General features: G+C 72.6%; 57 protein-coding genes, 6 tRNA genes and 2 pseudogenes (1 of these 65 only partly in view). 36 read left to right on the forward strand and 29 right to left on the reverse strand.

Annotated elements, in window-relative coordinates:
* Window positions 1-136: helix-turn-helix domain-containing protein (locus ABZ807_RS12005; protein WP_357156094.1), on the reverse strand; the 136-nt coding region annotated here is incomplete at its 3' end.
* Between the two features lie 82 nt (window positions 137-218).
* On the opposite strand from ABZ807_RS12005, the pseudogene ABZ807_RS12010 reads away from it, so the two are divergent.
* Window positions 219-638: pseudogene (locus ABZ807_RS12010) on the forward strand (transposase family protein); the annotation flags it as partial.
* 779 nt (window positions 639-1417) lie between these two features.
* On the opposite strand, the gene ABZ807_RS12015 reads toward ABZ807_RS12010, so the two are convergent.
* Window positions 1418-1786 (reverse strand): cyclic-phosphate processing receiver domain-containing protein, encoded by a 369-nt coding sequence (locus tag ABZ807_RS12015; protein ID WP_357155616.1) that lies wholly within the window; start codon window positions 1784-1786, stop codon window positions 1418-1420.
* 569 nt (window positions 1787-2355) lie between these two features.
* On the opposite strand from ABZ807_RS12015, the pseudogene ABZ807_RS12020 reads away from it, so the two are divergent.
* The 3 genes and pseudogenes from ABZ807_RS12020 (at window position 2356) to ABZ807_RS12030 (ending at window position 5337) form a co-directional block, all read left to right on the forward strand.
* Window positions 2356-3923 (forward strand): annotated as a pseudogene (locus tag ABZ807_RS12020) (replication initiator).
* Window positions 3920-4117: an excisionase family DNA-binding protein gene (locus ABZ807_RS12025; RefSeq protein WP_357155618.1), complete on the forward strand. Its 198-nt coding sequence runs from the start codon at window positions 3920-3922 to the stop codon at window positions 4115-4117. The pseudogene ABZ807_RS12020 and the gene ABZ807_RS12025 overlap by 4 nt, the downstream one beginning before the upstream one ends.
* Entirely contained in the window at window positions 4117-5337 is a 1221-nt protein-coding gene (locus ABZ807_RS12030) for a site-specific integrase (protein ID WP_357155620.1), read from the forward strand. Before ABZ807_RS12025 ends, ABZ807_RS12030 begins: the two co-directional genes overlap by 1 nt.
* Before the next feature lie 30 nt (window positions 5338-5367).
* On the opposite strand, the gene ABZ807_RS12035 is transcribed toward ABZ807_RS12030, so the two are convergent.
* The 3 genes from ABZ807_RS12035 to ABZ807_RS12045 all read right to left on the reverse strand — a co-directional run bounded on the left by ABZ807_RS12035 (window position 5368) and on the right by ABZ807_RS12045 (window position 6880).
* Entirely contained in the window at window positions 5368-5979 is a 612-nt protein-coding gene (locus tag ABZ807_RS12035; RefSeq protein WP_357155622.1) for a hypothetical protein, read from the reverse strand.
* A 135-nt stretch (window positions 5980-6114) separates the two neighbouring features.
* A tRNA-Val gene (locus ABZ807_RS12040) sits at window positions 6115-6186 on the reverse strand.
* Window positions 6187-6259: 73 nt separating this feature from the next.
* On the reverse strand, window positions 6260-6880 hold the full coding sequence (locus ABZ807_RS12045; RefSeq protein ID WP_357155624.1) for a TIGR02611 family protein: 621 nt from the start codon (window positions 6878-6880) through the stop codon (window positions 6260-6262).
* 292 nt (window positions 6881-7172) lie between these two features.
* Between ABZ807_RS12045 and ABZ807_RS12050 the strand changes: the two genes are divergently transcribed.
* Window positions 7173-7604 (forward strand): SsgA family sporulation/cell division regulator, encoded by a 432-nt coding sequence (locus ABZ807_RS12050; RefSeq protein WP_007457244.1) that lies wholly within the window; start codon window positions 7173-7175, stop codon window positions 7602-7604.
* Between the two features lie 70 nt (window positions 7605-7674).
* Here ABZ807_RS12050 and ABZ807_RS12055 read toward each other — a convergent pair whose 3' ends face one another.
* Window positions 7675-8427 (reverse strand): SDR family oxidoreductase, encoded by a 753-nt coding sequence (locus tag ABZ807_RS12055; protein ID WP_357155626.1) that lies wholly within the window; start codon window positions 8425-8427, stop codon window positions 7675-7677.
* Here ABZ807_RS12055 and ABZ807_RS12060 point away from each other — a divergent pair.
* From ABZ807_RS12060 to ABZ807_RS12075, 4 genes are all read left to right on the forward strand, one after another.
* Window positions 8397-8531 carry a hypothetical protein gene (locus tag ABZ807_RS12060; protein WP_357155628.1) on the forward strand — a complete coding sequence of 45 codons (135 nt, stop codon included), beginning with the start codon at window positions 8397-8399 and terminating at the stop codon, window positions 8529-8531. The genes ABZ807_RS12055 and ABZ807_RS12060 overlap by 31 nt on opposite strands.
* 135 nt (window positions 8532-8666) lie before the next feature.
* The gene (locus ABZ807_RS12065) at window positions 8667-8828 is read left to right on the forward strand and encodes a hypothetical protein (RefSeq protein ID WP_357155630.1); all 162 of its coding nucleotides are present in this window, start codon (window positions 8667-8669) and stop codon (window positions 8826-8828) included.
* Between the two features lie 22 nt (window positions 8829-8850).
* Window positions 8851-9306, forward strand: coding sequence for an Rrf2 family transcriptional regulator (locus ABZ807_RS12070; RefSeq protein WP_357155632.1), 456 nt, complete (start codon window positions 8851-8853; stop codon window positions 9304-9306).
* Complete coding sequence (locus ABZ807_RS12075; RefSeq protein WP_357155634.1) at window positions 9306-9824, forward strand: GNAT family N-acetyltransferase; 519 nt, start codon at window positions 9306-9308, stop codon at window positions 9822-9824. Before ABZ807_RS12070 ends, ABZ807_RS12075 begins: the two co-directional genes overlap by 1 nt.
* A gap of 83 nt (window positions 9825-9907) precedes the next feature.
* Here ABZ807_RS12075 and ABZ807_RS12080 read toward each other — a convergent pair whose 3' ends face one another.
* Both ABZ807_RS12080 and ABZ807_RS12085 read right to left on the reverse strand, forming a co-directional pair.
* On the reverse strand, window positions 9908-10813 hold the full coding sequence (locus ABZ807_RS12080; RefSeq protein ID WP_357155636.1) for a hypothetical protein: 906 nt from the start codon (window positions 10811-10813) through the stop codon (window positions 9908-9910).
* A gap of 25 nt (window positions 10814-10838) precedes the next feature.
* Complete coding sequence (locus ABZ807_RS12085) at window positions 10839-11360, reverse strand: VOC family protein (protein WP_357155638.1); 522 nt, start codon at window positions 11358-11360, stop codon at window positions 10839-10841.
* A gap of 50 nt (window positions 11361-11410) precedes the next feature.
* On the opposite strand from ABZ807_RS12085, the gene ABZ807_RS12090 reads away from it, so the two are divergent.
* The 3 genes from ABZ807_RS12090 (at window position 11411) to ABZ807_RS12100 (ending at window position 16017) form a co-directional block, all read left to right on the forward strand.
* Window positions 11411-11869 (forward strand): MarR family transcriptional regulator, encoded by a 459-nt coding sequence (locus ABZ807_RS12090; protein WP_357155640.1) that lies wholly within the window; start codon window positions 11411-11413, stop codon window positions 11867-11869.
* 55 nt (window positions 11870-11924) lie between these two features.
* The gene (locus tag ABZ807_RS12095; RefSeq protein ID WP_357155641.1) at window positions 11925-13517 is read left to right on the forward strand and encodes a tetratricopeptide repeat protein; all 1593 of its coding nucleotides are present in this window, start codon (window positions 11925-11927) and stop codon (window positions 13515-13517) included.
* Between the two features lie 280 nt (window positions 13518-13797).
* Window positions 13798-16017, forward strand: coding sequence for an ATP-binding domain-containing protein (locus ABZ807_RS12100; RefSeq protein ID WP_357156098.1), 2220 nt, complete (start codon window positions 13798-13800; stop codon window positions 16015-16017).
* Window positions 16018-16231: 214 nt separating this feature from the next.
* On the opposite strand, the gene ABZ807_RS12105 is transcribed toward ABZ807_RS12100, so the two are convergent.
* Entirely contained in the window at window positions 16232-16639 is a 408-nt protein-coding gene (locus tag ABZ807_RS12105) for a hypothetical protein (RefSeq protein ID WP_357104888.1), read from the reverse strand.
* A gap of 174 nt (window positions 16640-16813) precedes the next feature.
* Between ABZ807_RS12105 and ABZ807_RS12110 the strand changes: the two genes are divergently transcribed.
* The gene (locus tag ABZ807_RS12110) at window positions 16814-18856 is read left to right on the forward strand and encodes a glycerophosphodiester phosphodiesterase family protein (RefSeq protein WP_357155643.1); all 2043 of its coding nucleotides are present in this window, start codon (window positions 16814-16816) and stop codon (window positions 18854-18856) included.
* A gap of 233 nt (window positions 18857-19089) precedes the next feature.
* Window positions 19090-19455: a hypothetical protein gene (locus ABZ807_RS12115; protein ID WP_357155645.1), complete on the forward strand. Its 366-nt coding sequence runs from the start codon at window positions 19090-19092 to the stop codon at window positions 19453-19455.
* A 69-nt stretch (window positions 19456-19524) separates the two neighbouring features.
* Here ABZ807_RS12115 and ABZ807_RS12120 read toward each other — a convergent pair whose 3' ends face one another.
* Together ABZ807_RS12120 and ABZ807_RS12125 are read right to left on the reverse strand one after the other, a co-directional pair.
* Complete coding sequence (locus tag ABZ807_RS12120; protein WP_357155647.1) at window positions 19525-20493, reverse strand: sporulation protein; 969 nt, start codon at window positions 20491-20493, stop codon at window positions 19525-19527.
* 162 nt (window positions 20494-20655) lie between these two features.
* Window positions 20656-21090: a DUF6069 family protein gene (locus ABZ807_RS12125; RefSeq protein WP_357155649.1), complete on the reverse strand. Its 435-nt coding sequence runs from the start codon at window positions 21088-21090 to the stop codon at window positions 20656-20658.
* A gap of 130 nt (window positions 21091-21220) precedes the next feature.
* On the opposite strand from ABZ807_RS12125, the gene ABZ807_RS12130 reads away from it, so the two are divergent.
* From ABZ807_RS12130 to ABZ807_RS12145, 4 genes are all read left to right on the forward strand, one after another.
* Window positions 21221-22390 carry a histidine kinase gene (locus ABZ807_RS12130; protein ID WP_357155650.1) on the forward strand — a complete coding sequence of 390 codons (1170 nt, stop codon included), beginning with the start codon at window positions 21221-21223 and terminating at the stop codon, window positions 22388-22390.
* Window positions 22378-23043, forward strand: coding sequence for a response regulator transcription factor (locus ABZ807_RS12135; protein WP_357155652.1), 666 nt, complete (start codon window positions 22378-22380; stop codon window positions 23041-23043). The genes ABZ807_RS12130 and ABZ807_RS12135 overlap by 13 nt, the downstream gene beginning before the upstream one ends.
* A gap of 423 nt (window positions 23044-23466) precedes the next feature.
* On the forward strand, window positions 23467-23859 hold the full coding sequence (locus ABZ807_RS12140) for a YciI family protein (protein WP_357156102.1): 393 nt from the start codon (window positions 23467-23469) through the stop codon (window positions 23857-23859).
* Between the two features lie 3 nt (window positions 23860-23862).
* Window positions 23863-25125 carry a sigma-70 family RNA polymerase sigma factor gene (locus tag ABZ807_RS12145; RefSeq protein WP_357156106.1) on the forward strand — a complete coding sequence of 421 codons (1263 nt, stop codon included), beginning with the start codon at window positions 23863-23865 and terminating at the stop codon, window positions 25123-25125.
* A 930-nt stretch (window positions 25126-26055) separates the two neighbouring features.
* Here the strand turns inward: ABZ807_RS12145 and ABZ807_RS12150 are convergent.
* The 5 genes from ABZ807_RS12150 to ABZ807_RS12170 all read right to left on the reverse strand — a co-directional run bounded on the left by ABZ807_RS12150 (window position 26056) and on the right by ABZ807_RS12170 (window position 29818).
* Window positions 26056-27291 carry a hypothetical protein gene (locus ABZ807_RS12150; protein WP_357155654.1) on the reverse strand — a complete coding sequence of 412 codons (1236 nt, stop codon included), beginning with the start codon at window positions 27289-27291 and terminating at the stop codon, window positions 26056-26058.
* On the reverse strand, window positions 27288-27809 hold the full coding sequence (locus ABZ807_RS12155) for a SigE family RNA polymerase sigma factor (protein WP_357155656.1): 522 nt from the start codon (window positions 27807-27809) through the stop codon (window positions 27288-27290). The genes ABZ807_RS12150 and ABZ807_RS12155 overlap by 4 nt, the downstream gene beginning before the upstream one ends.
* A 68-nt stretch (window positions 27810-27877) precedes the next feature.
* Window positions 27878-28669 (reverse strand): hypothetical protein, encoded by a 792-nt coding sequence (locus ABZ807_RS12160; protein ID WP_357155658.1) that lies wholly within the window; start codon window positions 28667-28669, stop codon window positions 27878-27880.
* Between the two features lie 334 nt (window positions 28670-29003).
* Window positions 29004-29582 (reverse strand): Clp protease N-terminal domain-containing protein, encoded by a 579-nt coding sequence (locus tag ABZ807_RS12165; protein WP_357156109.1) that lies wholly within the window; start codon window positions 29580-29582, stop codon window positions 29004-29006.
* On the reverse strand, window positions 29582-29818 hold the full coding sequence (locus tag ABZ807_RS12170) for a helix-turn-helix domain-containing protein (protein ID WP_357155660.1): 237 nt from the start codon (window positions 29816-29818) through the stop codon (window positions 29582-29584). The genes ABZ807_RS12165 and ABZ807_RS12170 overlap by 1 nt, the downstream gene beginning before the upstream one ends.
* A gap of 239 nt (window positions 29819-30057) precedes the next feature.
* On the opposite strand from ABZ807_RS12170, the gene ABZ807_RS12175 reads away from it, so the two are divergent.
* Window positions 30058-30519 (forward strand): hypothetical protein, encoded by a 462-nt coding sequence (locus tag ABZ807_RS12175; RefSeq protein ID WP_357155662.1) that lies wholly within the window; start codon window positions 30058-30060, stop codon window positions 30517-30519.
* 81 nt (window positions 30520-30600) lie between these two features.
* Here ABZ807_RS12175 and ABZ807_RS12180 read toward each other — a convergent pair whose 3' ends face one another.
* The 4 genes from ABZ807_RS12180 to ABZ807_RS12195 all read right to left on the reverse strand — a co-directional run bounded on the left by ABZ807_RS12180 (window position 30601) and on the right by ABZ807_RS12195 (window position 32182).
* Window positions 30601-30750 (reverse strand): hypothetical protein, encoded by a 150-nt coding sequence (locus tag ABZ807_RS12180; RefSeq protein ID WP_357155664.1) that lies wholly within the window; start codon window positions 30748-30750, stop codon window positions 30601-30603.
* 358 nt (window positions 30751-31108) lie between these two features.
* Entirely contained in the window at window positions 31109-31540 is a 432-nt protein-coding gene (locus ABZ807_RS12185) for a hypothetical protein (protein WP_357155665.1), read from the reverse strand.
* 22 nt (window positions 31541-31562) lie between these two features.
* Window positions 31563-31823 (reverse strand): hypothetical protein, encoded by a 261-nt coding sequence (locus tag ABZ807_RS12190; protein WP_357155666.1) that lies wholly within the window; start codon window positions 31821-31823, stop codon window positions 31563-31565.
* Window positions 31820-32182, reverse strand: coding sequence for a DUF2089 domain-containing protein (locus ABZ807_RS12195; RefSeq protein ID WP_357155667.1), 363 nt, complete (start codon window positions 32180-32182; stop codon window positions 31820-31822). The genes ABZ807_RS12190 and ABZ807_RS12195 overlap by 4 nt, the downstream gene beginning before the upstream one ends.
* Window positions 32183-32555: 373 nt before the next feature.
* On the opposite strand from ABZ807_RS12195, the gene ABZ807_RS12200 reads away from it, so the two are divergent.
* A complete protein-coding gene (locus ABZ807_RS12200) occupies window positions 32556-32990 on the forward strand; it encodes a VOC family protein (protein WP_357155669.1) in 435 nt (144 codons plus the stop codon).
* A gap of 181 nt (window positions 32991-33171) precedes the next feature.
* On the opposite strand, the gene ABZ807_RS12205 is transcribed toward ABZ807_RS12200, so the two are convergent.
* Window positions 33172-33639, reverse strand: a complete 468-nt coding sequence (locus tag ABZ807_RS12205) for a hypothetical protein (protein WP_357155671.1) — start codon at window positions 33637-33639, stop codon at window positions 33172-33174.
* Between the two features lie 950 nt (window positions 33640-34589).
* A complete protein-coding gene (locus tag ABZ807_RS12210; protein ID WP_357155672.1) occupies window positions 34590-35573 on the reverse strand; it encodes a WYL domain-containing protein in 984 nt (327 codons plus the stop codon).
* Window positions 35574-35626: 53 nt separating this feature from the next.
* Here ABZ807_RS12210 and ABZ807_RS12215 point away from each other — a divergent pair, with 53 nt between their 5' ends.
* The 9 genes from ABZ807_RS12215 to ABZ807_RS12255 all read left to right on the forward strand — a co-directional run bounded on the left by ABZ807_RS12215 (window position 35627) and on the right by ABZ807_RS12255 (window position 46860).
* A complete protein-coding gene (locus ABZ807_RS12215; RefSeq protein WP_357155674.1) occupies window positions 35627-36310 on the forward strand; it encodes an alpha/beta hydrolase in 684 nt (227 codons plus the stop codon).
* 277 nt (window positions 36311-36587) lie between these two features.
* Window positions 36588-37526, forward strand: coding sequence for a hypothetical protein (locus ABZ807_RS12220; protein ID WP_357155676.1), 939 nt, complete (start codon window positions 36588-36590; stop codon window positions 37524-37526).
* A gap of 24 nt (window positions 37527-37550) precedes the next feature.
* Complete coding sequence (locus ABZ807_RS12225) at window positions 37551-38276, forward strand: hypothetical protein (RefSeq protein ID WP_357155677.1); 726 nt, start codon at window positions 37551-37553, stop codon at window positions 38274-38276.
* A 245-nt stretch (window positions 38277-38521) separates the two neighbouring features.
* Complete coding sequence (locus ABZ807_RS12230; protein WP_357155679.1) at window positions 38522-39328, forward strand: PP2C family serine/threonine-protein phosphatase; 807 nt, start codon at window positions 38522-38524, stop codon at window positions 39326-39328.
* A gap of 202 nt (window positions 39329-39530) precedes the next feature.
* The gene (locus ABZ807_RS12235; RefSeq protein ID WP_357155681.1) at window positions 39531-40361 is read left to right on the forward strand and encodes a universal stress protein; all 831 of its coding nucleotides are present in this window, start codon (window positions 39531-39533) and stop codon (window positions 40359-40361) included.
* A gap of 128 nt (window positions 40362-40489) precedes the next feature.
* Complete coding sequence (locus ABZ807_RS12240) at window positions 40490-42892, forward strand: phosphoketolase family protein (protein WP_357155684.1); 2403 nt, start codon at window positions 40490-40492, stop codon at window positions 42890-42892.
* A gap of 31 nt (window positions 42893-42923) precedes the next feature.
* Window positions 42924-43790 carry a universal stress protein gene (locus tag ABZ807_RS12245; RefSeq protein ID WP_357155687.1) on the forward strand — a complete coding sequence of 289 codons (867 nt, stop codon included), beginning with the start codon at window positions 42924-42926 and terminating at the stop codon, window positions 43788-43790.
* Window positions 43791-44078: 288 nt separating this feature from the next.
* The gene (locus ABZ807_RS12250; RefSeq protein WP_357155690.1) at window positions 44079-45089 is read left to right on the forward strand and encodes a nitroreductase; all 1011 of its coding nucleotides are present in this window, start codon (window positions 44079-44081) and stop codon (window positions 45087-45089) included.
* Between the two features lie 97 nt (window positions 45090-45186).
* Window positions 45187-46860 (forward strand): GAF domain-containing sensor histidine kinase, encoded by a 1674-nt coding sequence (locus ABZ807_RS12255; RefSeq protein WP_357156113.1) that lies wholly within the window; start codon window positions 45187-45189, stop codon window positions 46858-46860.
* Between the two features lie 51 nt (window positions 46861-46911).
* Here the strand turns inward: ABZ807_RS12255 and ABZ807_RS12260 are convergent, their stop codons facing one another.
* A complete protein-coding gene (locus ABZ807_RS12260; RefSeq protein ID WP_357104812.1) occupies window positions 46912-47550 on the reverse strand; it encodes a response regulator transcription factor in 639 nt (212 codons plus the stop codon).
* A gap of 185 nt (window positions 47551-47735) precedes the next feature.
* On the opposite strand from ABZ807_RS12260, the gene ABZ807_RS12265 reads away from it, so the two are divergent.
* Window positions 47736-48710, forward strand: a complete 975-nt coding sequence (locus ABZ807_RS12265) for a nitroreductase (protein WP_357155693.1) — start codon at window positions 47736-47738, stop codon at window positions 48708-48710.
* 13 nt (window positions 48711-48723) lie between these two features.
* Here the strand turns inward: ABZ807_RS12265 and ABZ807_RS12270 are convergent, their stop codons facing one another.
* Window positions 48724-49728, reverse strand: a complete 1005-nt coding sequence (locus tag ABZ807_RS12270) for an NAD-dependent epimerase/dehydratase family protein (protein WP_357155696.1) — start codon at window positions 49726-49728, stop codon at window positions 48724-48726.
* Between the two features lie 557 nt (window positions 49729-50285).
* Here ABZ807_RS12270 and ABZ807_RS12275 point away from each other — a divergent pair.
* Entirely contained in the window at window positions 50286-50879 is a 594-nt protein-coding gene (locus ABZ807_RS12275; protein WP_357155698.1) for a hypothetical protein, read from the forward strand.
* A gap of 161 nt (window positions 50880-51040) precedes the next feature.
* On the opposite strand, the gene ABZ807_RS12280 is transcribed toward ABZ807_RS12275, so the two are convergent.
* Both ABZ807_RS12280 and ABZ807_RS12285 read right to left on the reverse strand, forming a co-directional pair.
* Window positions 51041-51115 (reverse strand) — tRNA-Val (locus tag ABZ807_RS12280).
* 9 nt (window positions 51116-51124) lie between these two features.
* Window positions 51125-51197: transfer RNA gene (locus ABZ807_RS12285), tRNA-Gly, on the reverse strand.
* Between the two features lie 161 nt (window positions 51198-51358).
* Between ABZ807_RS12285 and ABZ807_RS12290 the strand changes: the two genes are divergently transcribed.
* Window positions 51359-51598, forward strand: a complete 240-nt coding sequence (locus tag ABZ807_RS12290; RefSeq protein ID WP_357155701.1) for a DUF6458 family protein — start codon at window positions 51359-51361, stop codon at window positions 51596-51598.
* Between the two features lie 175 nt (window positions 51599-51773).
* Here the strand turns inward: ABZ807_RS12290 and ABZ807_RS12295 are convergent.
* The 3 genes from ABZ807_RS12295 to ABZ807_RS12305 all read right to left on the reverse strand — a co-directional run bounded on the left by ABZ807_RS12295 (window position 51774) and on the right by ABZ807_RS12305 (window position 52038).
* Window positions 51774-51848, reverse strand: a tRNA-Val gene (locus tag ABZ807_RS12295).
* A gap of 12 nt (window positions 51849-51860) precedes the next feature.
* Window positions 51861-51931 (reverse strand) — tRNA-Cys (locus tag ABZ807_RS12300).
* 34 nt (window positions 51932-51965) lie between these two features.
* Window positions 51966-52038 (reverse strand) — tRNA-Gly (locus tag ABZ807_RS12305).
* 297 nt (window positions 52039-52335) lie between these two features.
* Between ABZ807_RS12305 and ABZ807_RS12310 the strand changes: the two genes are divergently transcribed.
* The 4 genes from ABZ807_RS12310 to ABZ807_RS12325 all read left to right on the forward strand — a co-directional run.
* Window positions 52336-52938, forward strand: a complete 603-nt coding sequence (locus tag ABZ807_RS12310; RefSeq protein WP_357155703.1) for a TetR/AcrR family transcriptional regulator — start codon at window positions 52336-52338, stop codon at window positions 52936-52938.
* Window positions 52939-53053: 115 nt separating this feature from the next.
* Window positions 53054-53635: a TIGR03086 family metal-binding protein gene (locus tag ABZ807_RS12315; protein WP_357155706.1), complete on the forward strand. Its 582-nt coding sequence runs from the start codon at window positions 53054-53056 to the stop codon at window positions 53633-53635.
* Between the two features lie 279 nt (window positions 53636-53914).
* A complete protein-coding gene (locus ABZ807_RS12320) occupies window positions 53915-54583 on the forward strand; it encodes a 50S ribosomal protein L11 methyltransferase (RefSeq protein ID WP_357155709.1) in 669 nt (222 codons plus the stop codon).
* A gap of 9 nt (window positions 54584-54592) precedes the next feature.
* On the forward strand, window positions 54593-55065 hold the 5' end (the start) of the coding sequence (locus tag ABZ807_RS12325; protein WP_357155712.1) for a cytochrome P450. 712 nt of this gene lie beyond the right edge of the window; 473 of the gene's 1185 nt are visible here — the first part of the coding sequence; its start codon is at window positions 54593-54595; its stop codon lies off the right edge, out of view.

A 55065-nucleotide genomic window follows, 5' to 3' on the forward strand; every position in this document is an offset into this window, starting at 1 on the left:
TCTCCCGAGCAATCGTCGAATGATGCCTTCCAAGCAACCTCCCGATCGACCGAGACGACGCTGAAGAACCGCCCCGGCTCAACTCCCGAGAGATCGTCTCCCGTTCCTCGACCGTCAACGGAGAAGACCCGCTCATTCATCACCCAATCACTCGACATCCAAGATCATCCTACCTTGGTGTCGCGATGACCGTTTGACTCCGCCGGGACTTCGGCGGGAATGTTCAAGCGGTCATGCGTCCGGACGGCCTGCCGGTGTGGACCTCCGAGGCGATGCCGGGGCATCTGCACGATCTGACCTGCGCCCAACAGCAGGGCATCACGGCCGCCCTGAACTGGTCCGCGTCCGAACTCGATCTGCCGACCCTGGCCGACTCCGGCTACGAAGGCGCAGGTCAAGGCATCAAGACCCCGTACAAGCAGCCCACCGACGGGCAGCGGCTCGCTCCCGACAACCGCGCCTACAACCGGCTGCTACGCGGACTGCGCTGGCAGGGCGAACGCGGCTTCGCGATCCTGATCGGACGCTGGAAAACCCTGCGGCATACCACCGCCAGCCCACGCCGGATCAGCGACATCGTCGCCGCCGCGCTCCACCTCACCCACTTCGAGTACAAATACGTACCGCAAAGTCGCTGAGATTACTTCACTGAAAGCCTTACGCTCGCAGCAGTGAGGCGGGCCGCACGAATGGCAGGGACGTAGTAGGTCTCGCTCCGAGTTTGCCACCCCCGTAGCGAGCGTACTGGTAAGGCTAGACAACTGGGAGTGGCCGTCCCCGAGCCGATCTGCTGTACGAAGCTTTGGCCAGCGCAGTAGCCCGAGGAAAATGCCATCCCGTCTGCCGTCGACCCGCCCTCCGGGGAGCGGGCCGCCGCCCGGCCCGCCACGTCAAGCGGACCTTGACGGCTCGTTCGGACGCTGGCGGGTCGGGCGGTGGCCTGCTCGGCTCGCCCGGGTCGATGGCAGGCGGGATGGCCCACCGCAACCACCCACGGACCGCGACCCGCCGACGGAGCCCCGGCCATCCTGGAGCCGGAGCGCCCCCGCCGGAGGCGCACTAACCACAACCCCGCGACCGCCGCCAGCTCGCCGACGCGGCCGGCGTCCGCTCGCCTACGCCGCGCGGGCTCGTGGCCGCGCGGCCCGGCCGGCTGCCGGCTCCCACCTGGGCCCATCAACGGTCTGTCGTTCGGCGGCGGCCCTCCGGGCTTCCCGCTGTCCGCGCCAGCCGCCGGGCATCCGGCGTGACGGCCGCAGAGCGACAGCGGCAGCGGCCGGCGCGCGCCCAGGCGGCGGCGCGTGCGGCCCGCCACGGGCCGCCTTGATAGACGTAAGGAAAGTCCTCCCACACGGCCGGCAGCCGGCTGCCCCGGATCGGCGACCGCTGGCGCCACCAGCGCTTCGATGGCCCGCCGTTACTCGGCCTCGGGCAGGTAGCCGACATGCGGTGACCCAGCCGCCGAGCGGACGTCGTACCCCCAGCGACGCAACGCCTGCATGATCTTTGCAGCGCCGGCAGGGTTCGCCGAGTGGACGTACACCACGCCGATATCAAGCGGGCGCTCCTCGAACGCAGCCCGCTCCAACACCTCGACGACCGGCCAGATTGTGTCGTCCCCGCCGAGGTCGTGATCCAGCCACAGCTCGTCCACCCGCTGTCCGCGGTGTCGCTCCAGCGCCTCGATGCCGGCCCCGCTGGTGCGCGCCACATGTGCCACCCGGCCATCAACGAACGAGCGCAGGTCGTCAACCAGCACGATTCCCGGCAACTTCTCGGTAACCACCTCACCATCCTTCGCCCAGCACCCCGGGCACCGCCACCGCTATTGAGGCCCGGATCCGGCCTCGAACTTGTCGGTTGACGTGTCGGTACGTGGTGCTACTCTGACGCTCGTCGAGCACGCCAGCGCGGCCTTCCTACCGGATCCCCGGACTCGACTTCGGAGATGCTGAGCGGCCTTCCTGTCGCTGATGCGGGTCACGCCCCGCCGGCTCTCGATCGCATCGGCCTCAATGCCGATCCCCCGAATCCGTCGAGCGGCCCAGCACGGCCTTCCCTGCCGTCCACGATGGCCCGGATTCGCGAATCTCCACGGGTGGGGCAGCCTGCGGCGACCCGCCGGATGCCGACATCCCAGGCTCCCCACCCGTGCCGGCCCCACTCATCACGCTCGACGAGCGCGAAAGGACATGACCCATCGGCGGGAGGTGGCACGACCACGAATCCGCCCTCCGGCGGCAGCCGCCCTCTCGGCGGTGCCAGGAGACACGACGAACACCACCAGCGGACAGACGTCCACGGCTGGTGGTGCTTCGTCTCCCGTCCCTGCCACCCCCTGAAGAGGAGACAGTCGTGTCCACCCCGCTCACCCTGTACCGGCCCGGCCTTGCCGACGGCCGTGACGCCCAGGCCCTGCACCGCGCTGCCACGCCGGAGTTCTCCGGCTGGCTGGAGCACACCCGCCCTGCCGGCGGCTGTGCTCGCCCGATCCGCCTCACCGGCACCATCGCCGCCGTCGAGCGAGACACCGGCCGCATCACCGGCCAGCTGCACACCGACGAACTGCCCGACCGAACGCTCTACAAGGCGTGCGGCAACCGCCGCGAATCGCAGTGCCCGGACTGCGCCTGGGTCTACCAGGGCGACGCCTACCAAGTCGTCTGTCGCGGTCTGACCGGCGGCAAGGGCGTTCCCGCATCGGTCTGCCGGCATCCGGTCGTCTTCGCCACCTTCACCGCCCCGTCCTTCGGCTTGGTCCACCACCGCCACGTCGCCCGCCACACCTGCCGCAGCCGGCAGCGCTGCGACTGCCGCCCGTCCCCTTGCCGCGCCCGTAGCAGAGCCGGCACCTGCGAGCACGGGCAGCCCGCGGCGTGCTTCGCTCGCCACGACGCCGACGATCCGCGGCTCGGCCAGCCGTTGTGTCTCGACTGCTACGACCACGACCACCAGGTCGTCTGGAACTACTTCTCCGGCGAGCTGTGGCGGCGCACCAAACAGGCCATCGAACGGGACCTCGCCGCCCTCTGCCGCAAGCGCGGCATCCCCCTCGTCCGGGTCGTCACCGCCTCGGGCAAGGTCCGCTGGGTGCCGCCCGTGCGCGTGTCCCACGGCAAGGTCGCCGAGATGCAGCGCCGGGCAGCCGTGCACTTCCACGTCCTGCTGCGCCTCGACGGCGTCGACCCGGACGACCCGGACGCGCTCGTGCCGCCACCGGCCGGCATCACCCTCGACGACCTGGAAGACGCGATCCACGTCGCCGCCCGGCAGATCACCATCACCACGCCCGCCCACCCCGACCGGCCGCAAGGTTGGCTGGTCGCCTGGGGCGAGCAGGTCGACGTGCGCCGGATCAACACCGCGAGCGGCGAGCTGACCGACGGCAAGGTGGCCGCCTACCTCGCCAAGTACGCCACCAAGGCCACCGAAGCCACCGGGCACTCCTCCAACCGCCTCACCCCGGCCACCATCGACGACTACGCCGACCCCGAAGGCGACCACACCGCCCGCCTCATCGACGCCTGCTGGCACCTCGGCCGCCCCACCCTCACCGACAACAGCAGCGGCGCCGCAACCGCCGACGACCGTCAAGACAGCCTTGACAACAAACCGCGCCCCTACGCTGGGCTGCGCCGCTGGGCACACATGCTCGGCTTCGGCGGCCACTTCCTCACCAAAGCCCGCCGCTACTCCGTCACCTTCAGCCTGCTCCGCGACACCCGCGCCACCTACCGGCGCGAAGAGGACGACGAACCCGCCGACACCATCACCGTCGGCACCCTCACCTACATCGGGGCCGGCTGGCTCACCGAAGGTGACGCCCTGCTCGCCAACACCGCCGCCCGACAGCGACGCGAGAGCAGACGCATCGGCCGGGAGAACTCGCCCACGAAGCCTGGCTCACCGGAGCCGCCGCATGACCCACGACCTCCGCCCCCGCTGGTACTCGCCAGCCGAGGTCGCCGTGCTGCTCGGCTTCGGCATCTCCAAGATCAAGATGAAGATCGCCACCGGCGAGCTGCGCTCCATCAAGGACGGCAGGTATCGCCGCATCCTCCCCGAATGGGTCGACGACTACATCCGCGAACAGGTCGAACGCCAGGAGGCCGCCTGATGCCCGCACGCGCACGAGCCAACGGCGAGGGCTCCATCTTCCCCTACCGCAACGGCTTCGCCGCCTACGTCTGGGTCACCAAGCCCGACGGCCGACGTGACCGCAAGTACGTCTACGGCAAGACCCGCGAAGCCGTCCACGACAAGTGGATCAAGCTACACCAGCAGGCCAAGCAAGGACCGGTGGCCACCAGCGTCCCCACGGTCGGCAGCTTCCTCACCTACTGGCTCACCGAGATCATCCAGCCGAACCGAGCACCGTTGACCTACGCGACGTACGAGACGTTCGTCCGGCGGTACATCGCTCCCGGCCTCGGCGCGAAGCGGCTCGACCGGCTCCAGTCGCGGGACGTGCAGACCTGGATCAACCAGGTGGCCCGCACCTGCCAATGCTGCGCGCAGGGCAAGGACGCCGCCCGCCGCAAGGAGAAGCGCCGCTGCTGCGCCGTCGGCCGCTGCTGCCAGACCGTCCCGTCCACACGGACGATCAGCGACATCCGCGCCGCGCTGCGGGCCGCCCTCACCCACGCCCAGGCCGAAGACCTCATCGCCAAGAACCCGGCCGTCCCGGTCACCCTCGCCACCGTCCGTCGCCGCCGGGGCAAGTCATGGTCGAGCGACGAGGCCCGCAAGTTCCTCGAATCCGCCCGCGCCGACGAGGACCCGCTCTACGCCGCCTACGCCCTGGTCCTCGTCGTCGGTCTACGCAAGGGCGAAGCCCTCGGCCTCACCTGGGAGGACGTCGACCTCGACACCGGAGAGCTGACCGTCGGCCGCCAACTGCAACGCGTACGCGGGCAACTCCTCCACCGAAACACCAAAACCCAGGCGTCCGACGCCACCCTCCCCCTGCCCCACATCTGCCTGACGGCGCTCAAGCTACGAAGCGAACACCGCGACGAGGCACGAGCAGCCGACGGCAAGGCATGGCACGAAAACGACCTCGTATTCGCCACCCGCTATGGCACACCGATCGAGCCGCGCAACTTCCAGCGCTCCTGGCAAACCCGGTGCGACAGAGCAGGGGTCCGCCCGATCACCGTCCACGACGCCAGGCGCACCTGCGCCACGCTGCTGGCCGACCTTGACGTCCACCCGAGAGTCGCCATGCAGGTCCTCCGCCACGCCCGCTTCTCGGTAACGATGGAGATCTACACCCAGGTCTCGTCGAAGGCGACGCGGGATGCCCTCAAGCGGCTCGGCGACTCGCTCGGCATCTGACCTACGCGGGCAGCAGAGACGGGTACTGGTTCAGTTCTCGCCGTTCGGGTCGCCGAGAGCGTTCCACTCCTCAGGAGTGGTGGGCAACGGCTGCCAGTACGGCAGGTAAAACGGCCGCCACGTCGGCGTGGCCATCGAAAACGACTTCAACTCCGGGTCCGCGAGCATTCGGTAGACGAACTCCGTCGTGGACATGTCGAACCGGTGCCACGGGTGGGGAGGGTCGTGCCGAGCCAACACAGGCCACCGCTCAGGCTCCATGGAGCGGTCCGTAAGCCAGTAGTACCCGCCTCCGGCCGAGTCGTGACCCCACTCGATCAGCCCAGATCCCGTGTCGGGCTCGTACAGCTCGTACGGGGCGTACAGGCCCGCTGCGGAGTCGTCATGCTCGCTAACCCAATGCCGTATGGAGTTCCACCACCCGAGCAGCGACGTCGAGTTGTGGTCGGCGGTCGGCCGCAGTAGGTCAAGGTGCGCCATGAAGGTGCCCGGCACGAGCCGCCGGCACAACTCCTTGAAGTCGCCTGGCAGCGCGACGCCGAGCTCCGCCTCCACCTGCCCCCACCCGGCACCGCCCTCAGGCTCGTGATGCCATCCGGTCGCGTCGATGATCCGGTCGATCCACGTCAACTGATCATTCACGGCCGGCAAAGTAACAGCACAGCCAGACATTCCCTCGCCTGGTCGTCATCCGTCCGCTGACGGCTGCTGTACTTCACTGCTGTACGGAACCAGAAAGGCCACCTCCCGAAGTCGGGAAGTGGCCTTTGACCTGCGTGGGCGATACTGGGATCGAACCAGTGACCTCTTCGGTGTGAACGAAGCGCTCTCCCGCTGAGCTAATCGCCCTCAGCGCCGATGACTCTACCTGATCGTGTGAGCGGACCGGAAATCCGGGGTCGGCGCGCCGCGGCCCGGCCCGTCAGTGCGTGGCGAGGTAGTGCAGCAGCCGGGCGACCGGGTCGATGCCGAGGCTGTACTTGAGCGACAGCCAGACGACCGTGGCGACGAAGACGATCCCGACGGAGCCCAGCATCAGACGCACCGGCAGTGATCGTGAGGTGGCCCAGCGCGTCCAGGCTTGGACGTGTCGGCGGGTGAAGGCGAGCAGTCGGCGGGCCCAGTGGAACTCGACGGCCCAGATGGCGAGGCCGGCGATGACGGTCAGCCAGCCGGGGCCGGGCAGCGGGATGAGGGCGAGGCCGATGGTGACCACGATCGCCCCGGCGATCGAGATGAAGATCTTGAGGGTGACCCGGCCGGTGGGGTTGGCGCGGATCAGGTCGAGGCTGGTGCGGACCCGCTGCCGGAAGCCGCTGCGGGGCCGGTCGGCGATGGCCGTACCGGTGCCGCCGGAGCCGTGGGGGGTGCCGGCGGCGTCGTGACCGGCGTCGCGGGGGGCGGCGGCGTCACCTCGACCGGAGCGGCCCTCGGAGGCCGGCCGACCGTCCCGGTCGTGCTGATCCATCGGCACCGCGTTTCCCCGCCTTTCGGCTGCTCGGGCCCCTACTTTCGGTGAGCCGGTCGCGGTCGTCGCATCCATTGAGGATCGGTTCGTGACCATTTCACCCCCCAGTGTCGCCCCGGCCCGTCACTTGCGCAGACCACTGGACGTTACCGGAGTAAGTCGACGACTGAGCCACCCGACGCCGGGCGGGATCACGCACTGGGCAGACGGAAATCTTACAAGAATTTTCACATTCTGGCGGCGCTTCCGAGGCACTTCCCACCACTGGGTGAAGTCAGCGTATGGCGGAGCGTAGCCAGGGGTAGCACCTGAGTATGGGAAAAGCGGGACACGCGCGTTCCGCAGCGGTGCCGGGGGGAGAACGTCCATGAGTGTCATCCGACCGACGACCGTAGAGGTCGAGACGTCGCTAAGGCTCGTCGCACCTGACGCCACCGCCTTGCCGGTGCGTGCCAGTCTGCGTTACGACCCTGCTGACCCGTATGCGGTCCATGTCCTGTTCCACGCCGAATCCGCCGGTGGCGAGGCCGTCAGCTGGTCCTTCGCCCGCGAACTGCTGGTGACCGGTCTCGACGAACCGGCCGGCATCGGCGACGTCCGGGTCTGGCCCTGGGCCACCCCGCGCGGCGACTTCGTCGCGCTGGCGCTGTCGTCACCCGACGGCAACGCGCTCTTCGAGGTGCCGCGCAGCGTCCTGGTGCGCTTCCTGCGGCGAACCTACGTCGTCGTCCCGCGCGGCCGCGAGGCCGAACACCTCGACGTCGACACGGCGGTGAACCGGCTGCTCGCCGGCCGCTGACCCACGCCGATCGGAGCCGCGCGGATCTGCCGAGTCCGCGCGGCTTCGGCTCACCACGGTCAGGTACGCCTCAGCCGTGCGTCGTGAGGCCGCCGTCGACCGGGATCACCGCGCCGGTCAGGTACGCCCCGGCCCGCGACGACAGGTAGATCGCCGTGCCGGCCATGTCCTCCGGGCGGCCGATCCGGCCCAGCGGCACCTGCTGCTCGATCGCCGAACGGGACGCCGGGTCCTCCAGGGCGAACGCCATCATTCTGCTCTCGAACGGGCCCGGGGCGATCGCGTTGACCGTGATGTGCTCGCCGGCCAGCTGGTGGGCGAGGCTGCGGGTCAGCATGTGCACGGCTGCCTTGGTGGCGGAGTACGCGTACACCTCCATGATCGGCACCCGGATGCCGTCGACCGAGCCGATGTTGATCACGCGGGCCGGGTCGTCGGGACTGGCCGAGGCACGCAGCGCCGGCAGCAGCGCGGTGGTGAGCCGGAAGACCGCTTTGACGTTCACCGCCCAGAGCTTGTCGAACGCGCTCTCCGGGTACGCCTCCAGCGGCGCGCCCCAGGTCGCGCCGGCGTTGTTGACCAGCACGTCGAGCCGGTCGGTGCGCTCCAGCACCGCCGCGGCCAGCTCCTCGGCCCCCGCGTCGTGGCCCAGGTCGGCCGGAATGGCCTCGCACCGCCCGTCGGCGGAGAGTTCCTTGGCCACCGCCTCGCAGACGGCGGCCCCGCGTACGCGGCACCACCGTCCCATCGCCGGGATGCGACCGCCTCCGCCTCTGGTTACCGTCGCAGGTGATGGTCCCTTCCGGTCAGCTCGCCCCGGCAACCCGCCCCGACCTGCCCACCGCCGAGATCGACCTGCTCGACCTCGGTGACCTCGCTCCCGAGCCCGGGGGCGCCGCCCGACCCTGCTCGACGCGGATCTGCTGATCCTGATCACCGGCGGCCACGGCACCGCCGAGCTGGACTTCCGCGCGCTGCCCTGCCGCCCCGGCACGTTGCTGCGGGCCAGCCCCGGCCAGGTGCTGCGCTGCACCCCGCAGCTCGACGCGACGGTGGTGCGCCGTGGCCCGGATCGGCCGCCGGCTCGGCTTCCCCGAGCCGACCAACTTCGGCCGCTTCTTCACCCGCGAGGTCGGGGTGAGTCCCGGGGCGTTCCGGGCCGCCCGGGGGCAGCCGCCGCAGCGGATCGTGCGGCCGCGTCGGCCCGCCGACCTGGCGGGCTGAGTGAGCCGGGCATGATGACGGGGTGCAGATCTCCGCGCGCGGCGACTACGCGGTACGGGCGGCACTGAGCCTGGCCACCGCGTACCCCGCGCTGCTGTCCACCCAGGCGATCGCCACCGAGCAGGACCTGCCCCGCAAGTTCCTCGAGGCCGTCCTGGCCGACCTGCGCCGGGCCGGCGTCGTACGGGCCCAGCGCGGCGCGGAGGGCGGCTACACGCTGGCCCGGCCGCCCCGCGAGGTCACCGTCGGGGTGATCCTGCGCGCCGTGGAGGGCCCGCTGGCCGGGGTGCGCGGCCTGCGCCCCGAGGAGACCCGGTACGAGGGTTCGGCGGAGAACCTGCCGCGGCTCTGGGTGGCCGTCCGGGCGGCCGTCCGGCAGGTGCTCGACGAGGTCAGCCTCGCCGAGATAATCACTGGCCGGCTGCCCGCGCACGTGCGCAGGTTGACCGCTCTGCCCGACGCCTGGGAGCCCCGCTGATGCCCACCCCCACCCTGCACACCGACCGGCTGCTGCTGGAGCCGTACCGCCCGGCCGACGCCGACGAATTCGTCGCCCTGCTCACCGACCCGGAGGTGGGCCGGTTCATGGGTGACGGCCCGATGACCGCCGAGGACGCCGCCGCCCTCTTCGGGCGGCTCTTCAGCAAGGTCTACGCCGACGGCCTCTTCGACGTCTGGGCGGTGCGCCGCGACGGCCAGTATGTCGGGCACGCCGAGATCAAGCGCACCGACGACGTGGACGGCCACGAGATCGTCTACGCCCTCGCCAAGCCCGCCTGGGGCGCCGGCCTCGGCACCGAGCTGGCCCGGGCCCTGACCCGGTACGGCTTCGACACCCTGGGCCTGCCCCGGGTGTACGCCACCGTCGCCGAGGACAACACGGCCTCGCTGGCGCTGCTGGCCAAGCTCGGCTTCGTCCACGAGCGGGACGTCACCGAGGACGACGGCGGCGTCACCCGGATCCTCGCCGTCGACTGCGCGCCGGTGCCGGCCTGAGCCGTCACCAACGCGCGGTCCCCCGTCCTCACCGTCGCCCTGCTGGTCACCGGCCAGGGTGACCACCGGGGCGTCCATCGCGGTCAGGCCGGCGAGCGGGCATCCCCGGCCGGGCCGGCACTGATCACCACCTCGCCACCGAGCCGGCCGTGCTCCGGGTCGCGGGTGACCGCGCCGGAGTGCAGCAGGGTGGTGAGCGCGGGGACGGTGTCGGCGGCCCGGTAGACGGTCGCGGTGAGGGTGTGCCGGCGCAGCTCGGTGACCGTACGCGGGCCGGAGCGGGCCAGCTCGGCCAGTAGCTCGCGGCGCAGCGGCCCCGGCTCGGGGTGCAGGGCGATGTCGAGCAGCCCGCCGGCCGGGTCCTCGGGGTCCCGGTAGCGCACCCCGGCGAACTCGTCGACCTCCCAGAGCGCGTCCTTGAACGCCTCCAGGCTCTTGTCCAGCCCGGTGCCGAAGGCGACCCGCCGGGCCGGCGAGCCGTCGGCGGGCACCAGCTCGACCTCGGCGACCAGCGGGAAGCCGGCGCCGGTCAGCGCCGGCCGGAGGGCGGCCGGCGCGGGCGCGGTGAGCAGCAGTTCGGCCGGGCGTCCGGTCGCCGCGGCGGCCAGCAGCGCCGGCTCGGGGGCGGCGGCGTCGACCAGGGTCAGCAGCGGCGCGCCGGCCGCGCCGGCCGCCTTGAGCGCCACGGGCAGCCGGGACGCGTCGCCCGGGACCACGTGCACGGCCACGTCGGCCGGCAGCGTCGCCTCGACCGGGCCGAGCCGGGCCGGCAGGTCGGCTCCACCTCCGGCCAGCACCAGGACGGTCAGCCGCCGGCCCCGGAGCCGGTCGGCGAACTCGGCCACCACCCGCAGGGCCGCCTCGGCGGTGCCGGGATCCCCCGCGTACGACAGGGCGAGGGTGGCCCGCCGGGAGCGGTGCAGCGCCCCCGGCAGCCAGTGGTCGAGCTGCCGCACGAGCAGCTCACGCAGGACGGTGTCGACGGACATCCTGCCGTTGTACCGTACGGCGACTTCAGGCCGACACGGAGATGCCCACCCCGCCCCGGGTCTGGCCGCCGTAGCGCCGCCGCTCCCGGTCGAGGTCCAGCCGGCCGATCCGCTTGCGCGCCGACAGCGCGGCCTCGTCGAGCAGGTCGGCCGGGACCAGCCAGACGATCTCGAACTCCAGGCCGTCCGGGTCCTGCCCGTAGAGGCTCTTGGTGGTGCCGTGGTCGGAGCTGCCGACCAGCGCGCCCGCGGCGGCCAGTCGCTCGGCGGTGGCGCCCAGCTCGTCGAGGGTGTCCAGCTCCCAGGCCAGGTGGTAGAGGCCCACGGTGGCGCGGCCGGCCTGAGAGCGGCCGGCCGCCGCGCCGATCTCGAACAGGCCGAGGTCGTGGTCGTTGGTGGAGTCGGGCGCCTGGAGGAAGGCGGCGCCCCGGAACCCGTCCGGGGTCATCGCCACCGGCCGGAAGCCCAGCACGTCGCGGTAGAAGGCGACGCTGCGGTTGAGGTTGCTGACGTAGAGGACGGCGTGGTTGAGGCGGTGGATTCCCATGTACCTCACGCTAGCGCGATTTAGTTGAGCATTCAACCACTATCGCTATGATGGGTGTCATGACCCGGTGGCTGGACCCCGACGAGCAGCGCACCTGGCGGGCCTTCCTGGCCGCCTCCCGGGCGCTGATGGACACCCTCGACCGCGAGCTGCAACGCGACGCGGGGATGCCGCACGCGTACTACGAGATCCTGGTCCGGCTCTCCGAGGCCCCCGGGCGGCGGCTGCGGATGAGCGAGCTGGCCGACCTGACCGGCTCCTCGCGCAGCCGGCTCTCGCACGCCGCCGCCCGGCTGGAGGCGGCCGGGTGGATCCGGCGCGAGGACTGCCCGACCGACCGGCGCGGCCAGATCGCCGCCCTCACCGACGACGGCTTCGCGGTGCTCGCCGCCGCCGCGCCCGGCCACGTCGAGGGGGTACGCCGCCACCTCTTCGACGCGCTCAGCCCGGCGCAGGTCGACCAGCTGCGCCGGATCAGCGAGACGCTGGTCGCGCACCTGACCGGTTGACGACTGATCACCGTCGGGACTTGTACATACCGTTGCCGGACGAGCACGATGGGGCGTGCCCTCCGGCTTCGGTGAACTGACCCTCCAGGCGCACCACCTGGTGTCCGCCGGCGACCTGGCCGGCGCGCAGCGACTGCTCGCCGACGCGCTGACCGACGCCGACCCCCGGCCCGACCACGCTTTCCCCGAGCTGGCCGACGCCGCCGGGCTCCAGGCGCGGGTGCTGGTCGCCCTCGGCGAGCCGCACTCCGCCCGCGGGTGGGCGGCCTTCGCGTACGCCGCCGCCACCCGGTTGTACGGCCGCCCGGACGAGCGGACCATCTCGGCGGGGGCGACCCTGGCCGCGGTGCTGCACCGGGTCGGCAGCGACGCCCGCGCCGCCCGGCTCTACTCCGAGGTGATCCTGGAGCTGACCGCCCGGGACGGGCCGGAGTCGCTGCGGGTGCTCGCCGCGCACGCCGACCTGGCCACCGTGGAGTACGCCCGGGGCCAGTGCGCGCAGGCCCGGGAACGCCTCCAGGACGCCTGGGAGCTGCACCGCGAGGTCTACGGCGACGGCCATCCCAGCGGCATCAAGATGCTGGCCCGGCTCGGGGCGATGCAGCGCGACTGCGGCCGGTTCACCGAGGCGCACGACAACCTCGCGCTCGCCCGGGAACTGGCCCGGCAGCACCTGCCCGCCGACGACCCGCTCGCCCGGCAGGTCGCGGCGCTGGCCCGGGCCGCCGCCGACCCGGACCACGCCTGCGCCGACGAGCCGCCACCGGAGCGGGACGCCCCGGTGGTACCGGCCGCCCGCACCGCCCCGCCCGACGAGGGGCCGCCCGAGCCGCCCGCCTGGCCGGTGGGGCCGGCCGCGACCGACCGGACGTACCCACCGACGGTGCCCGGCCAGCGGCTGCCCACCGAGGACGCCGACTCCCCGTACGCCGACTCCCCGTACGGCGAGGACCCGTACGGCGACCCCCCGTACGCCGACGACCCGGATGCCGACGGATGGCCGCCCGAGCCGGTCGCCGAGCCGCAGGGGCCGGCGCACGAGCCGGTCCCCCCGTCCGTCGTGGGGCTGGCCGGCGGGTACGCCGAGGAGGCCGACGGGGTGCACCGGGTGGCCCAGCGGCACCCGGACCCGTCCCGGCTGCTGCCGGTGGTGGCGCACCGGCACCATGCCCCGCCGCCGCGCCGCAACCGGGCGACCCCGGCCATGGTGGCCGGGCTGACCGTGGTGGTGCTGGGCACCGTCGCGGTGGTGGCCGGGGTGTCCCAGGTCGACGGCGCCGGCGACGACCCGCCGGCCCCCGTCACCTCCCCGACGGCCCCGCCGCAGAGCCTCGCCCCGTCACCCCCGCCGCCGAGCGCTGGGGCCGCCGCCCCGCCCGGCACGCCGCCGGGCCGGGTGACCCTGCGCGACCGGCGGGACAACATCGCCCTCGACTGGGAGTACCCGGCGGGCGCGGAGGGACCGGTGGTCATCGCCGGCGGGCGCGCCGGGCAGGACCCGCAGGCCTTCCAGGAGCTGCCGGCCGGGACGAGCAGCTTCGTCGTGTACGGCCTGGACCGCACCAACGACTACTGCTTCACCGTCGCGGTGGTCTGGTCCACCGACACCGTGGGCCGGGCCCGCGAGGTTTGCACCCGCCGCCGCTGACCGCCGCCGGTCGATCGGCCGGGCGGGACGGCACGCCCCGGCACGGCGGTGTGACGTGGCACGGCGGTGTGACGTGGCGCGGCCGCGCGGGCGGACACGCTTGGTGCGGCGATGCGCGACGCGGTATCTTTCTCAGTTCGGACACAAAAAAGGGAATGGCGACGACGGCCATTCCTTCGCCTATTCTAATCGACGAGGAGACGGCTTGTCAACGCAATCCGACGGTTCCGTCGCGCAGCGACACGACGACGAGATCGGCCGCGAGCAGGAGTACGTCTCGATGCTCTACGGCCGGCTGGACGGCATGCGTGAGCAGGCCGCCCGGCGGCTCACCGAGGAACTGCGGACCACCGGCGGCACGTTGCAGGCCCGGTCCCAGCGCGACGGCGTGGTACGGATGTACGCCGACCAGGTCGAGCAGTTCTCCGCAGTGGAGAACGGCCTCTGCTTCGGCCGCCTGGACGACACCGACGGAGCCCAGCACTACATCGGCCGGATCGGCATCTTCGACACCACCGGCGACTACGACCCGCTGCTGATGGACTGGCGGGCCCCCGCCGCCCGGCCGTTCTACCTCGCCACCGCCGCCAACCCCCAGGGCGTACGGCGGCGCCGCCACCTGCGTACCCGGCAGAGGAAGGTGACCGGGCTCAACGACGAGGTGCTCGACCTCGCCACCGCCTCCCCCACCGCCCACGAGGAACTGACCGGCGAGGCGTCCCTGCTCGCCGCGCTCAATGCCGGCCGGACCGGGCGGATGCGCGACATCGTGGAGACCATCCAGGCCGAGCAGGACCGGGTGATCCGTGCCGACCTGCCGGGCGTGCTGGTGGTGCAGGGCGGCCCCGGCACCGGCAAGACCGCGGTCGCGCTGCACCGCGCGGCGTACCTGCTCTACACCCACCGGCGGGAGCTCTCCAGCCGGGGCGTGCTGCTGGTCGGCCCGAACGCCACCTTCCTGCGCTACATCTCGCAGGTGCTGCCCACGCTGGCGGAGACGGGGGTGCTGCTGCGTACCCCCGGCGACCTCTTCCCCGGGGTGAGCGCGCGGCGGGCCGAACCGGCCGGGACGGCGGCGCTCAAGGGGCGGACGGTGATGACCGAGGTGCTGGCCGCCGCGGTGCGCGACCGGCAGTGGGTGCCGGACGAGCCGCTGGAGATCGAGGTCGAACGGGAGACGCTGCGGTTCGACCCGGAGGTGGTCCGGGAGGCCCGGGACCGGGCCCGTCGCTCCGGCCGCCCGCACAACCTGGCCCGGGCCCTGTTCGACGTCGAGGTCGTCCACGCGCTCGCCGCGCAGATCGCCGAGCGGATCGGCGCCGACCCGCTGGGCGGGGAGAACCTGCTGGAGGAGGCCGACCGCGCGGAGATCCGCCGCGAGCTGCACGAGGAGCCCGGCATCCGGGCCGCGCTCGACCAGCTCTGGCCGGTGCTCACCCCGCAGCGGCTGCTCGCCGACCTGTACGCCTCGACCGACCGGATCGCCGCCGCCGCGCCGATGCTCACCGACGCCGAGCGGGCGCTGCTGCACCGGGAGCCGGGCGGCTGGACGCCGGCCGACGTGCCGCTGCTGGACGAGGCCGCCGAGCTGCTCGGCGAGGACGAGCGGGCCGCCGCCGCCCGCCGCGAGCGGATCCGCTCCTTGCAGCGCGAGTACGCCGAGGGCGTGCTGGAGATCGCCCGGGGCTCCCGCTCGATCGACGTGGAGGACGAGGCCGACGGCGGCGAGATCCTCGGCGTCACCGACCTGATCGACGCCGACCGGCTGCTGGAACGGCAGGAGGAGGCCGACCGGCTGACCACCGCCCAGCGGGCCGCGGCCGACCGGAACTGGGCGTTCGGGCACGTGATCGTCGACGAGGCGCAGGAGCTGTCGCCGATGGCCTGGCGGCTGCTGATGCGCCGCTGCCCGAGCCGGTCGATGACCATCGTCGGTGACGTGGCGCAGACCGGCGCGCTGACCGGTACGCCCTCCTGGGCCGACGCGCTGGAGCCGTACGTGGCGCAGCGCTGGCGGCTGGAGGAGCTGACGGTCAGCTACCGCACCCCTGCCGAGATCATGGCGGTGGCCGCCGGGGTGCTCGCCGAGATCGATCCCGCGCTGCGCCCACCCCGCTCGGTACGCGCCAGCGGCGTGCCGCCGTGGGACCGCTTGGCGGACGCCGCCCGGCTGGCCGGTGAGCTGGTGGCGGCGACCACCCGGGAGGCGGCCGGCCTGGACGACGGGCGGCTCGGGGTGATCGTGCCGGCGGGTCGGGCCGACGAACTGGCCGCCGCGGTGGTGGCCGCGCTGCCCGAGGTGGCGGTCGGCGAGCAGCCCGAGCTGGAGAGCCGGGTGGTGGTGCTCACCGTCGGCCAGGCCAAGGGCCTGGAGTTCGACTCGGTGCTGGTGGTCGACCCGGACCGCATCGTCGCCGAGTCCCCGCGCGGGCGCAGCGACCTCTACGTGGCGCTGACCCGGGCCACCCAGCGGCTCGGCGTGCTCCGGGTCGCCGGCTGACCCGACTGCTCGGCTGTCCGCCTGCCCGGGCTGCCCGGCGGCCCCGGGCGGCCCGGGCCGGGCGCAAGAGGCGCCAGGCCGCGCGGACGATGCACCGGGCCGCGCGGAAGATCGTGCTGGATACGGGAAGTAGTGGCCTCCCGTCGCGGGTGAGACCACTACTTCCCGGTTCGAGCGTGATCGGACCGGCCTCGGTGCGGGCCGGTCGTCGGCGTCACTCGTCGGTGACGTCGCCGACGTGGCTGCCCGGGGCGGACGCGTCGCTGGTCGACCCACCGGCCGGGGTGCTCATGCCGCCGGTGGTCGCGTCGCCCGTGGTCGTGGGCGCCACCACGCCGGGGTGCCGCTCGGGCTGCCGGGCCAGCCGCCGGACGCTCGCCGGGCCGGCGGTGCCGCCGGTGGTGGTCAACGCGCCCTGCCCCCGGGTCGGGCCGCCGTCGCGCAGCACGTTCGGGTCGACCGGGACGTCGGCCGGGTCGTCCGGGTCCTCCTCCTGGATCACCCGCAGCACGTCCGTCTGCGGCACGGTCACCTCGTCCAGGGCGCCCTCGCCGTACACGCCGGCGGTGAGCCGGTCCTCGGCCCGGCGGGCGGACTCCCGCATCGTGTCGTCCTCACGCACGTCCATCACCTCGCAGAAGTGGCGGTAATCCACTGCCTGCCCGGCCAGCGCGCGATCAAACCGGTCCGCGCCGGTTCACCGGCCGGCCGCCCGCTGCTCGCCTGCCGGCCGTTCCCGCTGCCCATGCTGACCGGCGGGTTGGCGGGAACCGCCCGCCCCCGTAGGGGAGACAGCGTGCGAAGAACACGCCGTACCGCCATCGTCGCTCTGGTGGTGGCGACCGTGACGTCCGGTCTCGCCGCGCCCGCCCAGGCGCGACCGCGACCGGAGCGGACCTTCGACCTCCAGGCCCACCGCGGCGGCCTCGGGCTGCGGGTGGAGAGCACCCTCGCCTCGTTCGGCAACGCCCTCCAGCTCGGCGTGAGCACGCTGGAACTGGACGTGCAGATCACCGAGGACGGCCAGGCCGTGGTGACCCACGACCGCAAGGTCAGCGGCGCCAAGTGCGTCGACACCGCCCCGGTGCGCCCCGGCGACCCGGAGTTCCCGTACGTCGGCAAGTACGTCAACACCCTCACCCTGGCCCAGGTGCGCACCCTCGACTGCGGATCCCGGACCCTGCCGGACAAGCCCGGCCAACTGGCCGTGCCCGGCGCCCGGATGCCCCTGCTACGGGAGGTCTTCGACCTGGTCAAGCGCTACCGGGCCGACGACGTGACGCTCAACGTGGAGACCAAGGTGGAGGCCGGCGCGCCCACCGAGACCGCACCCCGCGAACAGTTCGTCCAGGTGACCGCACGGGAGATCCGCGCCGCCGGGCTGCTGAAACAGGTCACCATCCAGAGCTTCGACTGGGGCGCGCTCATCCGGATGCGCCAGGTCGAACCTCGGCTGCCGGTGGTGGCCCTGACCAACTACGACTTCCTCCAGGTCGGCCGGCCCGGCGCGTCGCCCTGGCTCGGCGGGCTGGACATCGACGACTTCGACGGCGACCCGATCCGGGCCGTACGCAGCTTCGGCGCGAGCGCGTTCTCCCCGGTGCACGGCTTCCCGCAGAACGGCGCCGTGACGGACCCCGGCTACCAGCCGTACGTCACCCGGGACCTGGTGGACCACGCGCACCGCAACGGGATCAAGGTGATTCCGTGGACGGTCGACGACGTGCCGACCATGGCGAAGCTGATCGACGACGGGGTGGACGGCATCATCACCGACTACCCGGACCGGCTCCGCGACCTGCTGGCCGCGCGCGGCCAGCGGGTGCCCCGGGCGTACGCCTCGCCGTTCGACATCCAGGCGCACCGCGGCGGCCGGGCCACCCGCCCGGAGAACACCCTGCCCGCCTTCGCGCACGCGTTGGAGAACCCGGCGATCTCCACCTTGGAACTGGACACGGGCGTCACCGCCGACGGACATCTGGTGGTGCTGCACGACCGGACGGTCAACGGGTCGCACTGCGTCGACACCGCGCCGGTGCGCCCAGGCGACCCGGAGTTCCCGTACGTCGGCAAGCTGGTGCACGACCTGACCCTGGCCCAGCTGAAGACGGTCGACTGCGGCGCCCGGACGTTGCCGGAGTTCCCGGCCCAGGTCGCCGTGCCCGGCGCCCGGATTCCCGCCCTCGACGAGGTGTTCGCCCTGGTGCGCGCCAGCGGCCGCGACGACGTGCGGCTGAACGTGGAGACGAAGATCAGTCCGCTGGTGGACGACACCGAGCCGTACGCCAGCTTCACCCGCACCCTGGTCGGCGCGATCCAGCGGGCCGGCTTCACCCGCCGGACCACAATCCAGTCGTTCGACTGGCGCACCATCCGCTACGCCCACCAGCTCGACCCCCGGATCGAGACGGTCGCCCTGGTCTGGCAGTACGGCCCGGACGAGTGCACCTCCCTCGCCGACGAATGCTCGCTGCGCGCCGTCTACGGCGACCCGTCGGTGCGGAGCCCGTGGACCGGTGGCCTGGACTGGTGGCAGCACCAGGATCTCGGCAAGCTGGTCCGCGCCTCGGGCGCGACGACGGTGTCAGCCAACTGGCAGGTGCACGACCCGGGCCAGGGCACGGTGAGCTCGGCCGACTGGTACCTGCGGGAGAACCCGGCCTACTTCCATGGCCCCCGGGTGCCGGTGCTCCAGCAGCGGTACGGGCTCACGGTCGTGCCGTACACCGTCAACGATCCGGCGGTGATGCAGCGGGTCATCGACCTGGGGGTGGACGGCCTGATCACCGACGATCCGGACCTGCTGGTCCAGGTGGCCGTGCGCAACGGCCTGCGCTGACGTACCACGCCGGTGGCGCTCCCGCGGGGCGCCACCGGCCGGCGGCAATCCCCTGGCGGGATGGTGTTACCTCCTCGGAGGGCCCGGGTAGACGGCAGGTGCCCGCGCCATGAATGCGAACCGCGCCGTGGCCGACACGCGGTAGCGGGGCGGGGGAGTGCAGGCACTCATCAAATCCTGAGGAGGACCAGATGAGCACGCAGGCTGCATCCACCAGGCCCATAAACCGGCCGATGCAGGAGTCGCCCAACCGAGCGCCGATGCAGGAGGCGCCCAACCGGGCGCCGATGAACGAGGCTCCGACCCGTCAGATGCCGATGGCGCAGGGCGGGCACCGCGAGCGGCCGATGCAGGCAGCGGGGACGGAGACCAAGCTGTCGTTCGCCACGACCGAATTCTGGGTCTACGTCGCCGCCGTGATCGGCGTGCTGGGCGCGTCGTACCTGGTCGGCAGCAACGCGGCCGGGGTGGACGTCTTCCGCGCCCCGCAGGCCTGGTTCCTCATCACCCTGCTGACCATCGGTTACCTGGGTAGCCGGGGCCTGGCCAAGGCGGGCAGCAGCTTCCGCAGCGGTGCAGAGCGCATGGCACGCCACTGACCCACGAGATCAACACCGTGAGAACGGTGGCCCCCGGGACGCGTCCCGGGGGCCACCGTCGTCGTCAACTCACTCGAAGTCGCCACCGAAGTCGTCGCCGCCGAAGTCGCCCTCGAAGGCGTCCCCGATGAGCTCTCCGGCGATCAGGCCACCGGCGACGCCGAGCGCCGCGCCGGCGACCATGCCGCCCATGCCGTGACCCCGGTGGCCGTGGCCGTGGCCGTACTTCTGGGGGCCGCCGAAGCCGGAGGCGCGCAGGCTGCCGTAGCGGGAGGTGGTCTCCCGCAGCCATCCGTCGACGACCTGCGTCCAGTCGACCCGGTCGGCGTCGGCGTGCGACACGGTATAGCGACCGAACGCGTCGTGACCGGCGCTGAGGAAGCCACCCCGCTTGTCGCACTCGAGGATCACCTCGACGCCGTGCGGGCTGGTCACGAAGGTCAGCTCGACCTCGGTGACCGCCTGCGCGTACTGCGGCGCGGCGAAGAACTCGATCTCCTGGTAGAACGGCAGCGTCTGCTGGCTGCCGCGGATGTGCCCGCGCTCCAGGTCGGCGTGCTTGAACCGGAAGCCCAGCCGCTGGAAGGCCTCCAGGATCCGCTCGTGCACCGGCAGCGGGTGGACGTTGACCTGGTCCAGGTCGCTCTTGTCGACCGCGCGGGCGATCGCCAGTTCGGTACGCAGACCCATGGTCATGCCGTGCAGGCGCTGGCCGTACACGTCGGTGATCGGGGTCTCCCACGGCACCGGCAGCTGGAACGGGATGGACAGCTGCTGCTTCGGCGCCAGCTGCAGCGGCCCGCTGACCGCCATCCGCTGGAACTCCATGATGCCGGCGAACTCGGTGTCGCCGCCCTCGATCTCCACCCGGGTGACCAGGCCGACAGTGATCTGCTCGATGTTGGACAGGGCATCGCCGCCGACGATGTTGACCTGCCCGTCGAGGGTCAGGCCGGGCCGGGTGTTCGGGTTGGCCAGGACGGTGTCGACGCTGGGCCCACCCACGCCGAACGCGCTCAGCATCTTCTTGAAGACCATCGACACTCCCGTACGGACGAGACGCTCCAGTGCGGAGCGCGGAGATTTACCCGGCGCACCCTAACCGGAGCCGCTGTGAAGTGCCTGGGAAGCGGACGGGGCAGTGCGTCCGCGTCGGGTTGGCCAGCGGCTGTTCGTGGGCTTGGCCGCTGGTGCGTAGGCTTACCGGCACCCCCGGTAGTTCCGTCGGCCGGGCAGCCCGATGATCAGGGCCGCGCCGACGGTCAGGTGCATGCCGAGCAGCACCAGCCGGCTGCTGGTGCCGACGCCGCTGCCCAGCGGGCCGGCCAGCGAGAGCACCAGCACGATCAGCGCGATGATCCGGAACGTCCGGGCGGGGCGGCGGACGGTGCGCTCCAGCAGCGCGAGCAGGCCCCAGGCGGCCAGGCCGGCGACCAGCGCGGCCGCCGCGACGACGACCGGGCCGATGTGCTGGTTGGCGTCGCCCTGACGGACGGTGAGGTCGATGCCGGCCCACGGGTCGTTGACGACCCACAGGAGGAGGGCGCCGGCCGCTCCCGCGGCGACGGTGATCGCGCGGCCCGCACGCCGTGCGATGGTCCAGGTCGGGTCGGACTGCTGCATGTCGTTCGTCATGCCGACGAGCTTCGCGGTCCAGGCCGGGTGCGCACATCCGGCCGTTAGCTGCGCCGGTGCCCGCTTAGGAGAACCCGACCACCAACTTTGGAAGGTGTCGGCGCCCGCACCCGCCGGTTAGCCTCGCCGGGTGAACAGCTTCTCCCTCGGGGCGGAAGACTGCGACCGCCGCCGCAGCATCGCCTCCCTGGCCACGCTCCTGGCCACGTCCGGCGTGCTCGTCGCGGGGACGATCCTGGGCTGGTGGAGCGACCGCCCGCCCGGCCCGCTGCTCGCGCTCGACCTCGCGGCCGGCGCGCTGAGCTGGCTGCTGACGCCGCTGGTGCTGTGGCGGCCGGTCGCCACCACGGCCGTGCTCACCGTGCTGGCCGCGATCTCGCCGGCGGCCACCCCGCCGGCCACGATCGGCGCGCTACAGGTGGCGCGGCGCCGGCGCGCCCCGGTCGCGATCGCGGTGGCGGTGGCCGGGCTCGCCGCGCACGCGGTCCAAGGCGTCTGGCGGTCCAACGGCGGCATGTCGTACGGCTGGTGGCTGGCGCTGGTCACCATCGGCTACGGTGCGCTGCTCGGCTGGGGTGCCTGGGCGCAGGCCCGCGAAGCGCTGATCCGCTCGCTGCGCGACCGGGCCCGCCGCGCCGAGGCGGAGCAGGGCCGCCGGGTGGCCGTGGCGCGCATGCTGGAACGCCGCAAGATCGCCCGGGAGATGCATGACGTCCTCGCCCACCGCCTGTCGCTGCTGGCCACCTTCGCTGGCGCGATGGAGTACCGTCCGGACTCCTCGCCCGAGCAGTTGTCCCGGGCTGCGGGGGTCGTCCGGGACGGCGTGCACCAGGCGCTCGACGAGCTGCGGGAGGTGATCTCGCTGCTGCGCGACGACGACCCGCCGAACGGCGAAGGCATCCGCCCTCAGCCGGTGCTGGCCGACGTCCCGCGCCTGGTCGAGGAGTCCCGCGACGCCGGCACCGAGGTGCTGCTGCGCGAGGCGGTCGACGAGCCCGCCGAGGCGCCTCCGTCGGTGGCCCGTACGGCGTACCGGGTGATCCAGGAGGGCCTGACCAACGCCCGCAAACACGCCGCCGGCCAGCCGGTCCAGGTCGCCCTGCACGGCGGGCCCGGCGCGGGCCTGGAGATCGACGTACGCAATGCGCTGACGCCGGATCGGGCGGCGCCGCCCGGGTGGTCCGGGGGCGCCGGGCTGGTCGGGCTCACCGAGCGGGTGCACCTGGCCGGCGGACAGCTCGACCACCAGGTGGTCGGCGGCGAGTTCCGGCTGCACGCGTCGATACCATGGCCGGCGTGACCCCGCCGCCGGTACGCGTACTCGTCGTCGACGACGACGCGCTTGTCCGCGCCGGGCTGACCATGATGCTCGACGGTGCCCCGGGCATCGCAGTGGTCGGCGAGGCCGCCGACGGCGACCAGGTGCCGGCCGCGGTCGACGCACACGCCCCCGACGTCGTGCTGATGGACCTAGGCATGCCCCGGGTCGACGGGATAACCGCCACCCGCCGCCTGCGGGCCCGCCCGCGGCCGCCCGAGGTCATCGTGCTGACCACGTTCGACACCGACGAGAACATCCTGTACGCGCTGCGTGCCGGGGCCAGCGGCTTCCTACTCAAGGACACCCCGCCGGCCCGGATCGCCGAGGCGGTCCGGCAGGTCGCGGCCGGCGAGCCGATCCTGTCCCCACGGATCACCCGCCGGCTGATGGACCGGGTCGCCGTCCAGGCCGGCGCGTACGCCCGGGCCAAGGCCACCCTCGCGGCGCTCAGCCCGCGCGAGCACGACGTCGTCGTGGCGATCGGCCAGGGCCGCAACAACGCCGAGATAGCCACCGCGCTCAACATGACCCTGGCCACCGTGAAGACCCATGTCTCGCACATCCTGACCAAGCTCGACCTCGACAACCGTACTCAGATAGCGCTTCTCGCCCACGACGCCGGCCTCGTCTGACCGCGTGCCACGGCGTCGCCGCGGGCTCCCGAAGACCGCCGCCGGCCGCCGTGCGGTCGCCCTTGGACAAGCACACCGTCGCCATCCTGCACGAACACCGCCGCCGGCAACTCGAGCATTGTCGCGACCGGCGCCAAGCCGCCGGCAACGCATGGAGCGACTCCCGGGTATGTGTTCACCCGAAAGACGGCGAGCCGATCAACCCGACGATCTGAAACCCTGCAAGACCTGCTCGGGCACTCCAGTATCGTGGATGCCGGCCCTGCACCCTGAGCAGGCGCTGCTGCTGGAGGTCACCGCGGTCGTCTGAGAAAGTTCGGAAATTTCTCCGCGCGGATGTCGAGAACCGGAGCGGCGGCTTCTACCTCAGGGTGGAAGCACCGAGAATCGGTGCTCGGACGTGAGGAGCCAGCCGTGAAGTACATGCTGCTGATGCAGTTCAGCGCCGCCGGGACCGACTTCCCCTCGATCGACACCTGGACGCCGGAGGAGATCGCCGCGCACATCGCGTTCATGCGGGAGGTGGACGGCAAGCTCTCCGCCGACGGCGAGCTGGTCCAGGCCGAGGGGCTGGCCGGGCCGCAGCAGGCGCGGATCGTCCGGGCCGGCGCGGGCGGCGCGCCGGTGGTCACCGAGGGGCCGTTCGCCGAGACCAAGGAGTTCCTCGCCGGCTGGTGGATCGTCGACTGCGAGACCCCGCAGCGGGCGGTCGGGATCGCCGCGTACATCTCCACCGCCCCCGGCCCCGGCGGCCGTCCGCTGAACATGCCGATCGAGGTGCACCCGATCATGTCGGCGCCGCCCCAGGAGCTGTGACGCCTGGACACCCCGGACCGACCCGCCGAGGACCTGCTGCGCGAGCTGGCGCCGCAGGTCCTCGGCGTGCTCGCCCGCCGGTTCGGCGACTTTGCCACCGCCGAGGACGCCGTCCAGGAGGCGCTGCTCGACGCGGCCACCCAGTGGGCGACGGAGGGGCTGCCGGACAACCCGCGCGGCTGGCTGGTCCAGGTCGCCTACCGCCGGATGATCGAGCTGGTCCGGGCCGAGACGGCCCGGCGCGAGCGGGAGGACCACGCCGCCCGGCGGGAGCCCGACCTGCGGCGCACGGCCCCGGCGGCGGACGAGTCGCTGGCGACGGACCGGGATGACACCCTGGTGCTGCTCTTCCTCTGTTGCCATCCCACGCTGTCGACGGCGTCGGCGATCGCGTTGACCCTGCGGGCCGTGGGCGGGCTCAGCACCGCCGAGATCGCCCGGGCGTTCCTCGTCCCCGAGGCCACCATGGCCCAGCGGATCAGCCGCGCCAAGCAGCGCATCCGGGACTCCGGGGTGCCGTTCCGGCTGCCCGACCAGCGTGACCGGCAGGACCGGCTGGCCGCCGTGCTGCACGTGCTCTACCTGATCTTCACCGAGGGACACACCGCCAGCCTCGGCCCCGACCTGCGCCGGGTGGACCTGTCGGAGGAGGCGGTCCGGCTGACCCGGGCCATGCACGCGCTGCTGCCCGACGACAGCGAGGTCGCCGGGCTGCTCGCACTGATGCTGCTCACCGACGCCCGGGCCGCCGCCCGCACCGGCCCGTCCGGTGAGCTGATCTCGCTGGCCGACCAGGACAGGAGCCGCTGGGACGCCGCCGCCATCACCGAGGGGACCACGCTGGTCACCCGGGCGATGGCCCGGGGGCCGGTCGGCCCGTACCAGCTCCAGGCCGCGATCGCCGCGCTGCACGACGAGGCGCCCAGCGCCGACGCCACCGACTGGCCGCAGATCCTCGCCCTCTACCAGGTGCTCGAACGACTCTCCGGCAACCCGGTGGTCTCGCTCAACCGGGCGGTGGCGGCCGCCATGGTGGACGGTCCCGAGGCCGGCCTGGCGGCGCTCGCCACGCTCGCCACCGACCCCCGGCTCGCCGGGCACCACCGGCTCGACGCGGCCCGGGCGCACCTTCACGAGATGGCCGATGACCGGAAGCGGGCGGTGGCGCACTACCGGGCGGCGGCCGGCGGCACGACCAGCCTGCCCGAACAGCGCTACCTGACCATGCGGGCCGCCCGGCTCGCCGGCGGGGCGGCGGACGGCTGACCCCGGCCGACCGGGTGGTCGTACCCGGAAGGGGAGGTGGCCGGGTCCGCGCGGACCCGGCCACCGGTCGTGCGAGGGCCTCAGCTCGCGGTGCAGGTCACCGCAGGCGCGGCGTTGGTGCCGTTCCAGCTGGCGATGAAGCCGAAGCTGGTGCTGGCCCCGGCGCCGAGCCGCCCGGGTTCCCGCCCGGCACGCCGGGACGGCCTGTGGCGACCCACGCCGACCGCGGGCCGCCACAGGGGCGATCATCCCTACCTCAGGATGTGGCGTCACCGGCACTGAACCGGTCAAGTCAGGAGCTGCTGCCCCGGCTGCGCGAGCTGTGAAGCCGCGGGCTGATCGGTCGGTGGACACCCTGGCGGAGGCTCCCCTGCCCGCGCCGAAGGGCGACCCGGCTCCGCCCGGCGTGTGGCCCGCCCTGGCAGGCCGGGCCGGCGGGCTCGACGGGTCTGGTCGGCGCTGGGACCGGTGGCGGCCCGCTTTGGAGCTGATGTCGTGAACGGATCACGGGCGAAGGCCCGCCCGCCGCCGGCCGCCGGACCGCAACCGTGAGTCGTTTACAACATCAGCTCCAAAGCGTCTGCGACACACCTCAGGACTGCCGCTCGGCCGGCGACGCTCACGGAACCCTCACTCGGCGGGCCGACGCCTGGGAACCACCGCTCGCCGGGCCGACGCCTCGGAATCACGTGCAGGGCGCCGCGCCCCGGCAGGTTGCCGACGCGATCCGTGCCCTGCTCACTGACGACCCTGGCAGGGTGAAGGCATGCGTATCGGAAACACGGAGGTCCGCCCGGTCGGCGGGGGCATCGGCTGCCTCCTGATGATCCTCTTCTCGATCCTCGCCTCGGTCGTGCTGACGGTGCTGCTCAACCTCGTCCTCTGACGCGGCCGCGTCGGTCCGGGCCTTGTCCCTGTTCACACCCTCGGTCAAAGGGGACGCCAGTTGGCCGGGTCGGTGGGGGTGGGGACCAGGCGGAGGGAGGCGGCCAGGCGGAGGGCACCGGTACGGCCACCGACCGCGGTGAGGGCGGCCTGGGATTCCGTGCCGACCTCGGCGACGCAGTCGGCGCAGCCGGGCAGTTGCGCGACCCGGTAGGCACCCAGGCCCTTCGGGCCGTCCATTGCCGAGCCGAGCCGACCGTCCACCATGGTCCTGGAGCGGCCGAAGTCGCTCCCGTCCCCGGCGAACATCCCGTTGCTCACGCCGATGGAGAGGTCCCGGCGAGTCGCCTCGGCACCGGTCCCGCCAGGCACGAGGTAGCGCGCGTCGGCGTCCAGCCACCTCCCGTCCCAGGTGCGCAGCTCGACGCCGGCGAGCGTGGCACGGGCCGGGACGGCGACCGGCCGGAACGGCACGGTGACGCGCTGGTCCTGCCAGGTCAGCCCGGTGGCAACCTGACGCGCGACCTGCTCGGGCTCGGTGAAGCTCCGCACGGTGACGGAGATCCAGCCGTCCGGCGCGTACTCCCACGACAGCAGCGTCTGCTCCCCGTCGCCGTGCAGGAACGCCGGGTGCCCGTCGACCGGCGCTGCCGCCCTGCCGGGGGCCTCCCCGACCGGCACCCCACTTCCCACCAGTCCCGACCCGAGTTGCGGCGAGAAGATGTCGACGCCACGCGCGCCCATCCGGACCGTGACCGACCGGGCTGAGCCCATCATCGGTCCCGGCTCCGCCGGCCCGCCCGGGACCAGCGCGTCCGGCACGTCCGCCTCCGCCGAGAGGATCGCGACGCCGGTCAGGCTCGACTGGTGGACGGCGCCCGGCGGAACCCACCCGAGCCGGAACGACCGCCGGGTCGGGTCGAACCGGGCCGGCGCCACCCTCGGCGCCTCCCCCCGGGTGGTGGTGGGAGCGCCTGCCGCCGCGACGGAGAGGGTCTGGGCGGGGCGGCTCGGGGCGACGGTCGGGACGCTCCGGTCGGGCGACGGCGACCCCTGGTCGGCGCGCGTGGTCGACGGGCCCGCCCCGTCCACCAGGCCGGCCGACCCGAGCAGCACGACCGCGGCGACCGCCGCCACCGCGCCGGCGGCGAGCCCGCGTTGACGTCGCACCGCCCGCTGCCCCGCGACCAGCAGCGTCTCCGTCGGCACTCCTCCGGCCGGCAGTTCGTCAGCCGCCCTCGCCAACAGGGCCCGGACCACCGTCTCCTCGTTCCCGGTCATCGGTTCACCTCCGTCGCGTCTTCCAGCGGCAGCTGCCTGCGCAGCGCGGCCAGCCCCCGCGCCGTCTGGCTCTTCACGTTCCCGGCCGAGCAGCCGAGCACCTCGGCGGTCTGCTCGACGCTGAGGTCGGCATAGAAGCGCAGCACCAGCACCACCCGCTGGCCGGGCGGCACCGCCGCCAGCGCGGCCCGCACCGCCACCGCGTCCACCACGGACTCCCCCGGGCCGGATGGTCCGCCCCGAGGCTCGGGCTCGGGTGCCCGCTCGAAGAGCTGCACACCGAACCACCGGGAGCGCCGCTCCTGCCGGAACGCGTTGACCAGCATCCGGTGCACGTACGCGCCGACGTCGTCGGCACCCCGCGCCCGGCCCCACTTCACGTAGAGCCGGGTGAGGGTCTGCTGCACCACGTCGTCGGCCCGGTGCGCGTCACCGGTCAGCAGGTACGCGGTCCGTCGCAGCTTCGGTGTCACCGCCTCGACGAACTCCACGTACTCCTGCCGCTGCGTGGCATGCATCGACCACTCCCCGTTCCGGACGCCGACGTCCTCACCGTACGGATGGGCGGCGGAAACGGTTGCACGGCTCACGGAAGTCTCCAGGTGGACTCGTCGCCGGGACGGTCGACCAGGCGGACGGTGGCGGCGAGGGCGAGGGCACCGTCCGGGCCGCCCAGCGCGGCGAGGCCCCGGATGGTGAATGCCGCGACCTCGGCGGCGCAGTCCGCGCCCAGCCCACCCACCCGGTACGTCCCGAGGCCGCTCGGCGCGCCGTCCACCCGGACCGTCCGTTCGGCGACGGTCGTTCCGTCCGGGTCGTCCCGCACCACACCGACGGTCAGGTCCTCGTGCGGTCCCGCCGAGCCGATCAGCCGATACCCACAACGTGCCCGGTGCCACCGACCGTCCCGCCAGTCGACGACCGTCCCGTCCCAGCGCGCACCGTCGGGTGGGGTCACGGCGAGGAAGGGCACCCGGACCGGCTGCTCCGCCCAGACCAGCCCCTCGGCGATCCGCCGCAGCGTCTCGGCGGGGCGGGGCAGGTTGGTGCCCAGCACGGTCACCGTCGCGTCGGGGGCGTACTTCCAGGACAGCGAGGTATGCCCGTCCTCCGGGTCGGTGCACAGCCGCGCCGGTCGGCCGTGCACCGGTACGGCCGGGCCACTCCGCCAGCCGCGGTACGTCGCGGACACATCCACGTCCGAGTCCACCCGCACCGACACCACCCGGCTCCCTGCCATCGGACCCGTCGGCGGGCCTTCCCAGGCGATCAGGGACTGCTCCCGCCGCCGGCTGGAGCACGTTCGGTGGGTCATCCCGTCGGGCAGCCAGTCCGGCCGGAAGAGCGGGCGTGCCAGGGGTTCCTGTCTGCCGTACATCGGTCGCTCCCCCGCGTCGTCAGCGCTGTCACCCTTGGGATGGCCGCAGCGGCGGAAACGGTTGCACGCGCCGGCCCCACGGTGGCGCCCACCGGCGAGCCGGTCAGGCCGGGCGCAGGTCCAGCTCGGCGACGACCGGATAGTGGTCGGAGGCCCGGTCGGTGTCCCCGTCGCGGACCACCCGCACCTCGCGGGTCAGCGCCGCGACCTGTGCGGCAGGCGCGGCCGGTCAGCGAGCCGGCGAGGGGCGACGTTGCACAGGCCGCAATCAGGTTTGAGGACGGACACCACCGGTCGGGCCGCGCGCCGCCTCCCGCGCACCGCCGGCCACTGGTCAGGCCGCCGTCCGCAGCGCGGTCTCGACCCGCCGGCGCAGGTCGTCGAGGCTCAGCCCGGCCTCGGTGAGCACCAGGGCGGCGAGGCCGCCGCCCTCGCGGAGCAGGCCGAGCAGGATGTGCTCGGTGCCGATGTGGCGGTGGCGCAGCCGGATCGCCTCGCGCAGGGAGAGCTCCAGCACCTTCCGGGCCCGGGGGGAGAACCGTGAGTCGTCGTGCCGCCGGAAGCCCCAGCGGCGGCGCGGCGCGGGCGCGGCCTCGCGCAGCGCGTCGGGGCCAAAGGACTCCTCGATCCGGGCGACGATGGCGGTGAGGTCGATGCCGATCTCCCGCAGCGCGGCGGCGTCGGCCTCGCCGAGCCCGCTGGCGCCGGGCGCGGTGTGCCGGGCGATGGCGGCGCGCAGGTCTTCGGCGCGCACCCCCGCCTCGGTGAGCACCCGGCCGGCCAGGGCGTCGCCGTCGGCGAGCACGCCGAGCAGCAGGTGCTCCGTGCCGACCGGCCGCTGCCGCTCGGCCCGCGCCTCGTCGACCGCCCGGTTGACGACCGCACGGGCCCGGTCGGTGAACCGTTCGAACATCACGCCTCCCAGGATCCTCGGACCGCCGGTCGCCCGGCATGCTTCTTGTGGACCGCCTGCCGGCTGACCTCGAGCGTGTCGGCGATGTCCTGCCAGGACCAGCCCTGTCGACGGGCGTTGTCCACCTGGACGACCTCCAGCCGTTCGAGGAGCCGGCGCAGGGCGAGCACCGCCCGGAGCCCGACCTTCGGGTCGGTGCTGCCGGCTGCCGCCGCGAGTTCCGTTGCCTGACTCATGTCGTCAACTTACGTTGACACCTCCGGTGTTGTCAACCCCCGTTGACAGATCCGTGTCGAAGCCCCTGCGCCGCGGCTGCCCGATCCCGGCCCGGCCGGCCGCAGATCCGGTAACTCCCACCTTTCGTGGTTCCAGTGCGCCCCGAGCCGTCGCGTTCGAACATCCGGTGCGTGGACTTGCGCCGACTGCCTACTGTCGATGCATTGCTGTCGATCGCGGCGGGCGTGGAGGCATGAGCATGGGCGTTGACACGTCGGACCGCGACGAGTTGCTCGGGCAGTTCAGGGCCGCGTACGCCGAGTTCCGGGACCAGGCATCGCACCGGCGCGGCTGGGGCCTCTGGACTGGGTCGGGACGTCCGCTGATCGGTCCGTTCAATGCGGCCGGGGTGGCGCGGCGGTATCGGCTGCTGCTCGCCGTCGCGTTCGTCGTGGGTGTCGTGCTCACCCTGGTCGGCGGCACGGTCGGGCAGCTCGGCGCGGCGCTGGTCATAGGTTCGATCTTCGCCTTCGGCAGTTGGATGGCGCAGGCGTGGGGGCTGTCGCGGGAAGCCGAGTTCAAGGTGGAGGACGACCTGCTGTTCGCCATCGAGCGGGCCCGCCTTGCGCCCTACGCCGACCGGGTCTTGGAGCTGGAGCGGCAACTGCGCGCGCTTCCTCCCGAGCAACCTCACCTGCGCCGCGCGGGCAGTGCATCGTGACCATCGGCCGGCCGATCCACCGGACCGCGACCAGGCGACCGGGCACCGGACGGGCCACTGCGCGACCCGGTCACCGGCTCGTCAACTCGCCTCTTCGACCTCTTCCGTGGCCCGCACTTCACCCTGCTCGGCCTTGGTGACGCTGCGCCACAGTGCTCGGCGACATCGAGACAAAACATCGTCACGCCCTACCTTGTCGGGCCAGACGGCCTCCTCGACGACGACGGACACGCGGCACATGCGGCACCGACGCCCTGATCCTCGTCCGCCCGGACGGACACATCGGGCTGGCCGCCGACCCGGCGGAGACGGGAGCACGGTCTGCCGCACGACCTCGAAGGCCTGATGAGTGGAGTGCTGACCCGCCAACCGCTACCGGAGCCATCCTGCACCCGCAGGGAACCCATTAGATGAGGATGTTCCTGTGCCGGGAAGCGGCGGCTGCATGGTCTTGTCGCCGGGTGGGGCGCGGTGGCCGGGTCGGACACTGCGGCTCCGTCGCGTGACGGGTTGAACGCCCGCGGCCGCCGGCCGGCCGGACGGCCGCCCGACCGCGTGGTGCGGGCGGGCGTCCGGCGCTGTGGCGGTGTCATTCGCAGAACACCTGCACCTTGGTGTCGGGCTGGTCGACGTCGACGGTGAGCTCATCGAGTTGCTCGATGAGCTCCTCGATGTGCTGCGGCTTGAGCTGGGTGAGGTCGATGGGTATCCCTGATTTGTTCAGCTCCGCGTTGACCTGGGTGAGTGCCTGCGGAGGGATGAGGCTCGTGAGCCGGACCCCGGCGCGCAGCAGTTGTAGCGGGACCCGGATGTTGACCCGGCTTGGACCGTCGCCGCCGAAGTCGTCCTCCGAGTTCACCACGACGCGCAGGTACTTGGGTCGGGGTTTCGGGCGGGGCACGGCTCCCGGCGGCGACTCGGGCTGTTCACGTTCGAGGGCGTCGATCAGCCGCTCGGCCTCGTCCGCGGTGATCTTGCCCTCAGCCAGCATCTGCAGGATCTGGCGGCGCTGCTCGTTCATTGTCGCTCCTCCCCTTTCTGAGTCATCTGACGCTTACCAGCACGGCCGTTCGGCCGTCCTCAATCTCGAACCGGGTGCCGGGCAGCGCGCAGAGCAGTTGCCCGGTGCCGCGCAGCGCGCCCACCAGGCTGACCCGGAAGACGAGGCAGGCGACCAGTCCGACCAGCACGGCCACCAGCAGCAGCGGAGACAGCAGCAGCACGACCGGCACGACCGGGACGTACAGCCGCAGCCAGCGGCCGTCGCGACGGCGTTGGCGGTACGTCACCAGCTGCGGAATCATCGGGACCTCTCCAGCTCGGCCAGGGCCTCCTGGACGCTGATCTCCCCGCGCTGTAGGCGGTCGACGACGTCGGCGCCGGTGGGCGCCGGGTCGGTGTCGACGAAGTCGAGGTGCTCGGCGATCCGGTTCAGCCGGGACTTGATCGTCGGGTAGCTCACCCCGAAGATCCGCTCCATCTCCTTGATCGAACCGTGCGACCGTACGAACGCGGCGACGAACACCTGGTCGTCGACGCTGAGCTGAGCCAGCTGCGGCGTCTCGAACTGCCCCTCGACCACGACGCCGCTGCCGGCGAGGCGGACCCGCTCGACCACGAACGGCCGTCCGTGCGTCAGGTCCGTCAGTTCCTGCCAGTCCACCCTCGGCTCCCTTACTCTCGGCGACATGCTCGCTATTCATTTGTATCTTGATTTTTTTAAGCCGTCAACGCCCTAATCTTGATTTTTCTAATTTGATCTTCATTGCCTGGGCTGTCGACTGTCGTCCGCGATCCGCCTTGTCCCCGTGGTGACCAGCAGTGCAGTCGTCCCCGCCGGCATGTCGTCGACGTACCTGCGCTCCGGCGGGCGAGCAGTACGCCGACAAAGCCCACGATCCGGCGGTGCGCGTTCACCGAAGGCCCGACGTACACCCGCCGGGTCGTCACCGGGAGCACGTCAGACGCCACCAGGTACGCGGCCCGGGCAGTATCGGCCGGTCTCAAGACGTCAAGGAATCGCATATGGTGGACCGATGGCGTCGATCAAGCAGATCCAAGTCACCTTCGACTGCGCACAACCTGAGCGCGTCGCTCGTTTCTGGTGCGAGGTGTTGGGGTACGTCGTACCGCCGCCACCGGAGGGGTTTGCTACTTGGGACGATTTCGATCGCGCGCTGCCGCCTGAGCATCAGGGTTCAGCGTTCGCATGCATTGATCCCTCAGGTGTGGGCCCGCGACTGTTCTTCCAGCGCGTTCCCGAAGGCAAGGTCGTCAAGAATCGGCTGCATCTTGACGTGCGGGTCGGCACCGGGCTCGTGGGTGAAGAGCGCCTGGCCGCACTTGAGGCCGAATGCGCACGACTGGTCCCGCTCGGCGCGGTACGCGTGCGACTACTGCCTGCCGATAGCAACAACGAGTCGTGCCTCGTGATGCAGGACATCGAGGGCAACGAGTTCTGTCTCGACTGAGTGGCCGCGAACGTGGCACCTTCGCGAGTCGACTGGTGCAGTTCGCCATCACGAGGGTCGCCGTCCCGCGGCGCGCCAACGGTCCTGATCCAGAACCACCCCTCGGTGTCCACGAGCACGAATCTAGCGGCGATCGGCGCGAACATCCGCTCATCTGGAGCCGCTGGACCTCTGACCGGTTTCAGTCGACGCGCAGGCTCACCGGCGCGCCGGTCAGCTCCTGTTCGGTGTACTGGCGGGGGTCCCGGTCGGCGACCATGACCAGGTAGGCGTCCTGCCCGGTCGGCACCCCGCGGACGGAGAACCGGAATCGGCAGGTGCCGTCGGTAAGCGCCTGCGGGTCGGTCAGCCTCCCGGCGGCCAACCCGCCTGTGGTCATGATGAGCACCTGGGCGCCGTCGATGACGTCGGCGTGGGCGCCGATGCCGGCGCAGCCGCCGTGGTCATCCCTGGTGAAGGATGCGCCGTCGCCGAACACCACCGCGCCGGAGACCACCCGGGTGCCGGTGGTCGGCCGGCTCGCCGCAGCGTCGGTGAGCGGTCCGCTGTTGTTAAGGAACATGGCGAGGGCGAGTCCGAGCCCCGCAGCGCCGCCGGCCCACATCCAAACCGGACGCCGTGAGGTCGACTCCGGGTGCAACGGCTGCATGGGATCCCCTGCGGGGTTGGGCCCGCCGGTGTCCGGCGGGACGGTCAGGGGAGTTTCGTCGAAGATTGTTTATCTTCGCAACCCCGTTCAGCGCATCGAGGGCCGGAGGCGGAGGTAGGTCAGGACCGCGAGTACGCGGCGGTTGGTGTCGTCGCTGGGCGGCAGGTCGAGCGTGGTCAGGATGTTGGCGACGTCGCGAACCTGCTCGTGGTGTATCCGCTGACGGCCTTGGCCGACATGGTCAGCCCGCCGACGGGTTCCTGTCGGAGGCGGACAGCCCTGCGTTGAGATTGGCGAAGCCGCGGCGGTTGCCGAGTACCCGACGGGCGTTGGCGGACACTCGGCTGGCGGAGATCAACGAGGTCGCGGCGAGCACGGGTGATGATCCGGCGTTGGATAGTTTGCTGCTGCGGTTGCACACCGAGACGGCGTGCCGCCGGGGCGGGGCGTTGGCGTGGCGTCCGGTCGACCTGGACCCGGATCAGTGTCTGATCCGGCTGCGGGAGATGGGCGAGACCGTGCGGTGGCAGCCGGTGTCGCCCACACTTATGCGGTATCTGCAGCGGCACGCAATCGAGGAGGGGCCGTTGTTCCGGTACCGCAGCGGCCAGCCGATCACCTACCGGCGCTACGGGGGCCCTAACGGCGACGTCGGGGCCCGCTCGGATCCCTGCAGACACACAACGCCGAGGTGCTCGACGGGAACCGGCAAATCGCAGAGGAACTGCAATGGGGTCGGCCGCGAACGATCGACGCAGCATGAAGCCGTCCATAGGCGTGGCCTGGATGGTCTCCAGGCTGATCGCCGTCGTCCAGATGGCGGAGGCACGTCCGAGCCTTCAACCGCCCGCGAGCCGGCCAGCGGCTTCAGCGAGATCCACAGGAACGGGCGGACGGCCATCGTGACGTTCCGTTACCAGCGAGCCGGCAGCCGTCGGATGTCGTCGGCGCTAGTCGCCGGGCCGGGTTTCGGGCGGCGAAGGCGAGAGTGCTGTGCTGAAGCGGGCCGCGACCGTGGCCACGGCGGCATGTAGTTCGGGGCCTTCTTCCACAGAAAAGTCGAAGGGGATAACGGCCAGCCATTCCTGGGCGTACATCGCGGGGTTTCGGGTGCTGCCGACCAGTACGCACCGGTCGCCGTCCGGCTCGAGGCGGCCCATCGGCGGCCGGATCCACGGTGCCACCTTCTCCCGCGGCGCGTGGAACACCACGCGGGTGGGGTACTTCCAGCCTGTGCCGAGATTCTCCTCGAGCGCGGCAACCGGATCCAGGTCGTCGGGCGGCGTAAAGCCGTGCGGCATCTGCCGCACGGCCCGAACCCGGTCGATACGGTACGTGCGGATCGCGTCCGCGCGGTGCGAGTGGCACAGCAGGTACCAGCGCCCGTACCGCACCACGACTGCCCACGGGTCGACCTCGGCGTCCCACTCCTCGCCGCTCTCGCCTCGATAGGTGACCAGGACGCGGCGCCGGTCGGCGACGGCGGCGACCAGGGCGCTTGTGGTGGCGGGGTCAGGGCGGGCCGAATGTCGGTCAGGGGTGGCCGAGGCGTACGCCCGCAGTGCCGCCGCCTGCCGTCCGACGCTGTCGGGGAGAGCCCGGATGACCTTGCTGAGCGCCGAGCCGATCAGGTCGTCGGCATCGATCGCGGCCGGCTGCCCGTCGAGCACGGCCATGACCAGGCCGAGCGCTTGCTCCTGGGTGAAGACGACCGGCGGTAGCCGGGTGCCGCGGCCCAGCCGGTAGCCGCCGTACGGCCCGCGGACCGATTCGACCGGGATGCCGGCCTCGCGAAGGATCCCGACGTAGCGTCGCGCGGCCCGCTCCGTCACGCCTAGGAGGGAGGCGAGCTGGTCGGCAGTCGCGCCGGGACGTGCCTGCAGGATCTCGAGCGCGCGCAGGGCCCGGGCGGTAGGGCTCGGACCGGTTCGCACAGCGGAAAGAGTAACGGAAGTAGAACGTCCGGAATCGCCTCTAGGTTGATTCCATGACTGCAGAACAGATCGTGCTCCTGGGTGGCCTATGGCTCGACGGGTCGGTGTGGACCAGCGTCGCGTGCGAGCTGGAAAAGAGGGGCCGCCATGCGGTGCCGGTGACCCTGCCGGGGCAGGGCGACGGGAACATGTCGGCGACGCTGGCCGACCAGCTGACCGCAGTGCTTGCCGCCGTGGACGGGGGTCCCGGCAGGTCGGTGGTGGTGGGGCACTCCGCAGCCTGCACCCTGGCCTGGATGGCGGCCGACGCGCGGCCCGGGCGCGTGGCCAAGGTCGTGCTGATCGGCGGGTTCCCCTCAGGCGACGGGCGGCCGTACGCCGACTTCTTCGAGATCAGCGACGGCGTCATGCCGTTCCCAGGCTGGAGACCGTTCAACGGGGCGGACGCGGCCGACCTGGACGAGCAGGCCCGGCAGGCCTTCGCGGCGGCGGCGATCCCGGTTCCCGAGGGCGTGGCCAGGGGCGTCGTACGGCTGACGGACGAGCGGCGATTCGACGTCCCGGTCGTGGTGGTGTGCCCGGAGTTCACGCCTGCCGAGGCGCAGGAATCGATCGCCGCGGGAGACGTACCCGAGCTGGCCCGGGCCAAGCACGTCGACCTGGTCGACATCGACTCCGGACACTGGCCGATGATGACGCGGCCCACAGAGCTGGCGCGGATCCTCGCCGCGGTCTAGCAGGACACGGAGACCGCACGTGCGGCGTCGTGGTCTGCTGCCGGCTCCATGGCGTGACACTGCCACAACGCAGCATCCGGATCTGCCGCGATCCGGCGCGCTACGCAGCGTCACGGCTGGTGGCCGCTTCGGCATCCGCTTTGTCGAAAGTAGTGCGCTCGAACCGGTCGGTGAACCCGGAAACCACGCGCATCGAGCCGTCGGTCCGCGTCATAGGTTCTGCCATGATCGTGAGGTGACTATGGGGAGGCAGGCTCCGACGCTTCGCGTCTGGCGCGTGACGAAGTACAACCCGGTTGATCGGGATGAGCGGGGCCATTACATCGGCCGCGAAGACACCGACAGCGACTACGGTCCGGTCGAGGCCGCCTATCTGGACACGGTGGCGGCCTTCGCCGAGGACAGGGGCGTGGACGTCCTACAGATCAGGGAGCCGTCGGTCCACATCGTCACGGGCATCGGATCGGACATCCACGAACGCTTCGGTGGGCTCGTCGAGCTGTTCGGCGCCGACCTGGACGGCTACCACGACGGCGCTCCTCTTCAGCTGGATCATGCCGTGGAGCTGGTGCGGTTGATGCTGCGTGGCGACGGCGTATGGTGCCGGCTGGAAGCGGGGGACGACTTCTTCGTTCACGTCGGCTGGGACCAGTACGTCTATGTCGGCAGCAGCGCTGGCTGCCCCAAGGCGGTCGCCTTCGCCCAAAAGCATGGTCTGTTCGCGGAGCCGATCTCCGGCTCGCCGTACGTCTTCGGGTTGGACGACGACGACCACATCGACGTCCGCTCCGCCGACGCGGCATTCTGGGCCGACCTGGCGGAGTTGGTTGACGAACTCGGCACCGCGCTGCTCGAGGAGGGCTACGTGCACAACGACTCGCGATGGCACCGGCTGACCCCGAGCACCGTTGACACGGTCCGTGACAGTTTGACACCTCGCGCGCGACTGCTGGTCTGGCCCGATTTGAGCGCCGATGTCCTGGGTGTGCTGGACTCGCTGCCCGACGAAGGACTTGTCGAGGTGGTCTGGCAGGACCATGCCGGCCGGATCACCAGCCGTCTTATCGAGGAGTCCGACCAGCCTGCAGTACGCGCGCGACTAGCGGATGCCGCTGCCGCAACAGCTTTATCGGTGTACGCCGAGCAACGCCGCCCCCTAATGACGGCCGTTCTTCCCGATTCCGATGGAGTCCTGGGCGCCCGCTGGACTCCATAGCCGGTAAGGAATGGATGCGCGCATTTGCCGCCGTCCGGGCGTTACTTGGCGTTTTCTGTGTGGGTGACACTCAACTTCTGTCGGGAACTGTCGGCCGCCGACTGGATCGCCCACAGCGACCTGCCGTGGCAGCAGCTTGTGGGCCTCGGCCCTGCGGGCTTCGACGCCTACGCGCGGCTTCGGTTCCTGCCCGATCCGACACGCCCCGGCCAAAGCGAGAACGACGTCGACGCGGACTGGCCCACCGACCAGCTGCCCACCCTCTTCGAGGTGCTGGCCACCCACACCACGACCCCCGAAGACTGCTACTTCTGCGTCTGGGAAGGCTTCGGCGACGCCGACGTCGCAGCCGACGACGACGCCGTGTACATCGGCGAAGAGAACACAGGCGCCCCGCTCGAGCGGCTCGGCGGCCAGCCGGGCCTGGCACCCACACCCGCTGCCCCGCCCTCGACACCGCGTGCGCCCAAGGTTGTGGTGCCCAACCGTGCGTACTGGTTGTTTCGAGGGCCGTTAGCCGACGTCGGCACATGGGACACCGCTGCGGGGTGGCCGGGCCAGCGTCGTCTCACCAACGCCGAGCCGGCATTCGCCTGGCCCGCTGATCACGCCTGGTGCGTGGCCACGGACGTCGATCCGCACTGGGCCGGGATCGGCGGGACCCGGGCGCTGATCACCCAACTCACCACCGACCCACGCCTCGACGTGGTCCCCGCCGACCCCACCCAGGACCAGCCGCTCTACCGATGAACAGCCCAGTGCCCAGTTGACGAGTGCTTTGCGGACCGCTGACAGGGCCTGCCGCGCTCAGGTCGGAACGCACGGATCTGACGCGATCCGCGCGGACAGCCGCCACTCGGTTCATCACAATCCCACACCATGGTTACCCAGGGTGACCGACGGGCGGTAACCGCGGTGCAGTGGGGCCAGCCGCGGCCGGCCGACACGACCGCGGCCGCCCCGCTCGCGGGCGGTGGCGGTGCTACGGTCCGCTGATGTTCCGCCGCGCCCCGTCCGACCGGCCCGAGCCGCTGACCTGCCACCTCGCCGCCGGGCGGGTCGCGCTGGAGGTCGCCGCCGGCAGCGTGGTCGGCCACCGCTATCCGGCCAACTTCGACGTGCTGCACGTCGACCCGACGCTGCCCTTCGCCGCCGTCGTCGACGGCATGGGCTCCGGCGAGGGCTCCCGGGTGGCCGGTGCCACGACGATGACCACCCTGGTCGAGGCGGTCCGCGCCGGCTGGCCCGCCGTCGGGCCTCGCGAGCTGCGCGCGGCGGTCGCCGACGCCCGCTCCCTGGTACGCGCCGCCGGCACCCGGCTGGCCGAGCTGACCGGCTGCACGCTGACCGCCCTGCTGGTCGAGCCGGACGGCGAGCAGGCCTGGCTCGTCCAGCTCGGCGACTCGCGGGCGTACCGGCTGCGCGACGGCGTGCTGGAGCTGATGACCGTCGACCACACGGCCGCCTGGCTGGGGCTGCTGCACGGCTGGTTCCGGGCTGACTCCCCGGAGGCCGCCCGGGCCCGCTACCAGTTGCTGCGCTACGTCGGCCACCCGGACAACCCGGACGCGGACCTGCTCGCCGTGCCGCTGCGGGTCGGCGACACCTGGCTGCTCTGCACCGACGGGGTGAGCGACCAGGTCGACTACCACCGCATGCGGGAGGCGCTCACCGGCGGCGATCCGACGCGGGCGGTCCGGAGCCTGCTCGCCACCAGCCTGGCCGAGGGCGGCGAGGACAACGCCACCGCCGTGGTGCTCCGCGTCCGGCCCGCCGCGGAAGGTGCCGGCGACCAGCGTTGACGCGCTGTTCGGCGCGCGGGCCTTCGACGCCCGGACCCGCCGAGCCACCCGGACCCACCGACCCGGAACCGCCGAGCCACCCGGCACCGCCGATCGCGGACCGCCCGGGTGCGCCGATCCCGGCCCGTCGGGGCGGCGGCCCGACTAGCGTCGGTGGAGTCGGCGTGGCCGTACCGTGCGGGGCGCCCGGGAGGTGAGCCGGATGACCGGATCCACCGGCGCGCCGGTGGTGGTCGGCGTCGGACCGTCACCGCAGTGCACGGAGGTCGTCCGACAGGCCGCCCGGGAGGCGGCCGCGCACGGCCGGGAGCTGGTCCTGCTGCACGCCTTCAACTGGCAGGCGGCGTTCGAGGGGGAATCGGTCGCCGGGACCCGCGCCGAGGCCGACGAACTGATCTCCCAGGCCGGCGCGATCGCCGCCGAGGTCGAGCCGGAAGTGTCGGTCAGCGCCGAGATCGTCGAGGGGGCACCGGTCGCGGCGCTGACCCGCCGCTCCGAGTCGGCGTTCCTGCTGGCCATCGGCGACGGCGGCATGGCCGGCTGCGGGGACTGCGTACCGGCCGACGCGCCGGCGGTGCAGCTCGCCGCGCGGGCCGGCTGCCCGGTGCTGGTGGTCCGCCGCGACCCACCCGTCGCCGGGCCGGTGCTGATCGGGGTGGACGGGTCGGCGAGTTCGCGGACCGCGCTCGGCTTCGCCTTCGACTGCGCCGCCCGCCGGGAGGCCCGGCTGCTCGCGGTGCGGATCGTCGAGCCGGGACGGGCCGACGACGGCGACGACGTGCTCGTCGAGGCGGTGGCCGAGGCCGGGCGGCGGCACCCCGCCGTCGCGGCGGAGTGCCACACCGTCCGCGGCGACCCGGGCACCGTCCTGGTCGAGCAGTCCCGGTCCGCGCAGGTGGCGCTGGTCGGCGCCCGGGGCGACGAAGCGTGGCGCGGCATGCTGGGCGCGGTGAGCCAGACCCTGCTGTACCACGCGCCGTCGCCGGTCATCGTCGTCCGCGGATTGACCACCACGGTGCCGGACGGGCCATGACGCCCGCCGGCCCCGGGACCAACGGCCCTGATCCACTCGCACCCGCCGGGCGATGCTGGACAGGCCCGGATGGATATCCGCCGCCTTCGACATGCAGAAGTCCCCGACGCGCGAGAGGCTATTGCAGCATGAACACCGCTCTCGACCTGCACAGCCCACTGACCGAAGACGAGCTGCGCCGGCTGGACGCCTACTGGCGGGCGGCAAACTACCTCACCGTCGGGCAGATCTACCTGCTCGACAACCCGCTGCTCCGTGAGCCGCTGAAGCCCGAGCACGTCAAGCCGCGCCTGCTCGGCCACTGGGGCACCAGTCCGGGTCTCAACCTGCTCTACGCCCACCTCAACCGGGTCATCGTCAACCGTGACCTGTCCGCCATCTTCGTCACCGGCCCCGGCCACGGCGGTCCGGCCCTGGTGGCGAACGCCTGGCTGGAGGGCACCTACAGCGAGCTCTACCACGCCGTGAGCCAGGACGAGCGGGGCATGGCCCGGCTGGTCCGCCAGTTCTCCTTCCCTGGCGGCATCCCGAGCCACGTGGCGCCGGAGGTGCCGGGTTCGATCCACGAGGGCGGCGAGCTGGGGTACGCCCTCAGCCACGCGTACGGCGCGGCCTTCGACAACCCGGACCTGTTGGTCGCCTGCGTCATCGGCGACGGCGAGGCGGAGACCGGGCCGCTGGCCGGCAGTTGGCTGTCCAACGTCTTCCTCAACCCGGCCCGCGACGGGGCGGTGCTGCCCATCCTGCACCTCAACGGCTACAAGATCGCCAACCCGACGGTGCTGGACCGGATCCCCACCGACGACCTGCTGGAGCTGATGCGCGGCTACGGCTACCAGCCGTACATCGTCGCGGGCGACGACCCGGCCACGGTGCACCAGGCCCTCGCCGGCACGCTGGACCGGGTGCTCGACGAGATCACCGAGATCCAGCGGCAGGCCCGCTCCGGCGGTGCCGTCGAGCGTCCCCGCTGGCCGATGATCATCCTCCGTACGCCGAAGGGCTGGACCGGCCCCCGCGAGGTCGACGGCAAGCCGGTCGAGGGGACCTACCGGGCCCACCAGGTGCCCATCGACGAGGTGCGCAAGAACCCCGGGCACCTGGCCGAGCTGGAGCGCTGGCTGCGCAGCTACCGGCCGGAGGAACTCTTCGACGCCACCGGCGGCCCGGTCCCCGAGCTGGCCGCGCTGCCGCCCCGGGGCGACCGCCGGATGAGCGCCAACCCGGTGACCAACGGCGGCCGGGTGCTGCGCGACCTGGAGCTGCCGGACTTCCGAAACTACGCGGTCGATGTCAAGCAGCCGGGCGAGCCGGCCGTCGGTGCCACCGGTGTGCTCGGCAAGTGGGTCCGCGACGTGATCAGCGCCAACCCGCAGACCTTCCGCCTCTTCGGCCCCGACGAGGTCGCCTCCAACCGGCTCGGCGCCGCCTTCGAGGTCACCGACCGGGTGTTCGTCGCCGGCACCGTCTCCGGCGACGAGCACCTCTCCCCCGACGGCCGGGTGATGGAGGTGCTCTCCGAGCACCTGTGCCAGGGCTGGCTGGAGGGCTACCTGCTCACCGGCCGGCACGGCATCTTCACCAGCTACGAGGCGTTCATCCACATCGTCGACTCGATGGTCAACCAGCACGCCAAGTGGCTCAAGGTGACCCGGGCCATTCCCTGGCGGCAGCCGATGGCCTCGCTGAACTACCTGCTCTCCAGTCACGTGTGGCGGCAGGACCACAACGGCTTCTCCCACCAGGACCCGGGCTTCATCGACCACGTGGTCAACAAGAAGGCCGAGGTGGTACGGGTCTACCTGCCGCCGGACGGCAACACGCTGCTCTCCACCATGGACCACTGCCTGCGCAGCCGGCACTACATCAACGTGGTGGTCGCCGGCAAGCAGCCGGCACCGAACTGGCTGACCATGGAGGAGGCGATCCAGCACTGCCGGCGCGGCCTGGGCATCTGGGACTGGGCCAGCACCGACGACGGCAGCGAACCGGACGTGGTGCTGGCTTGCGCCGGCGACGTGCCGACCCTGGAGACCCTCGCCGCGGCGAACCTGCTGCGCCAGCACCTGCCCGAGCTGAAGGTGCGGGTGGTCAACGTGGTCGACCTGATGCGGCTCCAACCGCCGTCGGAGCACCCGCACGGCCTGCCGGACAACGAATTCGACACCATCTTCACCCGCGACAAGCAGATCATCTTTGCGTACCACGGCTACCCGTGGCTGATCCACCGACTCACCTACCGACGGACCAACCACGGCAACCTGCACGTACGCGGGTACAAGGAGGAGGGCACCACCACCACGCCGTTCGACATGGTGATGCTCAACGACCTGGACCGGTTCCACCTCGTCATCGACGTCATCGACCGGGTGCCCGGGCTCGCCGCGCGCGCCGCCCACCTGCGCCAGGAGATGGTCGACGCCCGCCAGGCCTGCCGCGACCACACCCGCCGGTACGGCGAGGACGACCCCCGGGTCGCCGAGTGGCGCTGGATCCGCGAGACCGACCCCGCCCTGCAGGGCGGGCAGTGAACCGGTCGGCCGGGAACGGGAGGTGAGGGCGATGAGAGAAGACGAGATCCTGGTCGGCTACGACGGTTCCGCCGACGCCACCCTGGCGCTGGACTGGGCGTTGGACGAGGCGCAGCGCAGCGGCCGGCCGGTCCGCCTGGCGTACGTCTTCGAGTGGCTGACCGTGACCGGCTGGATCGGCCCCGGAGTGGCCCCGGGGATCTGGCCCGACGAGGCCGCCCGACGGCAGGTCGAGGACATGGTCCACAAGGCGGCCACCGACGCCGCCGCCGCGCGGCCGGGCACGACCGTGCACGGGGAGGTGTACGACGGGCCGCCCGCCCTGGTGTTGCAGGAGCGGTCCACCGACGCCGGGCTGCTGGTGCTGGGCAGCCGCGGGCACGGCGGTTTCGGCGGCCTGCTCGCCGGCTCGACCGCCGTCGCGGTGACCGCCCACGCGCACTGCCCGGTGGTGGTGGTCCGCGCCGGGCAGGCCGGCGCGGCGGGCCCGGTGGTGGTCGGCGTCGACGGTTCCGAGTCCTCCCGGGTGGCGCTCGGCTTCGCGGTCGAGACCGCGGCGCAGCGGGAGGCGCCGCTGCGGATCGTCCGGGTCTTCGAGCCGCCCGGCCAGCGGTGGCGGCCCTCGGACTACGACGAGCGGGCCACCGTCGCCGAGGAACGGGCGGCCGTGGAGGAGGCCCTCGCCCAGTGGCGGGCCACCTTCCCCGACGTCGGAGTCGACGTCGAGGTGACGCCCGGCAACCCGGCCGCCACCCTGGTCGAGGCCAGCCGGGGCGCCCAGCTCATGGTGGTGGGCAGCCGGGGCCTGGGCGGGCTGCGCGGGATGGTGCTCGGCTCGGTCAGCCAGCAGCTGCTCCAGCACGCGTACTGCCCGGTCGTGGTGGCCCGGGAACGCTGACGGCGGCGCCGCCCGGCACCGGCGGGTGCCCGCCCCCGCTCCGCCCCCGGTGCCGGGCGACCGGCTGCTCCGGCACGCACTCCCGCGGCTCCGCCCCCACCTGCGGGTCGTCCCAGCGAAGCCGCCCACCCACGACAGGATCCGGAGGAAACGGGCGGGGCGACCCGTCCGACGCCGCGCGGCCTGCGTACTCTGCGACGGGTCCGGGCACCATGCAGGATGGAGCCGCAACCCGCCCCGCGACCGTCGGGGTGGGGCACGATGGGGAGAGACGGAAAGGTCGTGACGATGAGCCACGAGACGCCGGCACAGGACCGCCCGCTGACCACCGCGCTCGCGGAGGCCGCCGCGACCGCCGGCCACGCCCCCTCGGTGCACAACACGCAACCGTGGCGCTGGCGGGTCCTGCCCGACGCCCTGGAACTGCGGACCGCTCCCGACCGCCAGCTGGCCGCCACCGACCCGGAGGGGCGGCTGGTGGCGATCAGCTGCGGCGCGGCGCTGCACCACGCCCGGCTCGCGCTGGCCGCCGAGGGCTGGACGGCGGTGGTGGAGCGGCTGCCCGACCCGGCGCAGCCGGACCTGCTGGCCCGCCTGACCGGGCTGAGCCGGTCGGGGATGGACCCGGACGCCATGCGCATGGTGCAGTGCATGCAGGTGCGGCACACCGACCGGCGACCGGTCACCGACGAGCCGATCCCCGACGCCGCGCTCAACGACATCGACCGGGCGGCCACCCGCGAGGGCGTCAACCTCCAGATCCTCGACAACACCCAGAAGGTCCAGCTCGCCGGCGCCGCCCAGCATGCCGCAGCGGTCGAGGCAGACAGCACGGAGCTACGCGAGGAGCTGGCGTACTGGACCAGCCGGGCCGGAACCGGCACCGGGCTGCCGCCGGAGGTGCTGCCCGAGGAGGCCCCGCAGACCACCGTCCCGGGCCGCGACTTCGGCCGCCCGGGCAGCTTGCCGGTCGGCCCCGGGCACGACCGGGCGGCCGTCTACGCGATCCTCTGGGGCACCGAGGACGAGCCGGACAGCTGGCTACGCGCCGGTGAGGCGCTCTCCGCCGCCTGGCTCACCGCGACCCGGCTCGGGGTGTCCCTGGTGCCGCTCAGCGGCGTGGTGGAGGTCGACGGCACCCGGCAGACGCTCCGGCACATGCTCTCCGACCTGGGCTTCCCGTACCTCTCGATGCGGCTGGGGCTCGCGGACCCGGCGCACGCGGGGCCGCCGCACACCCCGCGGCTGCCCACCGAGCAGGTGGTCGACACCTCCGCGGTCCGCGACCAGCGCTCCTGACGCCCTGGTGCCCGGCGGTCACGCAGGCGATAGCATCGCCTGCGTGGCCGCCAGCAAACCGAACCCCCGCAACGAGCCCCTCGCCCCCTCGCTCGGCCTGAGCCCGCTGTCCCGGGTACACCTCGACGAGCTGCTCCAGGAGATGCTCGACCGGGTCGGCGAGGTGGTCACCAGCCGGGAGCGGCTGCGTGCCCTGCTGGACGCCGTGGTCGGCATCGGCTCGGACCTCGACCTGCGCAGCACCCTGCAACGGATCGTGCAGTCCGCCTGCGACCTGGTCGGCGCCCGCTACGGCGCGCTCGGCGTGATCGGGCCGGACCGGATGCTGCACGACTTCATCATCCACGGCATCGACGCCGAGGTGCACGCCAAGATCGGAGACCTGCCGCACGGGCGGGGCGTGCTCGGCCTGCTCATCGACGAACCGCGCCCGCTCCGGATGCCCGACATCACCCGCCACCCGAAGTCGTACGGCTTTCCGCCGCACCACCCGCCGATGCACAGCTTCCTCGGCGTGCCGGTCCGCATCCGCGACCAGGTCTTCGGCAACCTCTACCTGGCCGAGAAACAGGGCGCCCCGGAGTTCACCGAGGACGACGAGGAGATCGTGGTCGCGCTCGCCGCCGCGGCCGGCGTGGCGATCGAGAACGCCCGCCTCTACGCGCTGGCCCACCGGCGGGAGCGCTGGCTCGCCGCCACCGCCGAGATCACCTCGGTGCTGCTCGGCGAGGTCCGGCGCACCGACGCGCTGACCCTGGTGGCCCGGCGGGCCCGGGAGGTCGCCGAGGCGGAGCTGGCCCTGGTGCTGCTCTACGACTCCGACGCCGGCCAGTTCACCGTCGAGGTGGTCGACTCCGCCGACGGCGCCGACCAGGCGCTGGTCGGCGCGGTGCTGCCGGCCGCGGAAACCAGCTTCGCCGGCCCGGTCACCGAGCACCGGCACGAGCTGGTGGACAACCTCGCCGAGGCCGCCCCCTGGCCGGTGCCGGTGATCGCCGGCCCCGCGGTGGTCTCCCCGCTCGCCGCGGCGGACACCCTGCACGGCGTGCTCGTGATCGCCCAGCAGCCGGACGCCGGCCGGGCCGCCGACGAGGACGTGAAGCTGCTGGGCAGCTTCGCCGGGCAGGCCGCGCTGGCCATGGAACGGGCCCGCGGCCAGGAGGAACGGGAGCTGCTGGTGGTCCTGGAGGACCGCGAGCGGATCGCCCGCGACCTGCACGACGTGGTGATCCAGCGGCTCTTCGCCACCGGACTGCAACTGCAGAGCGCCGCCCCGATGAACACCCGGCCCGAGGTCGCCAAGCGGATCAACGCGGCCGTCGACGACCTCGACGCCACCATCCGGGACATCCGGCGGACCATCTTCGAGCTGCGTACCCCGATGAGCGCGGCCCTGCGCACCGAGATCCGGGAGGCGATCGACCTGGCCGCCGAGTCGCTCGGCTTCCGCCCCACCGCGGAGCTGGCCGGGCCGATCGACAGCGCCGTGCCGGAATCGGTCCGCCCCGACCTCACGGCCGTGCTCCGCGAGGCGCTGTCCAACGCCGTCCGGCACGCCGAGGCCACCCGGGTCGCCGTCGCCGTCCGGGTCGACGCCCGGCGGCTCGCCGTCACCGTCACCGACAACGGCGTCGGCTGCGACCCGGCCGCCGCCCGCGGCGGGCTGGTCAACCTGCGCGAACGCGCCGAGCGGCACGGCGGCGAGTTCCAGGTACGCCGGGCGCAACCGCACGGCACCGAGCTGTTCTGGTGCGTCCCGCTGCAGGACTGACCGGCCGGGTCCGGCGGTCCGCCGCCCCGGGAAACCCCGCGCGGCGGGCGCTCAGTGCCGCTGGCCGAGCAGACGGGTGGCGAGCACCGCCGCCTGGGTCCGCCGCTCCAGACCGAGCTTGGCCAGCACGCTGGAGACGTAGTTCTTCACGGTCTTCTCGGCCAGGAACATCTTGCCGGCGATCTCCCGGTTGGTCAGCCCCTCGGCCACGTACTCCAGGATCCGGCGCTCCTGCTCGGTGAGCGTCTTGAGCTCGCGGGGCTGCTCGACGCCGCTGCGGATGCGCTCCAGCACCCGGGTGGTGATCGCCGGGTCGAGCAGCGACTGGCCGGCCGCCACCCGGCGCACCGCGTCCACCAGGTCGGTGCCGCGGATCTGCTTGAGCACGTAACCGGCCGCCCCCGCCATGATCGCGGCGAAGAGCGCCTCGTCGTCCTCGTACGAGGTGAGGATCAGACCCTTGATCGAGGAGTCCACGGCCCGGATGTCCCGGCACACGTCGATGCCGTTGCCGTCGGGCAGCCGGGCGTCGAGGATCGCCACGTCCGGCCGGAGGGCCGGGATGCGCCGGGCGGCCTCCTGCGCGGAGCCGGACTCGCCGACCACTTCGATGTCGCCGCTGCTCTGCAGCAGGTCGGCAAGGCCACGACGGACGACCTCATGGTCGTCGAGGAGGAACACCCGGATCATCCGTCATTTCTACCCGCCCCGGCCGCCTCCCGCACGGGCCGAAGGTCCCTACCGTGCCGCGTCACGGCGGGAAGTGGGGCCCGGGCGGACGGGACATCCGGCCCTGCCCGACCCACCGGCCGGTGACGCACCGTGTAGATGAACCAACGGGGGGCGGCCCGACCTGCCACGGAAGGAGCATCACCATGGAAACCGGCTTCACCGTCGCGCAGCTACGAGCAGCCGCCGCGGACGCCGTCCGCGCGCCTTCCCTGCACAACACCCAACCATGGCGATTCCGGCTGCGCGACGGCGGGATCGAGCTGTCGGTCGACCCGGCGCGGCGGCTGCCCGCCACCGACCCGAGCGGCTGGGGCACCCGGATCTCCTGCGGGGCCGCCCTGTTCAACCTGCGGCTCGCCCTCGCCGTCGCGGGCACCCCGGCCACGGTGCGGCTGCGGCCGTACCCGACCGAACCGGACGTGGTGGCCCGGCTGGTCCCGGACGCGCCCCGACCCCCCACCCCCACCGAACGGAGCCTGTACGCGGCGATCCCGCGCCGGTTCAGCAACCGCGCGCCGTTCTGGCCGGACCCGGTGCCGGCCGACGCCCGGTGGCGCCTCGGCGAGGCGGCCCGCGCCGAGCAGTGCTGGCTGGAGCTGGTCATCGGCACCAGCGCCGTCAACGCCTTCGCCGAGGTCGCCCGCAGCGCCCATCGGGTGCTGGAACGCGACCCCGGCTACCGGGAGGAGCGGGCGGAGTGGATCCGCCGCGAGCCCGCGCCCGACGGGGTGCCGGCCGCCGCCGGCGGCCCGCAGAGCGAACCGCAGGACCTGCTGCCGATGCGGGGCTTCGGCGGCCGCAACCGGGCCCCCGGCCGGGACTTCGAGCCGGAGCCGCTGGTCGCGATCCTCGGCTCCCCCGGCAACACGGCCACCGACCAGATCCTGGCCGGGCAGGCCCTGCAACGGGTGCTGCTCACCGCGACCGACGCCGGGTTGGGCGTCTCCCTGCTGTCCCAGCCGATCGAGGTGTCGGGGGCGCGCGAGGCGCTACGGCTGTCGCTGGGCCGGTTCGGCACGCCGCAGATGGTGATGCGGGTCGGCTACGGCCAGCCTGGGGTGGCCACCCCCCGGCGCGGCGTGGACGAGGTGCTCGACCTGACCGTCGTGTCGGCCTGAGCGGTGGCCGGCGTCAGGCCGGACGGGGACTGCCGAGCAGGGCCACCTCCCGCTCCGGGTCCAGCCCCACCGCCGAGCGCGCCGGCCGCCCGGCCCGCGCCGGCACGGACCCCACCTGTCGCAGCCACCGCCAGGTGTCGGCGACCGTCTCGGCCACCGGCCGGCAGGTCAGCCCCGACGCGTACGCCTTCTCCACGCCCCGCTCCTGCAACCAGCGGTACTCGTGGCCGAGCGGCACCCAGATCGGCAGGTCGTTCCAGGGCACCACCTCGGCCGCCAGAATCTGCTCCGGATCCGTCCACCGCAGCCGGGCGTCCGACCCGGTCGCCGCCACGGTCGCCGCCAGCAACTCCCCCATGGTCGCGTGCCCGCTACGGCTGATCACGTTGAACGCCCCGCCGACGCGCTCCGCGCCCCGGTCCAGCGTCCAGGCCGCCAGGTCCCGCACGTCCACGTACTGGATCGGCAGGTCCTGCGGGCCGGGCGCCAGCACGTCCCCGCCCCGGGCGATGCGGTCCAGCCACCAGGGCAGCCGACCGATGTCCTCCCCGGGCCCGAGAATCAGCCCGGCCCGGACGAGCAACGCGCCGTCCCCGAACACCTCCACCGCGGCCCGCTCCCCGCCCGCCTTGTTCTGCGCGTAGTCGCCGTCACCGGCGTCGGACGCGGCGGCCACCACGGGCGCCTCCTCGCCGACCTCGGCCGGCACCGGCGGGGCGTAGACCGAGCCGCTGGAGACGTAGGCGTAGTGCGGCACCGAACCGACCAACGCCCGGGCCGCGTCCCGCACCGCCTGCGGCGCGCCGTCCCAGGTGTCCACCACCAGGTCCCACTCGCCGCCGGCCAGCGCGGCCAGGCCGTCCGGCGCCGTCCGGTCACCCCGCAGCCGGTGTACGCCCTCGGGCACGGCGCCGTGCACCCCCCGGTTGAACACCGTCACCGACCAGCCTCTCCGTACCGCCTCGGCCACGGTCGCGCCGCCCACGAAGCCCGTACCACCCAACATCAGCAGTCTCATGCGTCCCAGCCTGTCCCGTCCCGGCCGCCGGCGGACCCCCCGTTCACCGGTAGCGGATCTGCCCTCGGCAGAACCCGCCGCCCGCCCCTTCACCGTCGACCGTGGCCCACCACCGGATTGTCGGGCTCGGTGGCCGGCTGGGAGGTATGTCCGGTAGCGCGGGGCGGACTCGCCGCGACGCGGTATGTCCAGCGCGCGGGGGCGCTGGGCGTCCGGTTTGAGGCGAGCCGTGCCCGGTGTCCCGTGACCGGCGGCACCCGGGCGGCGGAATGGTGGCCGGCCGGGGGTGGTTACATCACCTGGACGATCGCAGCAGCAACCCCCGCTGGCCTGACCTGATGGTGTGGCCGGCTCGGGGTGTGGGCCCCCGGGAATGGTGGTGGGCCGCCGGTCGTTACACATGGTCCCGGCGCCGCGAGCCCCCGCTCGTGAAGCCTGCCGGACAGAAGCTTTCCTCTTCTTGTTTTGTTGAGCGCCTTGTCGTGGTGCTTGCCCGCGTGCTCGACCCCCCGGGTTGTGGCCGTGGTGCCAATCCCCCCTCGAAGGAGCTACCTCCCATGAACACGATCATGCGTAAGAGCGTTCTTGGTATTGCTGGTCTGGCTTTCGCCGGTGGCGTGTTCGCCGGTCCGGCCACCGGCGCCCATGCCGCCCCGGCGGCTGACATGAAGTCGGTTGCGGTGGTGCAGGCGGACAAGCCGGCCGTGGACAACGCCAAGCTGATCCCGCACGGTGTGCAGGGCGCGCAGTCCCGGATCGACTTGAACGGCGAGCAGACCGACAATGCCAAGGCGATCATCGCCGCGACGAAGAAGTCGGGTCTGGACGAGCGGGCCGCCGTGATCTCGATCGCCACGAGCCTGCAGGAGTCGAAGCTGGAGAACCTGGGTCACCTGGGTGACCGCAACGACCACGACTCGCTGGGCCTGTTCCAGCAGCGTCCGTCCAGCGGGTGGGGCACGGTCGAGCAGATCACCGACCCCGAGTACTCGACGATGGCGTTCGAGAAGGGCCTGAAGCAGGTTGACGGCTGGAAGGACATGCCGCTGACCGAGGCCGCGCAGACCGTGCAGGTGTCGGCCTACCCGGACGCCTACGCCCAGTGGGAGCAGCAGGCCGCCGACCTCGTCGCCCAGCACTGGAACAGCTGACCCACCGCACCACACGCTGGCCGGCACCCCCGAACGAGGGGTGCCGGCCAGCGGCATATCCGAGACATCACGGCGGCTGCCCACGGCGGGGGTATGGCCCGCGAGGACGACAGAAGCCCCGGCTCTCACAAGCCGGGGCTTCGCGTGTCGTGGCAGATGCCTGGTGGGCGATACTGGGTTTGAACCAGTGACCTCTTCCGTGTCAAGGAAGCGCGCTCCCACTGCGCCAATCGCCCATGGTCGAGAGCGGACGACGGGATTCGAACCCGCGACCCTCACCTTGGCAAGGTGATGCGCTACCAGCTGCGCTACGTCCGCGTGCCGCCCGGTTTCCCCGGCGACGGGATGAACTCTACCCGACGGCAAGATCGCCTGTTCCGTCGCCCCACCCGGCCCGTCCGTGACGGGTGGTTGTGCTGGCCACCGACGGGGTACTGAGTCACCTCGACAGCACACCGCATCCCCTGAAGGAGGCTGTCGTGGGTATCGGAACGAGTATCTTCCTGCTCGCCGCCGGCGCGATCCTGACCTTCGCCCTGGACGCGAGCATCGGCGGCGTCGACCTCGACGTCGTCGGTTGGATCCTGATGGCAGCTGGCGTGCTCGGTCTCGTCATGACCGCGCTGGTCTGGGGTCGCCGCCGCGAGGTGGTCACCACCACCGAGCCGGTGGAGTACCGGCGGGTCGAGGAGCGCCGGGACGTCGCCCCGCCGCTGTAGAGCGCACCACTCCCCGAGCCGACGGAGCTGATCGGTCGCGGGCGCGTACGACGGGGGCGCTGATCACCCACGGCTGGCGGGCGCCCTCGTCCGTGTCCGGAGCATCGGCGACCGGCCGGTGGCGACACAGACAAAGGCTGGTCACCGGATTTCCGGTGACCAGCCTTTGTCGTCCTGGTGGGCGATACTGGGTTTGAACCAGTGACCTCTTCCGTGTCAAGGAAGCGCGCTCCCACTGCGCCAATCGCCCGTGCTCATACCGAGGTGGGGACGGGATTTGAACCCGCGTACACGGCTTTGCAGGCCGTTGCCTCGCCTCTCGGCCACCCCACCGAGGTTGCCCCCGTCATGCGTGGCGGCAGCTCCGAGCGGACGACGGGATTCGAACCCGCGACCCTCACCTTGGCAAGGTGATGCGCTACCAGCTGCGCTACGTCCGCTTGTCTCCGGCGTTACCGGTGACGGATGAGAACTTTAGCCGAGCCTTGGAACAGTTGCCAAATCGGGGGTGTTCTCGACGCGTCCCGCGTCGGGTTCGGGGAGAGACGGCGGGCACCCTTCCCAGAGCTTCCTAGGAGACTGGGTGGGGTGGTCGGCGGGTTCGGGAAAGTCGCTGACGCCCAGGTCAGGCCCTACACGACGCGCCGGAGAAGAGCTGTCCGGATTCCGACTGTGGCGCGCTCGACCGGCCGCTCCGGTAACGCGCTGTGCTCACATCGATGGGCTACGGTAACCGCGTGACGAGACGTGCCGCCGCTGTCCGCCTGGATTCCCTGCTGCGCACAGCGTGCCACGTGATCGTCGAGCGCGGGCTCGCCAACACCCGGACGGCCGACGTGGCGCAGGCCGCCGGGGTCAGCCAGGCACTCGTCTTCTACCACTTCGCCACCAAGGAACGGCTGCTGGCACAGGCCTTCGCGTACGCGGTGGAGCAGGATCTGGCCCGACTCGACGGGGTGATCCGCTCCTCCGCACCGCCGCTGACCAAGCTGCGCAGGATCCTGCGCCTCTACACCCCCGCCGGCCGGTCGATCTCCTGGTCCATCTGGATCGACGGCTGGGCCGAGTCGCTGCGCACCCCGGAGCTGGAAAAGGTCTCCCGCCGGCTCGACCTGCGGTGGCGGCAGGACCTCGCCTCGGTGATCGCCGACGGGGTGGCCGACGGCACCTTCGTCTGCGCCGACCCGGCGGGCGCCGCCTGGCGGATCAGCGCGGTGATGGACGGGCTGGCCGTCCAGCTCGCGGTGCACGAGCGGGTGATCTCGCGGCGGCAGTTCGCCGAGTGGATCCGGCTGATCGCCGCCCGGGAGCTGGGGCTCGACCCGGCCCAGCTCGACTGACGAGGCCACCGCCGTGGGCGGGGCCGCAGCAACCCCGGCCGCGCCCGCTGCCCGTCGACCGGACGACCGGGCAAAACCGCCCGGAGCCACCGGGGCAACCGCGACAATCGGCGACATGGACCTGCTGGAGACATACCGACGGAGCCTGGCCGAGTTCGTCGACCGGGTGGAGCAGGTCACGCCCGGGCAGTGGTCGGATCCGACGCCCTGCGCCGACTGGGACGTCCACACGCTGGTCAACCACGTGGTCACCGAGGACCGGTGGACCGTACCGCTGCTCGCCGGCCGGACGATCGAGGAGATCGGCGACCGGTTCGACGGTGACCAGCTCGGCGACGACCCGATCGGGACGGCCCGGCAGGTGGCGTCCCAGGCCGAGGTGGCGGCCAGCCACCCGGGCGCGCTCGACGCCACGGTGCACCTCTCGGCCGGGGAGACGCCGGCAGGCGAGTACCTGCACCAGCTCGTCGCCGAGCACCTCGTACACGGATGGGACCTGGCGGTGGCGATCGGCGCGGACCCGCGCCTGGACGCCGACGCGGTCGCCGCCTGCGCCCGGTGGTTCGCCGGGCGGGCCGCCGACTACCGCAGCGGCGAGCTGGTCCGGCCCGGGGTCGACGTGCCGGCCGACGCCGACGCGCAGGACCGGCTGATCGCCGTCTTCGGCCGCGACCCGGACTGGACGCCGCCGGCCTGACCCGGGCGGCCGAAGGCAGGGGCCGGGGACACCCGGAAGCGCCGGTGAGCAGGACGACGACCCGGCCACCAGCACCGACTGCGCAACCGCCAGTCCGGCACGCGACCAGGTCCGGATCCCCGAGTTCCAGGTGTTCTCGAAGTGAACCCGCCGGGGTCGGGCGGTGCCGCCGCCCGACCCCGGCGGCCCCCGATCAGCGGCGGGTTTTCACGCCGCGTGGTGAACCGGTCACACCCGACCCGCGACACGCCCGGGACCGCCCCGGGAGACAATGCCCGGGTGTCCGACCTCTCCGCGGCCTTCGTCCGGCTGCACGCCCGCCTCGCCCCGGTGGCCTTCGTCCCCGAGGTGCGGCTGCACCAGGCCGACGAGCCGATCGGGCTCTGGGAGCTGACCGAGGGCGAGTTCCGCAGCTCCCAGCCGCCACCGTTCTGGGCCTTCGCCTGGGCCGGCGGTCAGGGGCTGGCCCGCTACGTCACCGACCATCCGGAGCTGGTCGCCGGCCGGCGGGTGCTCGACCTGGCCTCCGGCTCCGGCCTGGTCGCCATCGCCGCCGCCCGGGCCGGCGCCGCCGCCGTCCGCGCGGTCGAGGTCGACGAGCGGGCGGTGGCCGCCGTCGCGCTCAACGCCGAGGCCAACGGGGTACGCGTCGACGCGGAGTTCGGCGACATCCTCGACGGTGACGCCGGAGGCGCCGAGGTGGTGCTCGCCGGGGACGTCTTCTACAGCGAGGCGATGGCCCGGCGGATGCTGCGCTTCCTGCTGCGGGCCGCCCGCTCCGGCGCCCGGGTGCTGGTCGGCGATCCGGGGCGGGCCTTCCTGCCCCGCGAGCGGTTCCGGGAGCTGGCCGCGTACAACGTGCCGGTGCCGGAGGCGCTGGAAAGCGTCCAGGTGAAGCGCACCACCGTCTGGGAGCTGGACCCCGCCCCTCCGGGAGCCGCCCGCTAGCGTGTCGGCGTGCTGTTCCGCGGCTGGGGGGAGAGCGTCGACGGGCGGTGGCCGGACGTGGCCACCGTCGCCGACCACGTCGGGGTCGACCACCTGGTGGTCACCCGGCACGCGCTGGTCCGGCAGGTCCTCGCCGACCCGGCGACCTGGCGGCCGGACAACGCCCTGGACGCCGTGACCCCGCTCCCGGTGGCCGCGTTGCGGATGCTCGCCGGGCACCGGTTCCGGCTGCCGGCGACGCTGGCCAACAACTCCGCCCCCAGCCATCCGGCGATCCGGGCGCTCGTCGCCCAGGCGCTGCACCCGACCCGGGTGGCCGCCCAGCAGCCCTGGCTGGCCGGGCTGGTCCGGGGACGGGTGACCCGGCTGGCCGCCGCGCTCGACGGGGGCGAGCCGGTCGACCTGTACGCCGAACTCGCCGCCGACCTGCCGCTGCTGGTGCTGGCCCGGCTCGTCGAGCTGCCGGACGCCCCGGTCGGCGC

The sequence above is a fragment of the Micromonospora sp. NPDC047548 genome (assembly GCF_040642975.1).
Lineage (GTDB): Bacteria > Actinomycetota > Actinomycetes > Mycobacteriales > Micromonosporaceae > Micromonospora.

Coding starts and splice junctions, on each gene's coding strand:
- ABZ807_RS12240 (WP_357155684.1), top strand. CDS start 40,490: ATGAACACCGCTCTCGACCTGCACAGCCCACTGACCGAAGACGAGCTG.
- ABZ807_RS12205 (WP_357155671.1), bottom strand. CDS start 33,639: ATGCAGCCGTTGCACCCGGAGTCGACCTCACGGCGTCCGGTTTGGATG.
- ABZ807_RS12215 (WP_357155674.1), top strand. CDS start 35,627: ATGACTGCAGAACAGATCGTGCTCCTGGGTGGCCTATGGCTCGACGGG.
- ABZ807_RS12270 (WP_357155696.1), bottom strand. CDS start 49,728: ATGAGACTGCTGATGTTGGGTGGTACGGGCTTCGTGGGCGGCGCGACC.
- ABZ807_RS12245 (WP_357155687.1), top strand. CDS start 42,924: ATGAGAGAAGACGAGATCCTGGTCGGCTACGACGGTTCCGCCGACGCC.
- ABZ807_RS12075 (WP_357155634.1), top strand. CDS start 9,306: ATGCCCACCCCCACCCTGCACACCGACCGGCTGCTGCTGGAGCCGTAC.
- ABZ807_RS12250 (WP_357155690.1), top strand. CDS start 44,079: ATGAGCCACGAGACGCCGGCACAGGACCGCCCGCTGACCACCGCGCTC.
- ABZ807_RS12235 (WP_357155681.1), top strand. CDS start 39,531: ATGACCGGATCCACCGGCGCGCCGGTGGTGGTCGGCGTCGGACCGTCA.
- ABZ807_RS12120 (WP_357155647.1), bottom strand. CDS start 20,493: ATGGTCTTCAAGAAGATGCTGAGCGCGTTCGGCGTGGGTGGGCCCAGC.
- ABZ807_RS12265 (WP_357155693.1), top strand. CDS start 47,736: ATGGAAACCGGCTTCACCGTCGCGCAGCTACGAGCAGCCGCCGCGGAC.
- ABZ807_RS12190 (WP_357155666.1), bottom strand. CDS start 31,823: ATGATTCCGCAGCTGGTGACGTACCGCCAACGCCGTCGCGACGGCCGC.
- ABZ807_RS12170 (WP_357155660.1), bottom strand. CDS start 29,818: ATGAGTCAGGCAACGGAACTCGCGGCGGCAGCCGGCAGCACCGACCCG.
- ABZ807_RS12275 (WP_357155698.1), top strand. CDS start 50,286: ATGAACACGATCATGCGTAAGAGCGTTCTTGGTATTGCTGGTCTGGCT.
- ABZ807_RS12315 (WP_357155706.1), top strand. CDS start 53,054: ATGGACCTGCTGGAGACATACCGACGGAGCCTGGCCGAGTTCGTCGAC.
- ABZ807_RS12155 (WP_357155656.1), bottom strand. CDS start 27,809: ATGCATGCCACGCAGCGGCAGGAGTACGTGGAGTTCGTCGAGGCGGTG.
- ABZ807_RS12080 (WP_357155636.1), bottom strand. CDS start 10,813: ATGTCCGTCGACACCGTCCTGCGTGAGCTGCTCGTGCGGCAGCTCGAC.
- ABZ807_RS12200 (WP_357155669.1), top strand. CDS start 32,556: ATGGCGTCGATCAAGCAGATCCAAGTCACCTTCGACTGCGCACAACCT.
- ABZ807_RS12230 (WP_357155679.1), top strand. CDS start 38,522: ATGTTCCGCCGCGCCCCGTCCGACCGGCCCGAGCCGCTGACCTGCCAC.
- ABZ807_RS12050 (WP_007457244.1), top strand. CDS start 7,173: ATGAGTGTCATCCGACCGACGACCGTAGAGGTCGAGACGTCGCTAAGG.
- ABZ807_RS12025 (WP_357155618.1), top strand. CDS start 3,920: ATGACCCACGACCTCCGCCCCCGCTGGTACTCGCCAGCCGAGGTCGCC.
- ABZ807_RS12100 (WP_357156098.1), top strand. CDS start 13,798: ATGCTCTACGGCCGGCTGGACGGCATGCGTGAGCAGGCCGCCCGGCGG.
- ABZ807_RS12090 (WP_357155640.1), top strand. CDS start 11,411: ATGGGTGTCATGACCCGGTGGCTGGACCCCGACGAGCAGCGCACCTGG.
- ABZ807_RS12140 (WP_357156102.1), top strand. CDS start 23,467: ATGCTGCTGATGCAGTTCAGCGCCGCCGGGACCGACTTCCCCTCGATC.
- ABZ807_RS12165 (WP_357156109.1), bottom strand. CDS start 29,582: ATGTTCGAACGGTTCACCGACCGGGCCCGTGCGGTCGTCAACCGGGCG.
- ABZ807_RS12060 (WP_357155628.1), top strand. CDS start 8,397: ATGGTCCCTTCCGGTCAGCTCGCCCCGGCAACCCGCCCCGACCTGCCC.
- ABZ807_RS12135 (WP_357155652.1), top strand. CDS start 22,378: ATGGCCGGCGTGACCCCGCCGCCGGTACGCGTACTCGTCGTCGACGAC.
- ABZ807_RS12125 (WP_357155649.1), bottom strand. CDS start 21,090: ATGACGAACGACATGCAGCAGTCCGACCCGACCTGGACCATCGCACGG.
- ABZ807_RS12185 (WP_357155665.1), bottom strand. CDS start 31,540: ATGAACGAGCAGCGCCGCCAGATCCTGCAGATGCTGGCTGAGGGCAAG.
- ABZ807_RS12030 (WP_357155620.1), top strand. CDS start 4,117: ATGCCCGCACGCGCACGAGCCAACGGCGAGGGCTCCATCTTCCCCTAC.
- ABZ807_RS12045 (WP_357155624.1), bottom strand. CDS start 6,880: ATGGATGCGACGACCGCGACCGGCTCACCGAAAGTAGGGGCCCGAGCA.
- ABZ807_RS12085 (WP_357155638.1), bottom strand. CDS start 11,360: ATGGGAATCCACCGCCTCAACCACGCCGTCCTCTACGTCAGCAACCTC.
- ABZ807_RS12115 (WP_357155645.1), top strand. CDS start 19,090: ATGCAGGAGTCGCCCAACCGAGCGCCGATGCAGGAGGCGCCCAACCGG.
- ABZ807_RS12260 (WP_357104812.1), bottom strand. CDS start 47,550: ATGATCCGGGTGTTCCTCCTCGACGACCATGAGGTCGTCCGTCGTGGC.
- ABZ807_RS12150 (WP_357155654.1), bottom strand. CDS start 27,291: ATGACCGGGAACGAGGAGACGGTGGTCCGGGCCCTGTTGGCGAGGGCG.
- ABZ807_RS12160 (WP_357155658.1), bottom strand. CDS start 28,669: ATGTACGGCAGACAGGAACCCCTGGCACGCCCGCTCTTCCGGCCGGAC.
- ABZ807_RS12175 (WP_357155662.1), top strand. CDS start 30,058: ATGGGCGTTGACACGTCGGACCGCGACGAGTTGCTCGGGCAGTTCAGG.